This window comes from Nonomuraea angiospora (assembly GCF_014873145.1).
GTDB classification, from domain to species: domain Bacteria; phylum Actinomycetota; class Actinomycetes; order Streptosporangiales; family Streptosporangiaceae; genus Nonomuraea; species Nonomuraea angiospora.
Map to the genome: position 1 here is coordinate 3,982,022 of NZ_JADBEK010000001.1, position 56,009 is coordinate 4,038,030.

General features: G+C 70.9%; 50 protein-coding genes, 6 tRNA genes and 1 riboswitch (2 of these 57 running past the window's edge). Of the genes, 27 read left to right on the forward strand and 29 right to left on the reverse strand.

Going from position 1 to position 56,009, the window contains the following annotated elements; translation table 11 throughout:
• From H4W80_RS17990 to H4W80_RS18005, 4 genes are all read right to left on the reverse strand, one after another.
• Positions 1–601, reverse strand: partial view of an MBL fold metallo-hydrolase gene (locus H4W80_RS17990; RefSeq protein ID WP_192786156.1) — the 5' portion only. The gene continues 455 nt to the left of window position 1, outside the view; 601 of the gene's 1,056 nt are visible here — the first part of the coding sequence; its start codon is at positions 599–601; its stop codon lies beyond the left edge, outside the window.
• Between the two features lie 132 nt (positions 602–733).
• Positions 734–1,567, reverse strand: a complete 834-nt coding sequence (locus H4W80_RS17995; protein WP_192786157.1) for an alpha/beta fold hydrolase — start codon at positions 1,565–1,567, stop codon at positions 734–736.
• 29 nt (positions 1,568–1,596) lie between these two features.
• Complete coding sequence (locus tag H4W80_RS18000; RefSeq protein ID WP_192786158.1) at positions 1,597–1,935, reverse strand: cupin domain-containing protein; 339 nt, start codon at positions 1,933–1,935, stop codon at positions 1,597–1,599.
• A 26-nt stretch (positions 1,936–1,961) separates the two neighbouring features.
• A complete protein-coding gene (locus H4W80_RS18005) occupies positions 1,962–2,954 on the reverse strand; it encodes an alpha/beta fold hydrolase (RefSeq protein ID WP_225963512.1) in 993 nt (330 codons plus the stop codon).
• Between the two features lie 155 nt (positions 2,955–3,109).
• On the opposite strand from H4W80_RS18005, the gene H4W80_RS18010 reads away from it, so the two are divergent.
• The 5 genes from H4W80_RS18010 (at position 3,110) to H4W80_RS18030 (ending at position 10,814) form a co-directional block, all read left to right on the forward strand.
• The gene (locus H4W80_RS18010; RefSeq protein WP_192786159.1) at positions 3,110–5,404 is read left to right on the forward strand and encodes an ATP-binding protein; all 2,295 of its coding nucleotides are present in this window, start codon (positions 3,110–3,112) and stop codon (positions 5,402–5,404) included.
• A 114-nt stretch (positions 5,405–5,518) separates the two neighbouring features.
• On the forward strand, positions 5,519–6,181 hold the full coding sequence (locus H4W80_RS18015) for an alpha/beta fold hydrolase (RefSeq protein WP_192786160.1): 663 nt from the start codon (positions 5,519–5,521) through the stop codon (positions 6,179–6,181).
• Between the two features lie 201 nt (positions 6,182–6,382).
• Entirely contained in the window at positions 6,383–9,130 is a 2,748-nt protein-coding gene (locus H4W80_RS18020) for a helix-turn-helix transcriptional regulator (RefSeq protein WP_225963513.1), read from the forward strand.
• Positions 9,131–9,214: 84 nt separating this feature from the next.
• A complete protein-coding gene (locus tag H4W80_RS18025; protein WP_192786161.1) occupies positions 9,215–9,979 on the forward strand; it encodes an alpha/beta fold hydrolase in 765 nt (254 codons plus the stop codon).
• A 25-nt stretch (positions 9,980–10,004) separates the two neighbouring features.
• Positions 10,005–10,814 carry an alpha/beta hydrolase gene (locus H4W80_RS18030; protein WP_192786162.1) on the forward strand — a complete coding sequence of 270 codons (810 nt, stop codon included), beginning with the start codon at positions 10,005–10,007 and terminating at the stop codon, positions 10,812–10,814.
• Positions 10,815–11,082: 268 nt separating this feature from the next.
• Here H4W80_RS18030 and H4W80_RS18035 read toward each other — a convergent pair whose 3' ends face one another.
• Entirely contained in the window at positions 11,083–12,114 is a 1,032-nt protein-coding gene (locus H4W80_RS18035; RefSeq protein ID WP_192786163.1) for a LacI family DNA-binding transcriptional regulator, read from the reverse strand.
• A gap of 188 nt (positions 12,115–12,302) precedes the next feature.
• On the opposite strand from H4W80_RS18035, the gene H4W80_RS18040 reads away from it, so the two are divergent.
• Positions 12,303–14,426: a carbohydrate-binding module family 20 domain-containing protein gene (locus H4W80_RS18040; RefSeq protein ID WP_192786164.1), complete on the forward strand. Its 2,124-nt coding sequence runs from the start codon at positions 12,303–12,305 to the stop codon at positions 14,424–14,426.
• A 65-nt stretch (positions 14,427–14,491) separates the two neighbouring features.
• Here H4W80_RS18040 and H4W80_RS18045 read toward each other — a convergent pair whose 3' ends face one another.
• From H4W80_RS18045 to H4W80_RS18055, 3 genes are all read right to left on the reverse strand, one after another.
• Positions 14,492–15,490 carry an AraC family transcriptional regulator gene (locus H4W80_RS18045; protein ID WP_192786165.1) on the reverse strand — a complete coding sequence of 333 codons (999 nt, stop codon included), beginning with the start codon at positions 15,488–15,490 and terminating at the stop codon, positions 14,492–14,494.
• 481 nt (positions 15,491–15,971) lie between these two features.
• Positions 15,972–16,931 carry an AraC family transcriptional regulator gene (locus tag H4W80_RS18050; protein ID WP_225963514.1) on the reverse strand — a complete coding sequence of 320 codons (960 nt, stop codon included), beginning with the start codon at positions 16,929–16,931 and terminating at the stop codon, positions 15,972–15,974.
• Positions 16,932–17,180: 249 nt separating this feature from the next.
• Positions 17,181–17,741: a TetR/AcrR family transcriptional regulator gene (locus tag H4W80_RS18055; RefSeq protein ID WP_192786166.1), complete on the reverse strand. Its 561-nt coding sequence runs from the start codon at positions 17,739–17,741 to the stop codon at positions 17,181–17,183.
• A 138-nt stretch (positions 17,742–17,879) separates the two neighbouring features.
• On the opposite strand from H4W80_RS18055, the gene H4W80_RS18060 reads away from it, so the two are divergent.
• Complete coding sequence (locus H4W80_RS18060; protein WP_192786167.1) at positions 17,880–18,773, forward strand: SDR family NAD(P)-dependent oxidoreductase; 894 nt, start codon at positions 17,880–17,882, stop codon at positions 18,771–18,773.
• Complete coding sequence (locus tag H4W80_RS18065; RefSeq protein ID WP_225963515.1) at positions 18,770–19,723, forward strand: endonuclease/exonuclease/phosphatase family protein; 954 nt, start codon at positions 18,770–18,772, stop codon at positions 19,721–19,723. Before H4W80_RS18060 ends, H4W80_RS18065 begins: the two co-directional genes overlap by 4 nt.
• A gap of 37 nt (positions 19,724–19,760) precedes the next feature.
• On the opposite strand, the gene H4W80_RS18070 is transcribed toward H4W80_RS18065, so the two are convergent.
• The 11 genes from H4W80_RS18070 to H4W80_RS18120 form a co-directional block, all read right to left on the reverse strand.
• Positions 19,761–19,848 (reverse strand) — tRNA-Leu (locus H4W80_RS18070).
• Positions 19,849–19,991: 143 nt separating this feature from the next.
• A tRNA-Pro gene (locus H4W80_RS18075) sits at positions 19,992–20,067 on the reverse strand.
• Between the two features lie 168 nt (positions 20,068–20,235).
• Positions 20,236–21,252 (reverse strand): mechanosensitive ion channel family protein, encoded by a 1,017-nt coding sequence (locus H4W80_RS18080; protein WP_318786921.1) that lies wholly within the window; start codon positions 21,250–21,252, stop codon positions 20,236–20,238.
• 57 nt (positions 21,253–21,309) lie between these two features.
• Positions 21,310–22,305 (reverse strand): ribonucleotide-diphosphate reductase subunit beta, encoded by a 996-nt coding sequence (locus H4W80_RS18085; protein WP_192786169.1) that lies wholly within the window; start codon positions 22,303–22,305, stop codon positions 21,310–21,312.
• A gap of 10 nt (positions 22,306–22,315) precedes the next feature.
• Positions 22,316–24,472, reverse strand: coding sequence for a ribonucleoside-diphosphate reductase subunit alpha (locus H4W80_RS18090; RefSeq protein WP_318786922.1), 2,157 nt, complete (start codon positions 24,470–24,472; stop codon positions 22,316–22,318).
• 125 nt (positions 24,473–24,597) lie between these two features.
• Positions 24,598–24,792: riboswitch (cobalamin riboswitch) on the reverse strand.
• Between the two features lie 4 nt (positions 24,793–24,796).
• Entirely contained in the window at positions 24,797–25,744 is a 948-nt protein-coding gene (locus tag H4W80_RS18095; protein ID WP_192786171.1) for a Bug family tripartite tricarboxylate transporter substrate binding protein, read from the reverse strand.
• 75 nt (positions 25,745–25,819) lie between these two features.
• Positions 25,820–26,590 carry an SAM-dependent methyltransferase gene (locus tag H4W80_RS18100; protein WP_318786923.1) on the reverse strand — a complete coding sequence of 257 codons (771 nt, stop codon included), beginning with the start codon at positions 26,588–26,590 and terminating at the stop codon, positions 25,820–25,822.
• Positions 26,591–26,648: 58 nt separating this feature from the next.
• Entirely contained in the window at positions 26,649–28,469 is a 1,821-nt protein-coding gene (gene glmS, locus H4W80_RS18105) for a glutamine--fructose-6-phosphate transaminase (isomerizing) (RefSeq protein ID WP_192786173.1), read from the reverse strand.
• A 13-nt stretch (positions 28,470–28,482) separates the two neighbouring features.
• The gene (locus tag H4W80_RS18110; protein WP_435891560.1) at positions 28,483–28,758 is read right to left on the reverse strand and encodes a hypothetical protein; all 276 of its coding nucleotides are present in this window, start codon (positions 28,756–28,758) and stop codon (positions 28,483–28,485) included.
• An 80-nt stretch (positions 28,759–28,838) separates the two neighbouring features.
• A complete protein-coding gene (locus tag H4W80_RS18115) occupies positions 28,839–29,585 on the reverse strand; it encodes an ABC transporter permease (protein ID WP_192786175.1) in 747 nt (248 codons plus the stop codon).
• Positions 29,575–30,408 (reverse strand): ABC transporter ATP-binding protein, encoded by an 834-nt coding sequence (locus H4W80_RS18120; protein WP_225963516.1) that lies wholly within the window; start codon positions 30,406–30,408, stop codon positions 29,575–29,577. The genes H4W80_RS18115 and H4W80_RS18120 overlap by 11 nt, the downstream gene beginning before the upstream one ends.
• Positions 30,409–30,466: 58 nt before the next feature.
• Between H4W80_RS18120 and H4W80_RS18125 the strand changes: the two genes are divergently transcribed.
• From H4W80_RS18125 to H4W80_RS18150, 6 genes are all read left to right on the forward strand, one after another.
• Complete coding sequence (locus tag H4W80_RS18125; RefSeq protein ID WP_318786924.1) at positions 30,467–31,075, forward strand: TetR/AcrR family transcriptional regulator; 609 nt, start codon at positions 30,467–30,469, stop codon at positions 31,073–31,075.
• A gap of 64 nt (positions 31,076–31,139) precedes the next feature.
• Entirely contained in the window at positions 31,140–33,386 is a 2,247-nt protein-coding gene (locus tag H4W80_RS60775; protein WP_225963517.1) for a peptidoglycan recognition protein family protein, read from the forward strand.
• A 90-nt stretch (positions 33,387–33,476) separates the two neighbouring features.
• Positions 33,477–33,548 (forward strand) — tRNA-Gly (locus H4W80_RS18135).
• Positions 33,549–33,564: 16 nt separating this feature from the next.
• Positions 33,565–33,635: transfer RNA gene (locus H4W80_RS18140), tRNA-Cys, on the forward strand.
• A 50-nt stretch (positions 33,636–33,685) separates the two neighbouring features.
• A tRNA-Gly gene (locus H4W80_RS18145) sits at positions 33,686–33,757 on the forward strand.
• A 19-nt stretch (positions 33,758–33,776) separates the two neighbouring features.
• Positions 33,777–33,851 (forward strand) — tRNA-Val (locus H4W80_RS18150).
• A gap of 288 nt (positions 33,852–34,139) precedes the next feature.
• Here H4W80_RS18150 and H4W80_RS18155 read toward each other — a convergent pair.
• The 4 genes from H4W80_RS18155 to H4W80_RS60785 form a co-directional block, all read right to left on the reverse strand.
• The gene (locus H4W80_RS18155; protein WP_192786176.1) at positions 34,140–34,940 is read right to left on the reverse strand and encodes a class I SAM-dependent methyltransferase; all 801 of its coding nucleotides are present in this window, start codon (positions 34,938–34,940) and stop codon (positions 34,140–34,142) included.
• 353 nt (positions 34,941–35,293) lie between these two features.
• Positions 35,294–36,067 (reverse strand): DeoR/GlpR family DNA-binding transcription regulator, encoded by a 774-nt coding sequence (locus H4W80_RS18160; protein ID WP_192786177.1) that lies wholly within the window; start codon positions 36,065–36,067, stop codon positions 35,294–35,296.
• A gap of 16 nt (positions 36,068–36,083) precedes the next feature.
• Positions 36,084–37,085 (reverse strand): 4-hydroxythreonine-4-phosphate dehydrogenase PdxA, encoded by a 1,002-nt coding sequence (gene pdxA / locus H4W80_RS60780; RefSeq protein ID WP_225963518.1) that lies wholly within the window; start codon positions 37,083–37,085, stop codon positions 36,084–36,086.
• Positions 37,086–37,094: 9 nt separating this feature from the next.
• A complete protein-coding gene (locus H4W80_RS60785; RefSeq protein ID WP_225963519.1) occupies positions 37,095–38,372 on the reverse strand; it encodes a four-carbon acid sugar kinase family protein in 1,278 nt (425 codons plus the stop codon).
• Between the two features lie 164 nt (positions 38,373–38,536).
• On the opposite strand from H4W80_RS60785, the gene H4W80_RS18170 reads away from it, so the two are divergent.
• Genes H4W80_RS18170 through H4W80_RS18205 form a run of 8 tightly spaced genes read left to right on the forward strand, consistent with a single transcriptional unit; the run spans position 38,537 to position 46,279 of the window.
• Positions 38,537–40,102, forward strand: a complete 1,566-nt coding sequence (locus H4W80_RS18170; RefSeq protein WP_192786178.1) for an ABC transporter substrate-binding protein — start codon at positions 38,537–38,539, stop codon at positions 40,100–40,102.
• Between the two features lie 3 nt (positions 40,103–40,105).
• Positions 40,106–41,041: an ABC transporter permease gene (locus tag H4W80_RS18175; RefSeq protein ID WP_192786179.1), complete on the forward strand. Its 936-nt coding sequence runs from the start codon at positions 40,106–40,108 to the stop codon at positions 41,039–41,041.
• Complete coding sequence (locus H4W80_RS18180; protein ID WP_192786180.1) at positions 41,038–41,889, forward strand: ABC transporter permease; 852 nt, start codon at positions 41,038–41,040, stop codon at positions 41,887–41,889. The genes H4W80_RS18175 and H4W80_RS18180 overlap by 4 nt, the downstream gene beginning before the upstream one ends.
• A 7-nt stretch (positions 41,890–41,896) precedes the next feature.
• Positions 41,897–42,691, forward strand: a complete 795-nt coding sequence (locus H4W80_RS18185; RefSeq protein ID WP_192786181.1) for an ABC transporter ATP-binding protein — start codon at positions 41,897–41,899, stop codon at positions 42,689–42,691.
• Positions 42,688–43,512, forward strand: a complete 825-nt coding sequence (locus H4W80_RS18190) for an ATP-binding cassette domain-containing protein (protein WP_192786182.1) — start codon at positions 42,688–42,690, stop codon at positions 43,510–43,512. Before H4W80_RS18185 ends, H4W80_RS18190 begins: the two co-directional genes overlap by 4 nt.
• Positions 43,512–44,432, forward strand: a complete 921-nt coding sequence (locus H4W80_RS18195) for an aldo/keto reductase (RefSeq protein ID WP_192786183.1) — start codon at positions 43,512–43,514, stop codon at positions 44,430–44,432. The genes H4W80_RS18190 and H4W80_RS18195 overlap by 1 nt, the downstream gene beginning before the upstream one ends.
• Positions 44,433–44,438: 6 nt before the next feature.
• A complete protein-coding gene (locus H4W80_RS18200) occupies positions 44,439–45,518 on the forward strand; it encodes a sialidase family protein (RefSeq protein ID WP_192786184.1) in 1,080 nt (359 codons plus the stop codon).
• A complete protein-coding gene (locus H4W80_RS18205) occupies positions 45,515–46,279 on the forward strand; it encodes an HpcH/HpaI aldolase family protein (RefSeq protein WP_192786185.1) in 765 nt (254 codons plus the stop codon). Before H4W80_RS18200 ends, H4W80_RS18205 begins: the two co-directional genes overlap by 4 nt.
• A gap of 7 nt (positions 46,280–46,286) precedes the next feature.
• Here the strand turns inward: H4W80_RS18205 and H4W80_RS18210 are convergent, their stop codons facing one another.
• Positions 46,287–46,661, reverse strand: a complete 375-nt coding sequence (locus H4W80_RS18210; protein ID WP_192786186.1) for a VOC family protein — start codon at positions 46,659–46,661, stop codon at positions 46,287–46,289.
• A gap of 133 nt (positions 46,662–46,794) precedes the next feature.
• Here H4W80_RS18210 and H4W80_RS18215 point away from each other — a divergent pair, with 133 nt between their 5' ends.
• Positions 46,795–47,616 (forward strand): mechanosensitive ion channel family protein, encoded by an 822-nt coding sequence (locus tag H4W80_RS18215; RefSeq protein ID WP_192793580.1) that lies wholly within the window; start codon positions 46,795–46,797, stop codon positions 47,614–47,616.
• 32 nt (positions 47,617–47,648) lie between these two features.
• Here the strand turns inward: H4W80_RS18215 and H4W80_RS18220 are convergent, their stop codons facing one another.
• Genes H4W80_RS18220 through H4W80_RS18235 form a run of 4 tightly spaced genes read right to left on the reverse strand, consistent with a single transcriptional unit; the run spans position 47,649 to position 51,598 of the window.
• Positions 47,649–47,927 (reverse strand): DUF6401 family natural product biosynthesis protein, encoded by a 279-nt coding sequence (locus H4W80_RS18220; RefSeq protein WP_225963520.1) that lies wholly within the window; start codon positions 47,925–47,927, stop codon positions 47,649–47,651.
• 60 nt (positions 47,928–47,987) lie between these two features.
• The gene (gene pcaDC / locus H4W80_RS18225) at positions 47,988–49,109 is read right to left on the reverse strand and encodes a bifunctional 3-oxoadipate enol-lactonase/4-carboxymuconolactone decarboxylase PcaDC (protein WP_318786926.1); all 1,122 of its coding nucleotides are present in this window, start codon (positions 49,107–49,109) and stop codon (positions 47,988–47,990) included.
• Positions 49,106–50,413: a lyase family protein gene (locus H4W80_RS18230; protein ID WP_225963521.1), complete on the reverse strand. Its 1,308-nt coding sequence runs from the start codon at positions 50,411–50,413 to the stop codon at positions 49,106–49,108. The genes pcaDC and H4W80_RS18230 overlap by 4 nt, the downstream gene beginning before the upstream one ends.
• 30 nt (positions 50,414–50,443) lie before the next feature.
• Complete coding sequence (locus tag H4W80_RS18235) at positions 50,444–51,598, reverse strand: 4-hydroxybenzoate 3-monooxygenase (protein WP_192786188.1); 1,155 nt, start codon at positions 51,596–51,598, stop codon at positions 50,444–50,446.
• 68 nt (positions 51,599–51,666) lie between these two features.
• Here H4W80_RS18235 and H4W80_RS18240 point away from each other — a divergent pair, with 68 nt between their 5' ends.
• Entirely contained in the window at positions 51,667–52,434 is a 768-nt protein-coding gene (locus H4W80_RS18240; protein ID WP_192786189.1) for an IclR family transcriptional regulator, read from the forward strand.
• Here H4W80_RS18240 and H4W80_RS18245 read toward each other — a convergent pair.
• Positions 52,403–54,163: a thiamine pyrophosphate-dependent enzyme gene (locus H4W80_RS18245; RefSeq protein ID WP_192786190.1), complete on the reverse strand. Its 1,761-nt coding sequence runs from the start codon at positions 54,161–54,163 to the stop codon at positions 52,403–52,405. The genes H4W80_RS18240 and H4W80_RS18245 overlap by 32 nt on opposite strands.
• A gap of 86 nt (positions 54,164–54,249) precedes the next feature.
• On the opposite strand from H4W80_RS18245, the gene H4W80_RS18250 reads away from it, so the two are divergent.
• The 3 genes from H4W80_RS18250 to H4W80_RS18260 all read left to right on the forward strand — a co-directional run.
• Complete coding sequence (locus tag H4W80_RS18250; RefSeq protein WP_192786191.1) at positions 54,250–55,143, forward strand: SDR family oxidoreductase; 894 nt, start codon at positions 54,250–54,252, stop codon at positions 55,141–55,143.
• Between the two features lie 113 nt (positions 55,144–55,256).
• On the forward strand, positions 55,257–55,835 hold the full coding sequence (locus tag H4W80_RS18255) for a helix-turn-helix domain-containing protein (protein WP_225963522.1): 579 nt from the start codon (positions 55,257–55,259) through the stop codon (positions 55,833–55,835).
• A 33-nt stretch (positions 55,836–55,868) separates the two neighbouring features.
• A protein-coding gene (locus H4W80_RS18260) for an ABC transporter substrate-binding protein (RefSeq protein ID WP_192786193.1) crosses the window boundary here: on the forward strand, positions 55,869–56,009 show its beginning. 978 nt of this gene lie beyond the right edge of the window; only the first 141 of its 1,119 coding nucleotides appear in the window; it begins with the start codon at positions 55,869–55,871; its stop codon lies beyond the right edge, outside the window.

A 56,009-nucleotide genomic window follows, 5' to 3' on the forward strand; every position in this document is an offset into this window, starting at 1 on the left:
TCTCCTGTTTGGGGGCGTAGACGAAGATGTTGTCGGGTGAGTGGTTGGGGCCGTGGTGGGCCAGTTCGAGACTCTCGCCGCCGACCCGCAGGACGTGGTGGTCGTCGAAGGTGAGTGTGGGCGCCGGTCGGTTCGGGTCCGCGTCCCGGCGCAGGAATCTCGCGGTCTCGGTATGTCCGATGCGGATGACGTCCTTGCCGAGGATCGAGGCCGCTCCGATGTGGTCGGCGTGCGAGTGGGAGTAGACGAGGTGGGTCACCTTCCGGGGGCGGCCGTTGGCCCGGGTGACCTCCTCGATGGCGCGCAGCAGGTTGTGCCCGATGGTGGGCGGCGCGTCGACGAGGACGACGCCCTGGCTCGTGGTCAGGAACATGGCCTGGTAGGAGGAGTCGGTGACCCAGTACAGGTCGCCGTCGATCCGGCCGACGAAGTAGCCCTTGTCGTTGAGCGCTGGGCCCTTTGACGCCTCGGGGATGGGCGCGTAGTCAGGGAGGGCGCCGGCTGCGCGCGCGTCGCCGCGCCCGAGCAGGCCGACGGCCAGGGGCAGCGCCGATGCGGCAGTGGCTTGGGTGAGGAAAGTTCTCCTGCTCGAGTGGACCATGGGGGTTGTCTCCATTCGGAGGTTCGGAGGTTCGGTGGTTCGGAGGTTCGGAGGTTCGGGAGTTGGGGCGGCCGGGGCCGGGACCGTGGCAGGCGCCGGGGATCGCGCCCGTCACGGTCCCGGATGGATGGGTCAGCGGGTGGCGCGGGCCGCCGCTGTGATGACAGCGGTGGTGGCGTCAGGCCGGGAGATCATGATCACGTGTGAGGCGTCTCTGACTTCGCTGGTGTGCGCGTCGGCCCGTCCGGCCATGAACCGCTGGGCCGCCGGTGGGATGGCCTGGTCGGCGCCGGCGACCAGGTACCAGGAGGGGATGGTCTTCCAGGCGGGCGGCCCGCTCGGGGAGCCGAGCGCGGCCAGGGCGGCCGGACGCTGGGTGGCGGCCATCAGCGCGGTGTCGCGGGCGGGCAGATCGGCGGCGAAGGCGGCGCGGAATGCGGCGGGGTCGATGTAGGCGTCGGTGCCGGTGCCGCCGCCGGGCAGCGGGTACTGGCGGGTGATCAGGCTGGTGGGCAACTGGCTGCCGGGGAACTTGCCGGTCAGGTCGAGCGCCGACTCGGCCTCCTCGGGGGCGAATGCGGCGATGAAGACCAGCGCCTTGACGTTGGGGTGGCCGGTGGCGGCGTTGGAGATGACCGCTCCGCCGTAGGAGTGGCCGACCAGGACGACCGGTCCGTCGATGGTGGAGACGATGCTCGACAGGTAGGCCGAATCGCCTGCCAGGTCGCGCAGGGGGTTGGCGGGGGCGATCACCGGATAGCCGGCCCCTTGGAGCCGGGCGGCGACCTTGTTCCAGCTCGAGGCATCGGCGAACGCACCGTGGACCAGCACCACCGTGGGTTTCGCCGCGGTGGAGGCGGCGGCCGGCGTGGAGAGAGCCGTGAGCAGGATGGCCAGGACGGCCAGCAGGATCGGGATTGCCGGCCGGGAGGGCCGAGAGGTCTGTGGGGACGCGTGCGCGGACATGGCGGATCTCCTTGGTGGGGGTGACATTGTCAAGCGAGGCGCTGAGGCGGGGAGGCCCGTCGGACAGGGCAGGGCACGTCGTTCACGCCGGAGATGGGCGAGCCGTTGGCGGCGAACCACTTCTCGATGCCGGCGGGACCGAACGCGACCACCATGCGGGCCTCCGGTGAGCGGTCCAGGTAGCTGTGCGGGACACCGCGGGGGCCGTACGCGACGGCACCGGCGTGCAGGTCGCGGCGGTCGTCCCCGACGAAGAAGGTGATCTCACCGTCGAGCACGATCCAGATCTCGTCCTCTGCCTCGTGAACGTGCAGGGGCGGCGCCTGGCCCTTGGAGTCGGTGAACTCCATCACGCTCACCTCGTTCATGTGGGTGCTCCTGATTCGGCGCCGGGTCAGTTCTTCTCGAGGAAGCGCAGGAGTGTGCGGGTGAGCTGTTCGGGCTGTTCCTCGAAGATCCAGTGACCCGAGTCCTCGATGACGATCCCGGTCACATGTCTGGCGTACCGGCGGACCTGGGTGGGGACGGAGTCACCGAGGCTGCCGCGGGCGCCGATGGCGAGCACGGGCATGGTGAGCTTCTTCCTGCCGTACGCCCTGTTGTCGGCGATGTCCTTGGGGAAGGCGCGGAACCATTCGAAACTCGCGCGCAGGTGGGCGTCATCGCGCAGGTGGCCGGCGTACTCGCTGACCTGTCTGTCGCTGACGCCGTTCTTCTTGACTTCGAGGGAGTCGACGAAGCGTTCCACCCACTGCTCTTCCCTGCCGTTCACCATGCGCTCGGGCAGGCCGTTGGTGAGGCTGAAGTAGCCGAAGTTCCAGAAGCCCGGTCCCTTCGCGGTGAGGGAGGGGAAGGTGTAGAGGGTCTTGTCGGGGATGGGCGCCTCGCTGAGGACCAGCTTGGTGACGTCGCCGGGGTGGGCGGCGGCGTAGGCGTAGGCGACCATCGTGCCGATGTCGTGCCCCACGAGCCTGATGTCCCGTTCGAGGCCGAGCGTGGTCAGCAATCCGTGCAGGTCAGCGGCGAGGGTCTTCTTGTCGTAGCCACCGGCGGGCGCGTCGCTCTTGCCCGCTCCGCGTAGATCCGGAGCGATGACCGTGTAGTGCTTGGCGAGTTCGGGCAGGACTTCGCGCCAGGTGTACCAGGTCTGCGGATATCCGTGCAGCAGCACCAGCGTCGGCCCCTGCCCACCGCGCACATAGTTGATCGCGACGTCGCCGACCTGGACTCGCTGCTCGCTGAAGCCCGCCGGAACGCGCGGCTCGTCGCCGGTCTTCGAAGGCGTCTTGGAGGCGATGGCCGCGATGGGCACCGGTGTGGCCTGGGCGGAGGCGGCAGGGACGAGGCAGGCGAGCATGCCGATCACCGCGATCGAGAGGGGTTTCATGCGGCAAACCGTAGAAACCGGCTCGTTCGCCCCGCGAGCGTCACCTGACTGCGTCACCGAGCGCTACATGACCGGAGGTCTATCGGGAGGTCCACGGCGCTGTATGACAGTAGCCCGATGAGCAAGGCCGCTGTCGCCCGTCTTCCCCGTAAGCTTTGAGCGATCTCCACCAGATCACGGCGAAGGAGCGCTCGATCACCGCATCCAGCTTCGCGGAAGTGCTGCGTCGCCATCGGCACGCGGCACGTCTGACGCTGGAGCAGCTCGCCGAGGTCTCGGGGGTCAGCGACCGGACGCTGTCGGACATGGAACGCGGACGCAGCAAGGGTCCCCAGCATCGGACCGTAACCGCGCTGGCCGACGCCCTCCACCTGGCCGACGCCGACCGCAAGCAGCTCGTCGAGCTGGCGCGCGAGGGCCGCCTGCGCGATCGCTGGGCCCGCCCGACCGGGCTGTGCGAGCTGCCGCGCTCCGTCGACGACTTCACCGGCCGAGCCGCGGGACTGGCCTGGATCAGCGAGCTCCTACGCGCCGGGGACGCGCCGGGCGCCGCGGGCGTGGGGCTCATCACCGGTTCTGCCGGGCTGGGCAAGACCACGTTGACCGTCCGCGCCGCCCATGCCCTGCGGCCGGACTTCCCCGGCGGGGTGTTCTTCCTCGACCTGTTCGGCATGTCTCCGCAGCCCCTGCCCGTCGACGAGGCCCTGGGCACGCTGCTTCGCGCACTCGGCGGCGCGGATCCGCAGATCCCGGGCGACGTCGCCGGGCGCGCGTCCTTGTACCGGTCCCTGCTGCGTGACCGGCGCGTGCTGATCGTGCTCGACAATGCCGCCTCCGAGGAGCAGGTCCGGCCGCTGCTGCCGGCCGGCGGCGCGGGAAAGGCCCTGGTGACCAGCCGCCGCCTGCTGGCCGGTCTGGAAGGGGTGCGCAGACTCGGCCTCGGGCCCCTGCCGCCGCCGGAGGCCACCGAGCTGCTGACCGGGATCCTGAAAGACCGCGGCGCCTCGGACGAGGGATCGGCCGTCCGGCAGCTCGCGCAGCTGTGCGGCGGTCTGCCGCTCGCGCTCCGGATCGCCGGAAATCGGCTGGTCAGCCGGCCCGGCTGGAACGCCGCCGACCTCGCCGCCCGGCTGACGAACGAGGAGCGCCGCCTGGACCAGCTCAGCGCAGGCGATCTCAAGATCGCCACCGCGTTCGGGCTGTCCTACGAGCAGCTGGCCGACGCGACGCGACGGCTCTTCCGCCGGCTCGCCCTGGTGCCGGGCCGCGACCTCGACGCCGCTCTGGCCGCCGTGGTGGGCGGCACGTCGATCGAGGAGGCATGGGACGCCCTCGACGAACTCGTCGACCTCGGTCTGCTGCAGGACAACACGTCGGGACGCTACCGCTTCCACGACCTGGTCCGGCTGTTCGCCCGCGACCGGCTCCGGCAGGAGGAATCCGCGGCCGAGCGCGACGCGTTCACCGCGGCGATGACGTCGTGGCTGCTGCGGACGGCCACGACCGCCGGGCGGTGGTTCGATCCCGGGTACGGAGATCCCGGCCGGGCCGGCCCCGATGCCGCCGCGTTGTCCTCCTTGGAGGAGGCCGACCACTGGCTGCGCGTGAACGCGGACAACTGGCTGGGCGCGTTACGTCACGGGGCGAGCATCGGCCGGTTCGCCGCCGTCCTCGACTGCGCCGAGTCGATGGACTGGTTCTCCGACCGGTGGATGCACGCGCCGCACTGGTACGAGGTCTTCACCCTCGGCGCCGAGGCCGCCGCCGCCCTGGGCGATCAGGCCCGGCAGGCCGCGCAGCTGAACATGCTGGCCTGGGTCCATCTGCTGCCGCGAGACGACCCGGAGACCACGCTGCGGTACACGGCCCAGGCGACGGACCTGGCCACCCGCAGTGGTGCCACGATCCAGGTCGCCCTGGCCCAGCACCATGCGGGGGGCGCGCTTCGACGGCTCGGACGGCTCGACGAGGCCATCGCGGCGGAAACCCGGGCGGCGGAGATCTACAAGGCCAACGGCGACATCGATCGGTACTGCCACTCTCTCGGCGCCCTCGGCACCTGCCTTCGCGATGCCGGACACTACGCCGAGGCACTGGAGCAGTACCTCGGCCTGCTGGCCCTGCTGAACGACGACCGCTCGGGGACGACCCCGAGCGTCGCGGCGCTCATCCGGCCGATCGCGCTGGCCCGCGTCGGCGAATGTCTGGCACTGCTCGGCCATCGGGCCGAGGCGATCAGCAAGCTCACCGAGGCGATCAGCCTCATGGAGCAGGGCCGGTTGGCCTTCCCGCAGGCCCGCTCTCTGGAGACGCTGGCGGCCCTGCTGGCCGAGGAGGACCGGACCGGCGAGAGCCACCACGCCTACGCGCGGGCGGCCGAGGTGTACCAGGCCATCGGCGACGCCGAGGCGAGCAGCCGCTGCCGCGACCTGGCGACCGCCGCCCCCTGACGGTTTCCGCGCCACTTCTGCGTCCTGTTCTGCGTGGCCGGGCCGCGTGCGCGCGACTTGGATGGACAGCACCAGGACGGGCGCCGGGCCCGTCCCTCCAGCTCGGGAGCGACCATGGCCACCATCGGGAACATCGTGCTCGTACACGGTGGTTTCGTGGACGGATCCGGCTGGCAGGGCGTCCACCAGGAGCTGACCAGGGTCGGGCTCCGCGTCCACATCGTGCAGAACCCGACGCTGTCGCTGGAGGATGACGTCGCGGTGACCCGCCGGGTCCTGGACGGCCTCGACGGGCCGGCCGTCCTGGTCGGCCACTCCTACGGCGGGGTCGTCATCAGCGAGGCCGGCACCCACCCCAACGTCACGTCGCTGGTGTATATCGCCGCGTTCGCCCCTGACCAGGGCGAATCGGCCAACACCCTCACCACCGCCCCGCCGCCCGTCCTCCCTCCCCGGGAGGGCTTCCTCTTCCTCGACCGCGCCAGGTTCGCCGCCTCGTACGCCGCCGACCTGCCCGGCCACGTCGCCGCGTTCATGGCCGACTCCCAGGTCCCGTGCGGCGTGGACGCCCTCGGGGGGTCGGTCACCGAGCCGGCCTGGCGGCACAAGCCCAGCTGGTACCTCGTCGCGACCGAGGACCGGATGATCCCGCCGCAGGCTCAGCGCATGATGGCCGAGCGCGCCGGGGCGAAGGTCGTCGAGGTCATCGGCAGCCACGCCGTCCACATCTCCCAGCCCGCCGCGGTCGCCGACCTCATCCGCGAGGCCGCCGCCTGACGACGTCCGCCCTCGCGGGCGTCACCCGGACGAGCGCCGCCGCCTGCGAGCCGCCCGGAACACGCGCATCCGCAGAACTGATCGCATCAGCGAAAGGCCGGAATCCTCATGACCCGCGTTCCCGACGAAGGCATGGTGCTCGCCCACCCGGAGGCGGAGTTCACTGGACGGGCCCGCGAGCGCAAGCGACCATGGCTTCATATGCCAGCAAACCAGCCAGTAATAACGCTTTTCGGGCGGGAGTCCGAACAGCGGCGTCTCGGCGAGTTCGTGGACGGCGTCCGCAAGAGCGGCGGCGCGATGCTGGTGCGCGGAGAGGCGGGGATCGGGAAGTCGGCCCTGTTGCTGGACACGGCGAGGATCGCGGCCTCGCGCGGCATGCGGATCCTGCGGACGGCCGGTGTGAAGTCGGAGACCCACATGCCCTTCGCCGGTCTGCATCAGATGCTGCTTCCGCTTCGTACCGAGATCGGGGAACTGCCCGCCCCGCAGCGCGACGCGCTGGGAGCGGCGTTCGGGTTGACCGACGCCCGGGTGCCGGACCCGTTCCTCATCGCCCTGGCGGCGCTGAACCTCGTGGGCGAGGCCGCCGCCCACTCCCCCGTCCTGCTCATCGTCGAGGACGCTCACTGGCTGGACCGCGCGAGCGCCGACGTGCTCGCGTTCGTCGCGCGGCGGCTGGACTCCGAACCGATCGTGCTGCTGGCCGCGATCCGCGACGGTTTCCCGAGTCCCCTTGACGGGGCAGGGCTGGAGGAGTTGCTCCTCGACCGGCTCGATGACACCGCCGCGACCGCCCTGCTGGACGCCTGCAGCCCCACCCTGACGCCGGCGGTGCGCACCCGGTTGCTGCGGGAGGCCGCGGGAAACCCCTTGGCCCTCGTCGAGCTGCCGATCGCCGCGGACACGCGGGACGGGAAGGGGCCCCTGCCGCCGGGGTGGCTCCCGCTGACCACCCGGCTGGAGCAGACCTTCACCGCCCGCATGTCGGGGTTGCCCCCGGCCCTTCGGACCATGCTGCTGGTGGCCGCGATCAACGACAGCACCGCGCTTTCCGAGACCCTGGACGCCAGCGCGCTGATCACCGGTGCACCGGTCACGGCAGACGATCTGGCTCCCGCTGTCACCGTACGGCTGGTCGACGTGCACGAGACCGGAGTGTCGTTCCGGCACCCGCTCATGCGCTCGGCGATCTACCAGGGGGCGAGCATCTCCCAGAGGCACGCGGCGCACGCCGCCTTGGCCGACGTCCTCACCGGCCGGCCGGACCGTCGCCTCTGGCACCGCGCGGCCGCCACACCCAGGCCGGATGAGAGCATGGCCGTCGAGCTGGAGAACGCGGCCAAGAGCGTGCGACGCCGGGGCGACCTGTTGTCGGCCGTCGCGGCTCTGGAGCACGCGGTCAGGCTCAGCGAGAATCCCGCTCACCGGTGTGAACGGCTGGTGCGAGCCGCCGAGTACGCCGCTGAGATGGGACGGCGCGACATCGTCGTGCGGCTGCTGCGCGAAGACGAGCAGTCGCAGCTGTCGGCCCGGCAGCAGGCCCGTGTCGTGTGGATCCGCGAGAGCTTCCAGGACGGCATCCGTGACGACAGCGCGGCGGCGCACTCTCTGGCCGGTCTCGCCGAGACGATGGCGGCGCAGGGAGATGTCGATCTCGCGCTGAAACTCCTGTCCAGTGCGTCCTTGCGCTGTTTCTGGGCCCATGCTGACGAGCGGTCGCGGCGACGCGTGGTCGCGGTGGCGGAGAGCCTGCCCGTCGACGATCTGGACGGGCGGTTGCTGACGGTCTTGGCGTTCGCGGCTCCCATCGAGCGGGGCAAGATCGTGATCGAACGATTGCGCCGGCTGGCCGCCCACCCGACCGGCGGCCGGCCGGCGGCCCGCCTGCTCGGCAGTTCGGCGTTGATGGTGGGAGCGCTCGACCTGTCGGAGGAGTTCTGCGCCGCGTCGCTGCCGGCCCTGCGCGCCCAGGGCCGGCTCAGCCTCCTGGCACGAGACCTCGGGGCGCAGGCGTGGAGCGCGGCCCGGCTGGCCGACCTGAGCGTGGCCATCCCCGCGGCCGAGGAGGCCGCCCGGCTGGCGCGCGAGACCTCCCAGCCGCTGATGCACGCCATCGCTCAGGCGTCGGGCGCGGTGCTGGCCGCGCTGCGCGGCGAGCAGGATCGCGTGGAGAGCCTCGCGGTGGCGGCCGAGCAGGTGGCCCTGCCCGTCGGAGCCCGCCCCGTGCTGGCAACGGTGCAGCTCGCGCGCGGGCTCGCCGCGCTGGGCGAGGGACGTTACGCCGACGCCTTCGACCAGCTCCGACGGATGCACGACCCCGCCGATCCGGCCTTCCACCTGGCGCTGCGCTGCTTCTCCATCGCCGAACTCGCGGACGCCGCGGCGCACAGCGGTCAGGCTCACGCGGTGGCCGGCATCATCGAGGAGCTGGAGGCGGTGGCGCTCACCACGCCGTCGCCCGCCTTGCACGCCGACCTGCGCTACGCCCGGGCCGTCCTGGCCGACGAGGCGGCGGCAGAGCCCTTCTTCGCCGCCGCGCTCGGGGCCGACCTGCGGCGATGGCCCTTCGTCCGGGCTCGGGTGCAGCTGGCGTACGGTGAATGGCTGCGGCGCCAGCGGCGTACGGCCGAGTCGCGGGCGCCCCTGCGTACGGCTCGCGAGACGTTCGACGCCTTGGGGGTGATCCCCTGGAGCGAGCGCGCGCGCCAGGAGCTGCGGGCCTCCGGCGAGAGCAGCCGCAGGCGCAGCAGCGAAGCGCGCGACGTGCTGACCGCGCAGGAGCTCCAGATCGCCCAGATGGCGGCCGACGGCCTGACGAACCGGGAGATCGGCGAGAAACTCTATCTATCTCACCGAACCGTCAGCTCCCACCTCTACAGGATCTTCCCCAAGCTGGGGATCACCTCGCGATCGGCGTTGAGCACGGCCCTGCGCGTACCGGCCTGACCTCGCCGCATCGCCCGGGTGACGCTCGGTGACGCAGTCATGTGACGCTCGCGAGGCGCGCGAGAGGCTTTCTACGGTGAGGCCATGACCACAGGGAGATCCTTCAGAAACGGCAGCACCCCGACCGTCGTCCTGGTCCACGGCGCCTTCACGGACGCGTCGAGCTGGGCGGGCGTGATCGCCGAGCTCCAGGCTTCCGGGATCCCCGTGACCGCGGTGGCCAACCCGCTGCGCGGACCGGCCACCGACGCCGCCTACCTCGCCGGCGTCGTCGCCGCGATCGACGGTCCGGTCCTGCTGGTGGGTCACTCCTACGGCGGTGTGGTCATCACCCGGGCCGGAGGCCAATCGGGCAACGTGATCGGGCTGGTCTACGTGGCCGCTTTCGCCCTGGAGGCAGGCGAGAGCGTGCTGGACGTCACGGGCCGCTTCCCCGACAGCCTGCTGGGGCCGGCGCTGCGGCCGGCCGTCTTCCGCACCGGCGATGGACAGGAGGCCGTGGAGCTGTACCTCAAGGACGACCAGTTCCCCGCGGTGTTCGCCGCCGACCTGCCCGAGCGCCTCACCTCGGTGGCGGCCGCCGCGCAGCGCCCCATCGCGGCCGTGGCGTTCGAGGAGAGCTCTCCCGCCGCGAGCTGGAAGACCCTGCCGTCCTGGTACGTCGTGGCGACCGCCGACCAGGCGATCCACCCCGACGCACAGCGTTTCATGGCCCGGCGCGCAGGGGCCGACACCATCGAGGTCGAGGCGTCACACGCGATCGCGCTGTCGCAACCGGCGGCCGTGGCCGGCCACATCCGCACCGCCGCCACCGCGGCCCGGACCGTCAAGCACACCCATCCGGCATGACAGCCGGGATCCCGAGGAGCAACCGATGACCGCACCGACCATTCCCGTCGTCTTCATCCACGGCCTGTGGCTGCACGCCACCTCCTGGTCGTCCTGGACCGAGCTGTTCACGGCCGCCGGATACGACGCCACGGCCCCCGGCTGGCCCGGCGACGGCGAAACCGTCGAACTGTCCCGGAAAGACCCCGACAGCATCGCCGACCACGGCATCGACGACGTCGTCGCCCACTACACGGAGATCATCAACGCTCTGGACGTCAAGCCGATCCTGATCGGCCACTCCTTCGGCGGCATGATCGCCGAGAAGCTGCTCGGGCAGGACCTGGCCAGAGCCGCGATCGCGATCGACGCCGCGCAGATCAAGGGGGTGCTGCCGCTGCCGCTGTCGGCGCTGCGCTCGACCCTGCCGGTGTTCAAGAACCCGGCCAACAAGCACCGGGCCGTCTCCCTCACCCTCGACCAGTTCACCTACGCGTTCGGCAACGCCATCCCGGCGCAGGAGGCCGCCGAACTGTACGAACGCTGGACCATCCCCGCGCCGGGCAAGCCGCTGTTCGAGGCCGCCGCCGCCAACTTCTCCGCCCACTCGCCCGCCAAGGTCGACACCGGCAACAACGCCCGAGGACCGCTGCTCCTGATCGCCGGCGGCAAGGACCACACCGTCCCCGAGACCGTCACCAAGGCGACCCTCAAGCAGTACCGGGACTCCACCGCGATCACCGACTTCCAGGAGTTCCCCGACCGCGGCCACTCCCTGACCATCGACCACGGCTGGCGTGAGGTCGCCGACGCCTGCCTGACCTGGCTCGCCAGGAACGACCTCCAGCCGAACTGAAAGCGATCGATGCCGGGGCGTCCCGTTCGCGGGCGCTCCTACCGCGGCGGCCGCCACCACCAGGCGGCCGAGTCGGGCGGGAGCGCGCCGTCGGCCAACGGCGCGCTGACGCGGCTGCAAGAAGAATAGAAAAGCCTTTCATAGATTTCGCGTCCTTGCAGGCGTACGGCACGCGGGCCGCCCCCGATAGACGGCGTACGCACGGACATTCCAGCCACTCGGCTGCAAGGCGTTGCAACCCGCCACGAGGCCGGCCGGCCGGCGGCGGTCAGCGGGCGGGAGCCGCGGTGGTGGTGTGGACGGGCGCCGTGGAGCGGCGGACCACCAGCTCGGGACGGTGCAGCAGCTCAGCGCGCGGCGCGGGCAGGCCGCGGATCTCGTCCAGCAGGCTGGCGACGGCGGCCAGCGCCATCTCGCGGACCGGCTGCCTGATGGTGGTCAGCGGCGGATCAAGGTACGCCGTCATCGGCGTGTCGTCGAAGCCGACGACCGAGACGTCCTCGGGCACGCGCATCCCCAGGCTGCGGGCGCCCCTGATCGTGCCGAGGGCCATGATGTCGCTGCCGCAGCAGATGGCCGTGCACCCGCGTGCGAGCAGTTGCTGCGCGGCGGACTGGCCGCCCTCGACGGTGTAGAGGGTGTTGACGACCAGCTCGGAGACGTCGGTGACCCCGGCGTAGTCGGCCATGGCGCGCTCGAAGCCCTGCGTCTTGCGCATGGTCGGCACGAAGCGCTCCTGCCCGACCGCCAGCCCGACGCGCCGGTGGCCGAGGGAGACCAGGTGGTTGACCGCCATGTCGAGCGCGGCGACGTCGTCGTTGGAGATGAAATGCGCGGGAATGTCGGGACGATAGCCGTTGATCAGCACCATCGGCAGGCCGAGCTCGGTCAGCCGCACGTATCGCGCGCGGTCCGAGCGCGAGTCGGCGTGCAGCCCGTTGACGAAGATGATGCCGGCGACGCCGCGCTCCAGCAGCAGGGCGGTGTAGTCGTCCTCGGTGACGCCGCCCGGTGTCTGCGTGCACAGCACGGCCGTGTAGCCGGACAGCACCAGGGCGCTCTCGATGACCTGCGCGAACGCCGGGAAGATGGGGTTGCTGAGCTCGGGCAGGATCAGGCCGATCAGTCCGGTCTGGTTCTGCCGCAGTTTCAGCGGGCGCTCGTAGCCCAGCACGTCAAGGGCGGTCAGGACGGCCTGCCTGGTGTCGGCCGCCACCCCGGGCCTGCCGTTGAGCACGCGGCTCACGGTCGCCTCGCTCACTCCCGCCTGGGCGGCGATGTCGGCGAGGCGCATGGTCATGGTGGGATTTTACCGCCTTCGGTTTCCCCGGCAGCCACGGCGTTTCAGGCATGACCGCCGGGTTACGGCAAGGTTTCACAAGTTTGCTGCAAACTCTTGCCGTGATTGAAAGGATCAAGCATTCTTCTGAATACACGGGCAGCTGTCCCCCCAACACACCTGTGTCCACGGAAGAGGGCTTCATCCCCATGCCACATGCCAAGCCACCTCTACGTAACCGCATCCGCCACTTACTGGCCGGCGCCGCGATCCTCGCGGCCGGTCTCACCCCGCTGACCGCGGCCCCCGCCCACGCCGCCGTCACACTGAATGACAGCGAGGTGACGGCCAACCTGTGGGAATGGAACTGGAAGTCCGTCTCCGCGGCGTGCACGAACCACCTCGGACCGGCCGGGTACGGCGCGGTCCAGGTGGCGCCTCCGCAGGAGTCGGTCAGCCTCCCCAACAGCAGCGACGGCGTACACCCGTGGTACGAGGTGTACCAACCGGTCTCCTACAAGCTGGAGAGCCGCCTCGGCACCCGGCAGCAGTTCGCCGCCATGATCGCCGCCTGCCACGACGCGGGTGTGCGCGTGTACGTCGACGCGGTCGTCAACCACATGGCCGGCGTGAACAACCCCGCGGGCACCAAAGGCTACGCGGGCAGCGAGTTCTCCGGCCCCGGCTACAGCTTCCCGGCCGTCCCGTACGGCGCCGGCGACTTCCATCGCCCCGGTGACAACTGCCCGACCTCCGGCGGCATCAACGACTGGAACAACGAGGCCCAGGTGACCAGCTGCGAGCTGTTGCAGCTGGCCGACCTGTACACCGAGAAGGACTCCGTCCGCGAAAAGATCGCGGCCTACCTCAACGACCTCGTCGGCCTCGGCGTCGACGGGTTCCGCGTGGACGCGGTCAAGCACATCAAGAAGGACGACTTCGCCGCGATCCTCTCCAGGGTGAACAACACCGTGAGCGAGGGCAGGCGCCCGTACGTCGCCCAGGAGATCTTCGACGGCGCGAGCAACGACGCCCTGAAGGCGCGAGCGTTCATCGGCAACGGCGACGTCCTGGACTTCGCCTACGCCAAGGGGGTCAAGGCCCAGTTCCAGGGCTCGATCGCCAACCTCGCGACCGTGCCCGGCTGGAACCTCGACGCTCCCGGCGCCAACGTCTTCGCCATGGTCACCAACCACGACCTGGAGCGGGACGGCGCCGTGCTGTCCTACAAGAACGGCACCGACTACGTCCTGGCCAACTACTTCGTGCTGGCCTACCCGCACGGCAAGCCCTCGGTCTACGACAGCTTCGCCTGGTCCAACCGCAACCAGTCTCCCCCGGCCGACGGCAACGGCTACGTGAGCGACACCGTGTGCGGCAGCAGCTGGAACTGCCTGACCCAGTCCACCGGGATCAAGGGCATGGTCGGCTGGGCCAACACCACCAGGTCCGTCAAGACCGTCTCGGACTTCAAGGCCGTCAACGACCACGTCATCGGCTTCCGCCGCGGCGACCGCGGCTGGATCGGCATCAACGACTCCGGCAGCGCCGCCACCGCCGAGTTCGCCACCGGACTGGCCGACGGCTACTACTGCGACGTCATCTCCGGCGCCCCCACCGGATCCGGCTGCACCGGCACCACGGTCACCGTCGCCGGCGGCAAGGCCACCGTCACGATCCCCGCCGGCGACGCGGTCGCCATCCACGCCAACGCCAAGGCCACCACCGGCACCGTCAAGGTCGCCACCACGTTCACCGTCACCGCCACCCCTGCCGGCGGCCAGGACCTCTACGTGGTCGGCAGCGACCCGGCCCTCGGCTCCTGGGCCCCCGCCGACGCGGTCAACCTCACCGCCAAGGGCGACAACGTGTTCAGTGGCATCGTCCAACTGCCCGGGTCCACCGCCGTCGAGTACAAGTACCTCAAGAAGACCTCCGCAGGCGTGGTGACCTGGGAATCGGGCGCCAACCGCACCCTCACCACGCCCGCGGCCGGCACCCATGCCGTCACCGACGCCTTCCGCGGCGACACCGTCGCCTCCCAGATCGCCACGTCCTTCAACGCCACGGTCTCCACCTACTACGGCCAGAACGTCTACGTCGTCGGCAACGTCGCCGCGCTCGGCGGCTGGAACCCCGCCGCGGCCGTCCCGCTGTCCTCGGCCGACTACCCGATCTGGCGCGTCACCGTCAACCTGCCTCCCGGCACCGGCGTCGAGTACAAATACCTCAAGAAGAACCCCGACGGCTCGGTCACCTGGGAGTCCGGCGGCAATCGCGCCTTCACCACCCCGTCCACCGGCACCCACACCAGAAACGACACCTGGAAGTAGCCGGCCAGAGCCCGGATCAGTGGCCGGACCCGATGGGGTCCGGCCACTCCCCTGCCGAGACGCCCTCAGGCGTCGCCTGCACGACGCGTGACGGAGGGCGCCTGACCGTAGGTCTGGCGGTAGAAGGAGGCGAACCGGCTCAGATGCGTGAACCCCCAGCGGAGCGCCACCTCTGTGACAGTGGTCTGGCCGCCTGTCTCCGCGATGTGGAGGAGATCGGCGTGCGCCCGGGCCAGCCGTACGTTGCGCAGATAGGCCATGGGCGTGGTCTGCAGGTGTTCACGGAAGCCCGACTGAAGGGTGCGGACGCTCACCCTGGCCGCGGTGGCGATGTCTGTCAGGGTGATCGGCTCGGCCGCGTGGTCTTCGCAGAAGTGGCGCGCGCGTCGAAGCGCCGCGGGCCCCAATGGGGCGCCGGGCTCCCCGAGGTCGGCGGAGTAGGTGTGCGGCTGTGAGCCGAGCATGGTCTGCAGCAGGAACTGCTCGAAATGGTGTTCGGCGAGAGACGAGGCCGCGAAGGGGAACGCCTTGCCTGCCGTGGCAGGGCGGGAAAGCGCGGTGAGTGCTCGGCCCAGGGGGCTCGCGTCGATGACCTGCGGCTCGAAGTACATATCCTTTCCGGGGACGTCACCGAGCTGATCCTCAAGGACGCGATCGACAAGCGCCTCGGGGATCTGGATGATCATGACATCGTGATCGACGCTCCAGTTCATGTCGATGCGCCGCCGGGGGCCGATGATGTTGAGCGGTGCGGCGACGTCCTGGCCCCCGATCATCAGTCGTCCACCGCCGGTCAACGGCACGTGAATGTTGTAGTAGTCGGGCAGCTCCGGCACTTCGACACGGATTTCCGCCCCGTACGCCAGCGTGTGCAAGACGATGTTCCCGCGGTGCAGCAGCCTGTACCGGCCGCCGTTCGCATGGCTTTTGATGACCTTGAGGCCGTGCGGCGAGAAGTTCTGCGAGACCTGCGCCCGCATTTCCTCGACGTCGCCTTTGAACATCGGGGCCGGTGCGGATGGGCTCGGGACGTTTCCCGAGCTCTGTGCCTTCAATTCGTTCATGGTCTCGATCCCCCCGCTCCCGTGGCCGGACCACGCCTCTTCAGCCAGTCCCGATGTCGAGGAATCCGCGCATGAGTCTAGCGACGCACAGCGGCAGGCAATATCCACCTCACGTCCGATCGGTTGCGCATTCGGGACAACGGCAGCAGCCATGCGTTCGGCATGCGGCCCGTGGCCGGACTGGGGCCGTTCACTGTTCCTCCTGCATCCAGCCGATGCCGAACCATGGAGAGGTCATGACAGCGATCGTGCCCGAGCACAATCTCGACGATGGCGCACCATGCCGACTTCCTGTTGTCGGACGGACCTCTGACCCCCATGCCGGAGCTGTACCGGGGATGGGAACAGATTTGCACATGCCTCGAACCCGTAACGCGTTCCGGCGCGCCGGATGGCGGACCACCGACCTGGATGATTCGGAACTGCATCGGGTGCCGCACCCCTTCGCCTGGCTCCAGAAGGTAGGCGAAGGGGTGCGGCCTCACCGTGACCCGTGCAGGGTGCTGGAGGGCGATCGGCCATATGTCTCCCTGTAGAGGGAGGCGAAGCGGCCCAGATGCGTGAAACCCCAACGTATGGCCACCTCTGTGACAGTGGTCCGAGCGCCCGTCTGGGCGATGCGTACCAGGTCGGCATGGACCTGCGCCAGTCGTACCTGGCGCAGGTAGGCGAGAGGCGTGGTCTGCAGGTGATTGCGAAAGTCGTGCTGCAGGGTGCGGACGCTGACCCTGGCCGCTGCGGCGATGTCCCGGAGGGAGACGCGTTCATCCGCGTGTTCCTCACAGTAGATCTGCGCTCGCCGCAACGCGGCCGGACTGGACGCGGCGTCAGGCTCGCCGAGGATGGGCGAGTAGTCGTGCGGCTGCGAGTCCAGCAGGGTATGCAGCAGAAATTTCTCGAAGTGATGCCCGGCCAAGGGTGAGGCCATGAACGGTGGCCTGTCGTATGCGCTCAACAGCGACACCATGGTGAGGACCCCGCTGAAAGCACTGTCGCAGGTGATATCCGGGCGGAAACGAGGCGCCTGCTTCGGAGGATCGCCCAGATAGCCGGCGAGTGTCCGCTCGACCAGCGCCGAGGGGACTTGGATGATCAACAGCTCGTGGTCGACGCTCCACCACATGTCGGACCGCTCTCGGGGGCCTACGATGACCGACGGCGCGTCGATGTGTTTGCCTTCGACCTGCACCTCCCCCGCGCCTCTCAGCGGGAAGTAGATGTTGTAGAGATCCGGGGCCCGCGGGACGGCGACACGGATCTCGGCTCCGTACGACAGGATGCGCATGCCGATGTCGCCCTCATAAAGATCCTTGTAGCGGCCCCCTGCCGGATGTTCTTTAATGGCCTCGACGGCGTGCGGCCATGAGCTGCGGGACAGAAAGTCACGTACCTTACGGAAATCGCCCGTGAATGACTTTGGAACGTCACGGCACTCTTTCATCGACAGAATTGTTCATGGCCGCTAAGACCAGATTCGGACATTTCATAAAAGATGCAAGAATCCCGCATCGCCCTGGCACATGAGAGGTGCAGGCCTGCGTCGTGAAGCGATCCGCCTGCGTGGTCTTGCCTGCACTACGAGAAGCCTGCCGGCTTCGGACCCACCACGCTCGACGCCCGCTGGAGCCGGTCATCCCAGCTGCGGCCGTCCAGGGTCCCCTCCCCTGAACGCCGTCCCCGGACATCCACGTCAGCCGAGATCACCGGTGAGATAGCGCTGGACGAGGGGAGCCAGGATCGCGACCAGTTCCTCGCGCTCCAGCGATGCGAGCGGCTCGACCCGCAGCACGTACCTGGCCGTGGCGACGCCCAGCAGGTGCGCGCCGGTGAGGTTGGCCCGCAGTTCGGCGCGATCCGCCCCGATGGCGCGGGCGAGGGGAAGCATCACCTCGTCGGACATGAACGAGGCCACCATCGCCGACGCGCTCGGCGACGCCGACACGCCACGCACCACCGCGAGGAGCCGCGCCCCCGTGTCCGGCGCCTCCCAGAGTTCGAGGTAGCGGCGCGACAGCCGCTCTCCGAGGTTCGCGACGCCGCCGTCGTGCACCAGCGCCGCCAGGGAGCGGGTGGGCGGATCGGCCCGCAAAGCGGTGTTGAAGAGCTTGTCCTTGTTGCCGAAGAACTGCAGGACCAGGGCCGGATCCACACCGGCGGCGGAGGCGACGCCCCGGATGGTGGTCGCCGTGTAGCCCTGCTCGGCGAAGCTCTGCTGGGCCGCGGCCAGGATCGCCTCGCGCGTCCCGGACACGCCCGGACGACGCCCTCCGGCCCTTCTCTGACGAGTCTCGCTCACCCCGAAAGACTAACTCATCAACGTTGAGTTTCATGCCATGCTTGGCTTATCGTGAACTCACCATCGTTGAGTTATCTCGTGAAGGGAGCAGCGATGTCGCGAACGGTAATGATCACCGGGACGTCATCAGGAATCGGCCGGGCCTCGGCTCTGGCGCTGGCCGCCCGGGGCTTCACCGTCTTCGCCGGGATCCGCGAGGCGGCCGATGGCGAGGCGCTACGCCGCGCGTCCAGGGGAGAGATCGTCCCCGTGTACGTCGACGTCACCGACGGAGAGTCGATCGCCGCCGCCGCCGTGCGGGTGGAGCGGGCCACCGGCGCGGCCGGGCTGGCCGGGCTCGTCAACAACGCCGGGATCGGCGCGCCTTGGCCGATGGAGCTGGTGCCCCTGGATGAGTTCCGGCGCCATCTCGAGGTGAATCTGACCGGCCAGCTCGCCGTCACCCAGGCGTTCCTGCCGCTGGTCAAGCGTGCCAGGGGGCGGATCATCAATGTCGGGTCCGAGGGCGGGCGCATCACGTTGCCCTTTCTCGGCCCCATCACGAGCGCCAAGCACGGGCTGGTCTCGGTGACCGACGCGCTGCGCATGGAGCTGCGCCCATGGGGCGTGTACGTGAGCATCGTGGAGCCGGGCGCCACACAGAGCACCGCCCCCGCCAAGCTGGTGGAGAACGGCCGCCGCGCCGTCGCCGAACTGTTCTCGCCGCAGGGCCGGGCCGACTACGGCGCGATGGTCGAGCACGTGATCGGGAGAATCGCCGCGAGCAATCAGCGCACCGGCAGCCCGCCCGAGGTGATCGCCGGGGCCGTGGTGAAGGCGATGACCGCCCGGCGGCCGAGAACGCGCTACCCCGTCGGCGGCCACGCCAAGCTCCTCACCCGGCTGCGGCGCGTGCTGCCGGACCGCGCGATGGACGCGCTGTTCGCGCGAATGCTGGGCCTGTCCATCGAACGACGAGTACATCCACGATCGGAGTATGTGAGATGAGAATGTTCGCCCGCTTACTGGTTGCCGTGGTGGTGGCGTTCGGCGCGCCGCCGCTGCCCGGGGGTACGGCAAGCGCCGCCGATTCGGTGGTCGAGACCGTCAACGTGTGGCAGTGGAACGTGTCCGGCTGGAAGATGAACGACGGATCGGCGACCACCGGCATGGTGGAGGCCGCCGCCGCGTCGATCGTGAACCGGGACGCGGACTTCGCCGCCTTCAACGAACTGTGCTGGAGCCAGTACAAAGCGCTGCAGGAACGGCTGAAGGCGGACGGCTGGCCCGAGGGCGACAGCTTCGCCCGCTTCGCCACCATCCGGGAGACCACCTGCCACGGTGAGCCGTTCGGCATCGCCCTCTTCAGCCGGCGACAGCTCGGCAACGCCCAGAAGTACGACCTGCCGATAGATGACCGCGGCGGGGTGCACAAGCTCCTCTGCGCACCCCTGCACGACCAGTCCCACCTGTGGTTCTGCACCACGCACATCACCAGCAGGGAGACGGTGATCGGCGGGAGCAGCATCAAGGAGCAGCAACTGGCGGCGGTACGGAGCCACTTGCAGGACCTTCACGACAAGGGCAACACCGTGCTCATCGCCGGCGACTTCAACGCACGACCCGACGACGCGCTGCTGGACCCCTGGTACGCGCCCAGTCTCAACGTGCCGAACAACGACGGCAACACCGGCGCCTACCGGGAGCTCGACGACGAGGACCCGCAGTGCCCCGGCATCGGCGAGACCACCGTCAACGCGTACAACGGCGACGGCAAGCCGATCGGCGTCGTGGCCCCCTGCGACCAGCGCCCCAAGATCGACCTGATCTTCGTCCGGGAGAGCGCCATCGCCGGCCCGTACACCGGTGACGCGCTGGGCGAGGGCACGGCCTGCAACGGACCGTGTTCCGACCATCGCGTGACGATCGGCACGGTCCCGGTCCGCATCCAGCTCTGACGGCCTGACCGGCGTCGCCGCCGGCCCTGGTCGTGCGTGCGCTCGGGGGGAGTCGAACCCCCACGCTCCTCGCGGAGCACTGGATCCTGGGTCCAGCGCGTCTGCCGAAGTTCCGCCACGAGCGCCTGATGCGCTGCCCCTTACGGAGAAGCTGGGCCCCGGGCTTGGCTGGCGTGGGCCGGCCCGGGGCGGGGGCCGGGTCCGGCCGGGGGGCGCCAATCCCTCCGGCCAGGCCGTGGCCCGCGGCCCTCTTCTTTCAGGACCGCTGTCCGAGTGGCAGGATTCGAACCTGCGGTGCTCCTGCTCCCAAGGCAGGCGGGCTGACCAAACTGCCCCACACTCGGTCGTCAACAAATAAGCCGCCCCGGTGCGTCCCGAGGCGGCTTTCCGATAATCGGCCGGTTATCCGGAAAGCCCTCGCCACAGTCGGGGGTAGCTCACTTCGCTGCCTTTCTTTCGTGCGGCTGGACAATGTCCACGGTAAAGGAGTGATCGACGGCCGTGCCACACATTTATCTCTGCGCGCGCGATTCCGGGGTCTCCACGCGGAAGTGCGGCAGGGACTCGGGGTAGTTGTCCCTGACGAAGTCGACCAGGAACTCGCGTACGTCGCACTTGAGGTCCCACGCGGACGGCGAGTCCGCGGCGCTCATCAGGGCGCGCAGTTCCACCAGGCCGTTCGGCAGCACGTCGGTGACCTGGAGCGTCCAGTCCTTCTGGTCCCACAGCGGGTTGCCCTGCAGGAACGCGTACAGCGCCTCCCGGAGTTTGGGCACCGGCACCGACCAGTCCACGCGCAGGAACACGACGGCGAGGACGCGGCTGCCGTGCCGGGTCCAGTTCTCGAACGGGTTCTGGGTGAAGTACGACACCGGCAGGACCAGGCGGCGCTCGTCCCACAGGCGCACGACGACGTAGGTGAGCGTCAGCTCCTCGATCCGGCCCCATTCCTTCTCCACGACGACCACGTCGTCGAGCCGGAGCGCGTCGCTGAAGGCCAGCTGGAGGCCGGCGAGGGCGTTGCCGATGGTGGGCTGGGCGGCGATGCCGACGATGGCGCCGGCGATGCCCGCCGAGGCCAGGATGCCCGCGCCAAGCGCGCGCACCTGCGGGAACGAGAAGAGCATCGCGCCGATCGCGATCACGATGATGACCACGGCGGCGATGCGCCGGACCAGCCCGATCTGCGTCATGATCCGCCGCGCCCGGCGGTTGCGCTCCCCTTCGACCCGCACCAGCCGCTCGAGCACCACATCCGTCAGCGCGTACGTGGCCTGCACGATCAGCCAGGTGACGGCGCCGATCGTGACGAGGCCGAGCACCCGGTTGACGGTCGCCGCGAGGGCCCGCGCGTCCGGGGTCGAGCCGAGCAGGTCCGGCGCGAAGGCCACGTTGAAGGCCGCCACGACCGCCACCGTGAAGGCGGACCACGTGCAGTGCTCCACCAGGTGCCGGGGGAACGACCATTTGCGTCCGACCCTGTTCAGCACCCTCCGGACCAGCTCAACCAGGAGGATCGCGCCGATCACCGAGATTACGAGAATCGGCCAGCCTGCTGGAGACTGCACGTCTATGCCCCCAAATGTCTAGAACGTCTCGTCAAAGGTCACATTGCCCTCAACTGCCACTTGATACGCGGAGACCCGCCGTTCGAAGAAATTGGCCAGCTCCTGCACGTCCTGCAGCTCCATGAACGCGAAGGGGTTGGCCGAGCCGTACCTCGCGGGCAGGCCCAGCCTGGCCAGCCGCTGGTCGGCGACGTATTCCAGGTATTGGCGCATCTGCGCGACCCCCATGCCGGGCATGCCGGCCCCGCAGAGGTCCGCGGCGAAGGCCAGCTCCGCGGCCACGGCCTCCTCCACCATGAGGGTAACCTGTTTGCCCAGCTCGACGTCGAAAAGGTCGGGTTCCTCCGCCCGCACGGTGTCCACCACGCTGAAGGCGAACTCCATGTGCATGGACTCGTCGCGGAAGACCCAGTTCGTCCCGGTGGCCAGGCCGCCGAGCAGGCCCCGGGAGCGGAACCAGTAGACGTACGCGAAGGCCCCGTAGAAGAACAGGCCCTCGATGCAGGCGGCGAAGCAGATGAGGTTGAGCAGGAAGCGCCGGCGGTCGTCCCGCGTCTCCAGGCGCTGCAGCTCGTTGATCGAGTCGATCCACGTGAAGCAGAACTCCGCCTTGTCGCGGATCGAGGGGATGTGGTCGATCGCGGCGAAGGCCTTCACCCTTTCGTCGGGATCCGGCAGGTACGTGTCCAGCAGCGTCAGGTAGAACTGGACGTGCACGGCCTCCTCGAACAGCTGCCTGCTGAGATAGAGGCGCGCCTCGGGGGCGTTGACGTGCTGGTAGAGGTTGAGCACGAGGTTGTTGGCCACGATGGAGTCGCCGGTGGCGAAGAACGCGACCAGCCGGTTGATCAGGTGCCGCTCCTGCGGCGTCATCCTGGCCAGGTCGGCGAGGTCGGTGTGGAGGTCCACCTCCTCGACGGTCCAGGTGTTGCGGATGGCCGCGCGGTAGCGTTCGTAGAAGTCCGGGTAGCGCATGGGGCGCAGGGTGAGGTCCATGCCGGGGTCGAGCAGCACAACAGTCTCCTTACTGGCAGGCTTCGCAGGTCTCGGGGTTCTCCAGGGAGCAGGCGATCGCTTCTGCGGAGGGCGTCTGCACGGTGGTCTGGGCGATGCGGGTGGCGGGGCGGGAACGCAGGTAGTACGTGGTCTTCAGGCCCCGCTTCCAGGCGTAGGCGTACATCGACGAGAGCTTGCCGATGGTCGGGCTGGCCATGAAGAGGTTCAGGGACTGGGACTGGTCGATGTACGGCTGGCGCGCGGCGGCCAGGTCGATCAGCGCCTTCTGCGGCAGCTCCCAGGCCGTGCGGTAGAGGACTTTGAGGTCGTCGGGGATGCCGGCGACCGTCTGGACCGAGCCGTCGGCCCGCTTGAGGTCGTCGCGCAGCTGCTGCGTCCACAGCCCGCGTGCCTGCAGATCGGCCACCAGATATCGGTTGACCTGCAGGAACTCGCCCGAGAGCGTCTCGCGCTTGAAGACGTTGGACACCTGCGGCTCGATGCACTCGTAGCAGCCGGCGATGGAGGCGATCGTGGCGGTGGGCGCGATGGCGATCATGAGCGAGTTGCGCAGGCCGGTGCGGGCGACCTTCTCCCGCACGGCGTCCCACTGCCCGGTGCCCGTGACGTAGTGGTCCGGGTGCAGCACTCCCCCGGCCGCCCGCGTCTCGGCGTACGACGGGTGCCGGCCGCGCTCGGCCGCCAGGTCGGCCGAGGTGTCGTACGCGGCCAGCGCGATCTCCTCGGCGATCCTGGTGGACAGCTCCAGCGCCTCGGGCGAGTCGAACGGCAGCCGCAGCGTGAAGAACACGTCGGCCAGGCCCATGACGCCGAGCCCGATGGGCCGCCAGCGCTTGTTCGCCGCCTCGGCCTCGGGCGTCGGGTAGAAGCCCAGGTCGATGGTCCGGTCCAGGAAGCGCACGGCCGTGCGTACGGTGGTGCGCAGCCGGTCCCAGTCCACGCCGCCGTCGTCGAGGTGGGCGGCCAGGTTGATCGAGCCGAGGTTGCAGACCGCGGTCTCGGCGTCGCTGGTGACCTCAAGGATCTCGGTGCACAGGTTCGACAGGTGGATGACGTTCCCGGGGCGGCCGGTCTGGTTGGAGGTGCGGTTGGCGGCGTCCTTGAAGGTCATCCAGCCGTTCCCGGTCTGGGCGAGCGTGCGCATCATCCGGCCGTACAGGGTCCTGGCGGGGATCTGCCGGACCTGTCGCCCGGCGGCCTCGTACGCGCGGTACGCCCGCGTGAACGCGTCACCGTACAGGTCGGTGAGGTCGGGCACCTCCTTCGGGTCGAACAGCGACCAGACCTCGTCCGCCTCCACCCGGCGCATGAACTCGTCGGGCACCCAGTTGGCCAGGTTCAGGTTGTGGGTGCGGCGGGCGTCCTCGCCGGTGTTGTCGCGCAGCTCCAGGAACTCCTCGATGTCGGCGTGCCAGGTCTCCAGGTAGACGCAGGCCGCGCCCTTGCGCCGCCCGCCCTGGTTGACGGCCGCGACGGACGAGTCGAGCGTGCGCAGCCACGGGACGATGCCGTTGGAGTGGCCGTTGGTGCCCCGGATCAGTGAGCCGCGCGAGCGCACCCGGGTCCAGGAGATGCCGATGCCTCCGGCGTACTTCGACAGGCGGGCCACCTGCCCGTACCGGTCGTAGATCGCCTCCAGCTCGTCGCGCGGCGAGTCGAGCAGGAAGCACGACGACAGCTGCGGGCGGCGCGCGCCCGAGTTGAACAGCGTGGGCGAGCTGGGCAGGTAGGACAGCGTGGACATGAGCGCGTAGAGCTCGGCGGCCTCCGCCACCGACTCCGACAGCCCGCAGGCCACGCGGAGGAAGAAGTGCTGCGGGCGCTCCAGCACCGCCCGCGTCTCGGGGTGGCGCAGCAGGTAGCGGTCGTAGACGGTGCGCAACCCGAAATACTCGAACCGGTCGTCCGCCTCCGCGCGGACCAGCGCGTCCAGCTCGGCGGCGTGCGCGGCGACGAACTCCGCCAGCCCGTCCTGGATCAGCCCGGCCGCGTGGGTGGCGGCGATGGACTCGGAGAACGTCCGCACCCCGTGCGCGGCGGCCTCGTCGGCGATCTCCTCGGCCAGGAGCCGGGCGGCGACCCGGGAGTTGGCCGGGTCGGCGATGACCCGGGCGGCGGCCTCCTCGATGGCCAGACGGCGATCGACCTCGATGATCTGCGTCACGTGCTCTCTCCTCGCGAGCTCGTCCCCCGTGAGGGCGCGCGAGAGCACGGCGGCAGGGATCATCCCCCGGCCGTTTCGCTCCCCGGCCCTCCCGCGAGGCCATGGTCACTTCGTGCCGGGCGGGCGGCCCGGGCACACCGCTGGCAGGTCTTCGGGCTCGCGGGCGCGCACATCGCTCCTACTGGCCGTCGCTTCCCAGATCGCTCCAGTGCACTTGACGGCGGTCGTTCCCGCTCACCGCTGCGGGGCAGCCCCGGAATCACACCGGGTTCCCTTTTGCTCCGCCTCCGGAGAGGCGAACCAGCGACGAGCAGGATCCTACATCTAGTGGCCGTTCCCGCAACTACCCCAGCATGTTGTGGCCTTGGTGGTGCCGAGCAGACCGAGATCCCGCAGGACGGCGCGGGTGCGCTCGACCTCGGAGCCCAGCCACTGCTTGAAGTCGGCGCCGCTCAGCGGGATCGAGATCCAGCCCGCGGACCGGCAGGCCGCCTCCCAGTCGGCCGAGGCGGTCACGTCCTCGCACATGCGGATGGCCGATTCGCGGCTCTCGTCCGGCATGCGCTCGGGTCCGAAGGCCGCCGCCCAGTCCGCGAAGTCGACCCGTACGCCGGACTCCAGCAGCGTCGGCACGTCGAGACCGGACACCCGCCTGGCCGAGGACACCGCGAGCGCCTTGACCTGGCCGGCCTTGATGCTCTCGCGCCAGTCGGCCAGCGGCCCCGCGGCCGCCCCGGCCTTGCCGGACAGCAGCGCGGTGGCGGCCTCCTGGCTGCTGGGGTAGGCGGTGTAGTCGAGCAGGCGGGTGTCGGCGCCGAGCCCCCTGGCGATCAGGCCGAACAGCAGGTGGTCGGGCTCGCCCTGGGGGCCGCCCGCCAGCTTCGTCCGGCCCGGACCGGCGAGCAGGTGGGCGCCGAACGCCTCGAAGTCCCCGAACGGCGAGCGGTGGGGCACCACCACGACCTCGACCTCGCCGGTGAGCCTGGACAGGGGGGTCGCGGTGTCGAGGAGGGTCTGGGCGTTGTTCAGCTCGGCGGCGGCCAGCGCGGGCAGCCCGCTCACCGTGATCCTGACGCCCTCCCCGGTCTCGTATCCGGCCGTCCGGGCCGCGCCGGCGAACGCCTGCCCCACGCGCTCCCAGCGACGCCCCTGAGGGTGGATCGAGAACCGGGCGCGCAGGCCCGCCGCGCTCCCGGTGAAGCGCTCGGTCCCGCAGCCGGCCGCGCACGCGGCCAGGCCCAGCCCCCATGCGAACAACCGCCGACGGCGCATGTGCCTCTCCCCCGAGCATCGCGAGCATCGCTTACTCTAAGTTATCGACACAATGCGCAGAGATACACATGTCTCTTATAGTGGCTTTTTGCCGACCCCGGCCATCAGGGACGACGGCAGCGACCAGTCCCCCACCAGCTTGGGCCGGTCGGGACGCCAGTCGACGGCCTGCACCAGGCCCGGCGGCTCCAGCGGGAAATCGCCGAAGAAGGCGCGGATCTCGGCGGGCGTGCGATCGGTGCCGCCGCTCGGGTCGTCCGAGGAGGCGCCCCGGTAGCGCTGCCCGTCCTCCAGGCGGCCCATCGAGGTGGCGTGGGTGATCACCAGGTAGCTGCCCGGCGCCAGCCGCTCGCGCAGGGTCGCCAGGGCCTGCTGCGGCCGCGCCGAGTCCGGCAGGAAGTGCAGGATCGACACGAGCAGCACCCCGACCGGCCGGCGCAGGTCCAGGAACGCGCCCGCTCCCGCCAGCACCGTGTCGAGGTCCAGGAGGTCCGCCTCTACGAGCGCGGCCCTGCCCGAATGTCCGAGCAGGGCCGTGGCGTGGGCGGCGACGACCGGATCACGATCGACGTAGACGACCCGGGCCTCGGGCGCCACCTCGTGCGCGCTGCCCTGGGTCGGCAGGCCGCTGCCCAGGTCGAGGAACTGCCTCACCCCGGCGGCGGCCACGTAGCGCACGGCACGCTGGAGGAAGGCCCGGTTTGCGCGGGCCAGCGGGACCGCCGCCGGGATCAGCTCGGCGAGCTGATCGATGGCCAGGCGGTCGACCGCGAAGTTGTCCTTCCCGCCGAGCATGTAGTCGTACATGCGTGCGAGATTGGGCCTCTCAGCGTCGAACTGCCGCACGCATCGAATTTATGTCGTCCGCAGCGAGATAACGAGGTTTGAGGCCAAATTGGCCTGTTTATTCAACCGTGACGCTCTTGGCGAGATTGCGAGGCTTGTCCACATCCCGGCCCAGCGCCACCGCCGCGTAGTACGCCAGCAGCTGCAGCGGGATCGTGAGCAGGATCGGGTCCAGCTCGATCTCGTTCTTGGGGATCACGATCACGTCGTCGGCCAGCTTGGCGTCGGGCTCGCGGTGGCCGACCATGAGCACCTGCCCGCCTCGGGCGCGGATCTCGCCCAGCGTGGTGAGGTTCTTGTCGAGCAGCTCGTCATCGGGGACGATGGCGACTGTGGGCATGTCCGGGCCGATCAGCGCGAGCGGGCCGTGCTTCAGCTCGCTGGCCGGGTACGCCTCGGCGTGCACGTACGAGATCTCCTTGAGCTTCTGCGCGCCCTCCCTGGCCACCGGATAGCCGCGCACGCGGCCCACGAACATCATGCTCGGGTGCTTGGCGTACTTCTGCGCCAGCTCGGCGATCTTGTCGCTCTGGGTGAGGATCTCCTCGATCTGCCCCGGCAGCCTGCGCAGGCCGTCGACGATGCGCCGCCCGTCGGCGGGCGACAGGTCGCGCACCCGGCCCAGGTGCAGCGCGAGCAGCGCGAAGGCCAGCGACGTCGAGGTGAACGCCTTGGTCGAGGCCACCGAGACCTCGGGACCCGCGTGCAGGTAGATGCCGCCGTCCACCTCGCGGGCGATGGCGCTGCCGACCGCGTTGACGATGCCGATGACGCGGCCGCCCTTGCGCTTGAGCTCCTGCACGGCGGCGAGCGTGTCGTAGGTCTCGCCCGACTGGCTGATGGCGACGTAGAGCGTGTCGGGGTCGACGACCGGGTTGCGGTAGCGGAACTCGCTGGCGGGCTCGGCGTCGGACGGGATGCGGGCCAGCTCCTCGATGAGCTGCGCCCCGATCTGCCCCGAGTAGTACGCGGAACCGCAGCCGATGATCTTCACCCGGCGGAAGCCCCGCGTCTCGCGGGCGTCCATGTTGAGCCCGCCCAGGTGCGCCACGTGGAAGCGCTCGTCGAGCCGGCCGCTCATCGTACGGGTGATCGTCTCTGGCTGCTCGGAGATCTCCTTGAGCAGGTAGTGCTCGTAGCCGCCGGTGTCGTAGTGGCCGGCGTCCCAGTCGACGGTCAGCGGCTCCTTGGCGGTCTCGCGGGCGTCGCTGGCGAAGGTGTGGAAGCCGTCGGCCTTGAGCACGGCCAGCTCGCCGTCCTCCAGGTGCACGACCTGGCGGGTGTAGCGGACGAGCGCGGCCACGTCGGAGGCGGCGAACATCTCCTTCTCGCCGATGCCCAGCACGATCGGGCTGCCGTTGCGCGCCACGACCACCTCGCCGGGGCGCTCGCGGTCGATGACCGCGATGCCGTACGTGCCGACGATGCTCTTGAGCGTCTTCCTGACCGCCTCCTCCAGGGAGTCGTTCTCGTCGGCGGCGCGCGCGATCAGGTGCGCGAGCACCTCGGTGTCCGTCTCGGAGGCGAACACCACGCCGTCGGCCTCCAGCTTCGCGCGCAGCTCGCCGGCGTTCTCGATGATGCCGTTGTGCACGACCGCGATGCGCTCGTCGGCGGACAGGTGGGGATGGGCGTTCTCGTCACTCGGCACGCCGTGCGTGGCCCAGCGGGTGTGCCCGATGCCCAGGGTGCCCTTGAACCTGGCCGGCACGACCTTGGCCAGGTCCGCCACGCGGCCCTTGACCTTGCGCAGCTTGAGCCCCCGGTTGGACACCACGACCCCGGCCGAGTCGTACCCCCGGTACTCCAGACGCTGCAGGCCCTCCAGCAGGATGGGCGCCGCGTCCCGTGGGCCGACATAGGCCACGATTCCGCACATCGAGGTCTCCTCTTCATCCGTAGACGATCCTGCGCAGCTGCCGCAGGGACAGCTCCGGTGCCGCGACCCGGCGACCGCGTAATTCGGCGGCGATCCTGGGGAAGATCTCGTCGTTGGTGTGGCCGACCGTCTTCAGCTCGGCGTGCCGGCGGCGGACGTACTCCTCGACGGGCTCGGAGAAGTACGACAGCACGTCGGCGATCACCTTCGCCGCCTCACCCGGGCCCAGGGGGCTCGTCTCGGTGAGGTGGACGATGAGGTCTTCGTAGGGATGTCGTGCCGGGGACACAGAGGAGGACATTACGCATCTGGAACGAGACACTTCAACATCCTGCCCGAAATCGGGCAGGAATTAACTCGAACGCTTGTCTAGAGCAAGCTACCGCGGCCCCAGCCCTTGCCGAAGCGCCACCAGGCGAAGGCTCCGGCGGCGAGACCGAGCCCGACGAGGACGGCCGCGGGGCGGGCCGTGCCCGCGACGTCACCCCTGACGGCGGCCTGGAGCATGGTGGTCGCCCAGTACCCGGGCGAGACCGGCGCGATCGCCTGCGCCCAGGCGGGCATCATCGCGTACGGCACCAGCGCACCGCCCAGCGCGCTGACCGACAGCGCCGCGATGTTGCAGAGCGTGCTCAGCTCCCCCTGGCTGCGCACCACGCCGGCCAGGGCCGTGCCGACGCCGAGCAGCGCGAAGCACCACGCCGCCACGGCCAGGGCCAGGGCCGGCGGCCACGCCGTCCCGGCCGGCCGCAGCCCCACCGCGATCATCCCGTACGCGAGCAGCACGACCTGCTGGAGGACCAGCACGGCGAACACCGGCAGGGCCTTGCCGATCATGATCTCCGGGACGCGGGCCCTGGTGGCCCTGAGGCGGTCCCAGGTGTGCCAGGTGCGTTCGGCGAGGCCGGCCATGGCCACGTCGGCCATCGACAGCACCGAGAACATCACCAGCAGGCCCGTCACGACCTGGACGGGCTCGCGCAGCATCGACTTGAAGACGAGCATGAGGACCATGGGCATGACCAGGTAGCTGACCAGGTGGGCCGGGTCGCGCCGGCGCAGCAGCACGTTGTGCGCGGCCAGGACGGCGATGCGGTGCAACGTCTCACGCGGCATCCGCGGGCTCCTCGCGGAGAACTTCGTACAGGTCGTCGAGCGACGGCTGGCGGATGTCGATGCCGCGCACCGGGCGGTCGAGGTCGCGCAGCAGGGCGGCCAGGGTGGCGGTGGGGTCGGTGGTCGCGACCGTGATCTCGTCGTCGTCCAGGGTGACGCGGACCTCGCCCGGCAGCCCCTTGAGCAGCTCGGCGTCCGTGCCCCTGGCGATCACCCGCCCGCTCCGCGCGACGGCGATCGTGGCCTTCAGCTCGGTGAGCTCGGGGAGGTAGTGCGTGCAGTAGACGACCGCCGCGCCGCCGTCCGCCCGGCGGCGCACCGCCGCCAGGAGGGCGGTGCGGGTCTCGGGGTCGGCGCCCGCCGTGGGCTCGTCGAGCAGGAGCACGTCCGGGTCGGGCAGGAGGGCGGTGGCGGCCTGCGCGCGGCGCTGCTGGCCGCCGGAGAGCACGCTCACCCGCCGGTCGAGCACCCCGGTCAGCGCCAGCTCCTCCGCCACGGCGTCCACGGCCGCGGCCAGGGCGCGCCGCCGCAGCCCGGCCAGTCCGCCGAACAGCCGCAACGTCTCCCGTACGGTGACGCTGGGGTAGAGGGCGAGCCACTGGGGCGCCATCCCCACCTCGCCCCGCACCGCGACACGCCCGGCATCCGGGCGGGTCAACCCCGCGGCGATCTCGAAGAACGTCGTCTTGCCCGCGCCGTTGTGGCCGACCAGCCCGACGATCTCGCCCGGCTCCACCCGCAGGTCGAAGCCGTCCAGCGCGGCGACGTCGCCGTACCGCTTGACCAGCCCGGCCGCCTCCACCAGCCCGCCCGTGCGCGCCATCAGCCCATGCCCCTTCCCAGTCTACGATGTAGACTGCTCTACACTGTAGACTGACGCGGTGCGGAAGCTCAAGACCTCCCGGCAGCCGGAAATCCTCGACGCGGCCCTCGCCATCGCCGACGAGCGCGGCCTGGAAGCCCTGTCCATGCGGGCCGTCGCCGAGCGGGTCGGGGTGACGCCCATGGCCCTGTACGGATATTTCCGGAACAAGGATGAGCTGCTCGACGGCCTCGTCGGCCGCCTGCTCGACCGGCTCGCACCCGGCGATCCCGGGCAGACCTGGCAGGAGCGCCTGGGCGCGATCGCCTGGGCCACCCGGCGGCTGGCCCGCGAGCACCCGTCGGTCTTCCCGCTCCTGCTGCTGCGCACCTCGGTGACGCCCGACGGGGTCCAGGTGGTCGACCAGCTCTACCAGGCGCTGCTCGACGCGGGCGTGCCGGAGGCCGACGTCCCCCGGATCGAGCGGCTGGTGAGCACGTTCGTGATGGGGTTCGCGCTCTCCGAGGTGAGCGGGCGCTTCTCCGACGCCTCCCGCGACATCAGGCTCAGCCGGGGAGCCGACGCGCCCGCCCATCGCCGGCTGGCCGGGCATCTGACGCCCGATGACTGGGATGCCGAGTTCGAAGCCGATCTGGCGGATCTCATGCGTATCATCCGACCCGTCTGACCCATCCCTTTCTGGGAAAGGTTACGGTGAGTAGTCGTATCGTGACCTTCCTGGGGGAGATGTCATGCGCCTCTGGCTCGCCGCCGCCCTGACCGCCGGCACGTTCACCGCGCCCGCGGACGTGCCCGCATCCGGCTCTGCCCCAGGACGCCCGCCCGGCCTCGCCCTCGCGAGCTCCGGCCACCGGACCGCCCCTGCCCTCGCCGGCCCACCCGGCCTCTCCCCCGCGAACCCTTCCGGGCGGCAGGCCGAGTTCGCCGCGGCCGCCCGGGAGTTCGGGGTGCCGGAGAGCGTGCTGCTCGGCGTCTCGTACCTGGAGTCCCGCTGGGACGCCAACGGCGGGTCGCCCAGCACGGCGGGCGGCTACGGGCCGATGCACCTGGTGGACGCCTTCCCCGCCGACACGCTCGGCCCCTTGTCCGGCGCCGCCCAGGACGTCTCCGCGACCGGTGGCGGGCACGCGGGGCCGATCGGTGACGCGCTCGGCGACGCCCGTGGGGACGAGGCGCGCCCGATGCCCCGTACGTTCGCCGAAGCCCCTCCCATGTCGGCGCTGAGCGCGTCGGCGCCGCCCACCACGCTGCCCGAGGCCGGGCGCCTCATCGGCGCGGACCCCGCCCTGCTGCGCACCGACCCGGCCGCCAACATCAGGGGCGGCGCCGCACTCCTCGCCTCCTACCAGGAGCGCCCGAGCGGCAACCCGGCCGACTGGTACGCGGCCGTCGCCCGCTACTCGGGTGCGGAGGACGCGGCCGCGGCCCGGGAGTTCGCCGACGAGGTGTTCTCGGTGATGCGGGAGGGCGCGCGGCGGCGTACCGACGACGGCCACCTGGTACGCCTCGAACCCGTGCCCAACCTCCCCCACCCCGTCGCCGCCACCGCCGAGGACTTCGCGACCTCCAAGAACTCCGCCACCGTCACCGGCGAGCAGGCGGACACCCGCGCCCATAAGGACCCCGCCGCCGCCCCGCCCGTGGTCGACGAGCAGACCCGCAACGACCCACCGCCCCCGTACGACGACCAGTTCGACACCTTCTTCGGGGAGGAAGCCGGGACGGACGATGAGACCGACCCTGACGAGAACTGGACGGAACCCGGAAACGTGGAGAAGACCGGAAACGGCGGGCAGGTGGAGTGCCCCAGCTCGCTCGCCTGCGAATGGATACCCGCCGCCTACGAGCGCTTCGGCAGGAAGAAGCACCGCGACTACGGCAACCACGACCGCCTGAGCCGCTCCCGTTCCGTCGACTACATCGTCATCCACGACACGGAGGGCTCCTATCAGGGCGTCCCGTCCTTGATCCGCAACCCGAGGTACGTGAGCTGGCACTACACGATCCGCTCCCGGGACGGACATGTCGCCCAGCACGTGGCGACCAACGACATCGCCTGGCACGCGGGCAACTGGGACGTCAACACCCGTTCGATCGGGATCGAGCACGAGGGCTACCTGGCCAAGGGCACCTGGTACACGGAGGCGATGTACCGTTCGTCGGCCAAGCTGGTCAGATACCTGGCCGGCAAGTACCGCATCCCGCTCAACCGGGCCCACATCCTCGGCCACGACAACGTCCCCGGCACCACCCCGAAGATGGTCGCGGGCATGCACGAGGACCCCGGGCCGTACTGGGACTGGTCGCACTACTTCGACCTGCTGGGCAGGCCGCTCAAGGGGGTGCAGAGCGGCAACTCCATCATGATCCGCCCCTCGTACGCCACCAACCGGCCCCGCTTCACCGGCTGCGTCGCCGTCAAGCCGGACAAGGCGTGCCCGCCGCACGGCGCCGCCACGGTCTGGCTGCACCAGGAGCCGCGCGAGTCGTCCCCCCTGGTCCACGACCCGGGCAAACATCCGGGCAAGCCCAGCACGTACAGCGTGTACGACCACAGCGCCCGCGCCTCCACCGGCCAGCGCTACGCGGTGGCGGACCGGCAGGACGACTGGACGGCCATCTGGTACCTCGGCCAGAAGGCCTGGTTCCACAACCCGCCCGACAACCCCACCGCCGTCCCCGCCAGGGGCCCGCTGGTGACCCCGCTCCGGCCGGGGACCAGGGTGTACGGCCGCGCGTTCCCGGAGCAGTCCGCCTACAAGCTGGCGTCGTACCAGCCGCTGGCCCCGCTCCAGTACAAGATCGGCCCCAGCCAGACGTACACGGTGGGCGACACGATCACCGGCTCCTACTACTCAGCCGGCGCCTTCAGCCCGGCCAAACACGTCACCACAACCGGACAAACCCGCTACTACCAGATACAACTCGGTCACCGGGTGATGTTCGTCATGGCCAAGGACGTGCGCCTGACGCGCTGAATTTCGCCGCGTGGCCTCTCAGTGCGCACGGGCACTCCAGGAAGACGATATGGTTTTCCCGTAGCCCGGCGCACGTCGCCCGGGATTAACGCGGAAGTGGCTCAGTGGTAGAGCATCACCTTGCCAAGGTGAGGGTCGCGGGTTCGAATCCCGTCTTCCGCTCGGAGCAAGACTCCAAGGTGGAGTGGCCGAGAGGCGAGGCAGCGGCCTGCAAAGCCGTCTACACGGGTTCAAATCCCGTCTCCACCTCGGCCGACCGGCGGACCCCTCGGGATCCGCTAAAGTAAAGACAGCACCACGCGGAAGTGGCTCAGTGGTAGAGCATCACCTTGCCAAGGTGAGGGTCGCGGGTTCGAATCCCGTCTTCCGCTCTGAGTTCTAACTCAATACGGACGATTAGCTCAGCGGGAGAGCGCTTCCCTGACACGGAAGAGGTCACTGGTTCAATCCCAGTATCGTCCACCATCACGAGAAACCCCAGGCTGCAATAACCACCTGGGGTTTCTCGCTGTTCCGGCTTGAGCGGGGGGCCGCGTTGACCCGGCGAGGTGGTCCGGCGACGCACCCGGGCTCCGCCCCACCTGGAGCCGGACCCGGCCCCGCCCCGCCCGGAGCCCGTACTCCGGCCGACGCACCCCAGCCCTACCCGCCGGAGCCCGCACTCCGGCCGACGCACCCCAGCCCTAGGCATCTCACCGGTTGCGGCGTCGACCTCGTTGTCCGCGGCTACCCGTGCCCCCGGACGCCGTCACGTTACGAGGACGCCGGGGAGTACTGCCAGACGAATTCCAGCCACGGCGGAGCCACCCCCGTGAAGTGCGCCCAGCTGCCAGGTTCAGCACCGGGGTAGTCCCCGCTGACCTCGGAAAGGAACGTCAGCGTGAAGCTTTCCCGGATCAGGCTGTTGACTATCCGGCTCAGCGTCTGCCTGTACTCCCTGGGGTCGCGGATGCGACGGCCGGCCTGCTCGCGGTCGTAGACCCAGGCCTGGTCGGGATAGCTGGTCGCGGCCTCGTCCGTGTAGGAGTGCTTCAGTGTGTAGCCCTCCCCGTTCCACGAGTGGTGAGTGAGCCCGGAGAAGAATGGGTTGGCGCACATCAGGTAGTAGCAGCCGCCTTCGGCGACGACTCGCGCGACCTCGCGGAAAACGATCCGGCAGTCCGGGACGAAGGTCAGCGAGTACGGATGCCAGACCAGGTCGAACGAGGAGTCGTCGAGGGCCGACAGGTCCCGCATGTCCCCTTGGATCGTGCGGATGCCGACACCGTAGTGCTCGGCGGCCGAGCGGTCCCGCTCCAGTTGCCCGGACGAGATGTCGAGAACCGTCACGTCGGCTCCGAGAAGAGCGAAGGCGGCAGACTGCTGCCCGCCTCCTCCAGCCAGGCAGAGCACCTTCCGGCCGGCCAGGTCGCCGTCGATGCCCAGCCTCTCCAGGCCCAGATAGGCCCGGGCCTTCTCGGCATCCAGGTCGAGCATAGGACGAGTGAACAACGCATCCGCCTCAACAAGGGCTTCCCAGCGGTCCTGGTTGTAGTGGTAGATCTCGTCCCGCATGGCGGAACCTTATCCGCCGTCCAACGGCGGGCGCCAACCATATTCGGCCGGGCTGCGCGAGCGTTCCGGCACTGCGACGAGCCCGAAGGCAAGACGGCCCTGGGCGCCGAATTCCGTTACGAAGAATGCCTCCAAGGTCCGGCTGTGCCCGCCTCGCCGGGAAATTCCGGCGTCCCGCCCGGCAATCAGGGGCGAAAGCGCTCTGGAAGGCGCCCGAGCGAAGCGAGGACGAACAGGGGGCGGGCTTCAGCCCGCCTGGAAGAGCGCGCGAGCGGAGCGAGCACCTTTGGTTCGGGGCGGGTGTCAGTCGCGTCACCACCCGGATGGGCAAGGGGTGGGTGAGCCCGCCCCGCCTACTCGGGGGTTACGACGATGGTTTCTATGCCCTTGGCGGTGAAGGGTTTGAGGGAGTCGGGGGTTGCGGAGGAGTCCGTTACGAGGGTCCAGGCGTCGGGCATGCGGGCCCAGGCGTGGAAGGGGCGGCGGCCCAGTTTGGTGGCGTGGACGAGCAGGTAGACGTGGCGGGAGCGGGCGATCATGAGCTCCTTGAGGCGGGTCTGCTGCAGGCTGGCCTCGCAGATGCCGTCCTCCGCCGTCACCCCGTCGGCGCCCAGGAAGACCCGGTCGAAGGTCATCCGGCTCAGGGCCGCCTCCGCCAGGGGGCCGATGAAGCCCTGGCTCACGTGGCGGAGGGTGCCGCCGAGGCATTCGACGTGTACGCCCGTCGCGCCCGCGAGCTCCTGGAGGGCGTTCAGGCCGGTGGTGGCGACGGTCAGGTCCACGGCGGTACGCAGCTCGTGGGCCAGGGCGCCCGTGGTCGAGCCGGCGTCGAGGAGGATGGTTTCGCCGGGCCGGATCCGGGAGGCCGCCCAGGCGGCTATCGCCCGTTTCGCCTCGAAGGCCTCGCCGATACGTTGCCTGAGCGAGGCCTCCGGGTGGGTGACCACGGCCATGGCGCCGCCGTACGTACGGGCCAGCAGGCCCGCGGCCTTGAGGTGGGCCAGGTCGCGGCGGATGGTGGAGGCCGTCACGCCCAGCTGGGCCGACAGCTCCTCGACGCTGGTCAGGCCGGTGGTGGTGGCCAGCCGGACGATCTCGTCGCGGCGAACCTGTGCTGCGCGGCCCATGGACGGTCCCTCCCCCTCACACGCCCTGCGCGGACGACAGCTCGGCCGCCTGGCGGAGGGCTTCGATCATGCTACCGGCGTCCGCCACGCCCTTTCCTGCGATGTCGAAAGCGGTGCCGTGGTCCACCGACGTACGGATGACGGGCAGGCCCACCGTGATGTTGACGCCCGCCTCCAGGCCCAGGATCTTGACCGGGCCGTGGCCCTGGTCGTGGTACATGGCGACGATCAGGTCATAGTCGCCGCGGCCGGCCAGGAAGAACGCCGTGTCGGCCGGGAGCGGGCCGTGGACGTCCATGCCTTCGGCCTGGAGGCGCTCCAGCGCGGGGACGATCTTCTCCTCCTCCTCGCCGTACCCGAACAGGCCGTTCTCCCCCGCGTGCGGGTTGATGCCGCAGACGCCGATCTTGGGGCGTTCGATGCCGGAGCCGCGCATGGCCGCCTCGCCGCGCCGGACGGTCCGCTCCACGAGGCCGGGCTCGATGCGGGCGACCGCGTCGATCAGGCCGACGTGGGTGGTGACGTGGATGACCTTGACCTTGGGGGTGGACAGCATCATCGACACCTCATCGGTCCCGGTGAGGTGGGCGAGGAGTTCGGTGTGGCCGGGGAAGATGTGGCCAGCCGCGTGCAGGGCCTCCTTGTTCAGGGGTGCGGTGCAGATCGCCTGTACGTCCCCGGCCATCGCCAGCTCGCCGGCCAGCCGTACGTACTCGTAGGCCGCGTGGCCCGCGACCGGCGACACCTCGCCCCACGGCAGGTCCTCGGGGAGGAGGCCGGGGTCGATGACGTTGATCCGCCCCGCCTCGAACACCGCTCCGGCGACGCCGTCCACCGTGACCACGTCCGGGCTGACGCCGAGGAACGTCGCGGCCATACGCAGGCGGGCGGCGTCGCCGATGACCACCGGGCGGCAGAACGCGGCGGTCTCGGGGGCGAGGAGCGCGCCGACGATCACCTCCGGCCCCACGCCGGCGCCGTCTCCCATGGTGAGGGCGATGAGAGGAGTACTGCTCATGTCAGCCTTTCAAGTCCGAGTCGGAGTTGGGTCGGAGTTGGGTCGGAGGTCCGGGTTGAGGTGGGTGGCGATGCGGAGGAGGCTGTCGGTGGTCCCGAAGCTGCCCGGTCTGGTGACCACCGAGTGGCCCTGAGGGGTGCGGCTGTGGACGGCGCCGTGGTGGACCTGGTCCAGGGGGATCAGCTCGCGTACCCCCAGCGCGTCCAGGACCCGTCTGGCGGTCTCGCCTCCGGTGAGGACCAGGTCGGCGGGGGTCTCCCCGAGTGCCTCGCGTACCACCTCGGCGAGGGCACGGGTCAGGGCCGGGCCGCTCACCGTCAGCACGACAGGGCCTGAGGTCAGCGCGTCCCGTACGCGCTCCGCCGCCGTCACATGCGGGCAGCCGGGCCCAACGGCATCGGGCCCCGCGACCGCGGCGTCCGGGGGCCGGAGCGTCACGTGGGTGAACCCGTGCTCCACGAGCAGCCTGACCTGCCCGGCCGCCCTCGGTTCTGCCGTCCCGACCACCACCAGCAGCCGACCGTTCGCGGGCGACGCCGTGCAGGAGCCGGGAACGGCAGCCGAGTCCAGGCGGGCCGAGCCGCTCCCAGGTGCGCGTGAGCCGGCGTCCAGACGGGCCGAGCCGCTCCCAGGTGCGCGAGAGCCGGCGTCCAAGGAGAGCGAGCCCGTCGCGGATGGGCGGGCTGCGTTCAGGGCGCGGCCGAGGGCGGTGGCCAGGCCGCCCGAGCCGATCAGGCGGGCCGGGCCCCCGAGGGTGGCGGCCACGATGGCGTCCAGGTCGGCGTCCGTCTCGGCGTCGCAGACGGCCACCCGTCCGGTAGCGAGGACGGCGGGCAGGTCGGCGCCCACGGGCACGTGGACCCACGGGACGTCCCCCAGCGCCTCGGCCACGGTGGCGGGAGCGGGGCGGGGTTCTGCGCGCCATGCGCGCGTTTCGCGCAGCGGTACGCCGTGAACGTACGGCACCCCGCCCACGACCGTGCGACCGGCGGACGGCAGCGCCGGGGCGAAGACCACCGGGGCGTCGAGGCAGGCGGCGACCGTGGCGGCCACGTCGCCGCGCAGCAGGGAGTCGACCTTGACGAAGACCCGCCGGTCACCCGCATGAGCGAGCGCCTCCCGTACCAGGTCGAACGCCCTCGGGTGGTGCCGGCTGTCCAGATCCGTGACCACCAGGGCAGCGGCCGCGACGGGGACGGACAGCGCGATCCGCGCAGGGCGGCCGGGAGACATGAGCGCCGCCGCCGTCTCCGCCGCCCCCGTGAGGTCGTCCGCTAGGACGAACATGCGCCCTCACCTCGACTTGCGTAAATCACGCGGTGAGTATTGCACGAAACGCGCAAGCTATGCCACAGTTGCCGGCAAGTAACGCGGAGGTTTCCCGCAATCACCCCCCAGAACGACAAAGCCACCGCACGACAGAACGACATCCCCGTTCGATGGAGGGCTGAATGACTCAGTCCACACCCCCCGAAATCTCACGCCGCACCTTCCTCTGGACGGGCGCGGCGATGGGCCTGGGCCTCGCGGCCGGCTGCGCGGGCCCGACCGGGAGCCCCGCGCCTGGATCGATGGTCCTGGCGCTCAACCGCTCCCTGGTCTCCCTGGACAACAAGCTCAACCAGTTCGAGGCGGCCGTCACCGTGCAGCGCGGCGTGCGCCAGGCGCTGACGAGGATCGGCCCCAAGCTGACCCCCGAGCCGGTGCTCGCCGAGAGCTTCCGGCTCACCGCCCCCACCGAGTGGACCGTGCGGCTGCGCGCCGGCGCCCGCTACTCCGACGGCTCCCCCGTCACCCCCAAGGACGTGGCGACGGCGCTGGAGATGTACCAGAAGGTGAACGGGTCGTTCATCGCCTCCTTCTTCCCCGAGTGGCCACGGGTGGAGCAGGACGACGAGCGCACGTTCCGGCTGCGCAGCGACAAGCCGCTGCCGGTGCTCGACTACCTGATGGCCAACATCCTCATCACCCCGTCGTCGGCCAACCAGCCGGCCGAGCTGCAGAGCGGGGTCGGCAGCGGGCCGTACACGGTGGTGCGGTCCGACCGCGGCGCCGGCGTCTACACCCTGCGCGCGAACCCGGCCTACTGGGGGCCGAAGCCGCGGCTCAGCACCGTGCACGTGCGGTTCATCCAGGAGGAGTCCAGCCGCGTCGTGGCCCTGCGCAGCGGCGAGATCGACGTGATCGACACGATCTCGCCCGACTCGGCCGAGCAGCTGCGCAACCTGCCGGACGTCGAGCTGACCTCGGCCGTCGGCACCCGCATCAACCAGCTGTTCTTCAACTTCCGCAAACCGCCCGGCCACCCGCTGGCCGACGCGCGGGTGCGCCGGGCGCTGACGTTCGCCGTGGACGGCAAGAGGCTGGCCGAGGACGTGCTCCAGGGCACCGCCATCCCGGCCGACGGCGTGGTCAGCGGCATCCTGTCCGGCGCGGTCAAGACCGGCCAGTACGCCTACGACCCGGCCATGGCCATCCGGCTCCTGGCCGAGGCCGGGGTCAAGCCGGCCGACCTGAACCTCAAGATCATCTGGGAGACCGGCGAGTTCCCCAGCGACAGCCTCCTCATGGAGGGCGTGCAGCAGATGCTCGAACAGATCGGCGTGCGCTGCTCGTTGCAGCAGTTCGAGCCGGGCGGCGACATCTCCAAGTGGCGGCAGGGCCGCGCCGGCGACTGGGACATCCTGGGCAACGGCTTCTCGGTCCCGACCGGGCTGGCGTACTCGGCGCTGCAGGGCATGTTCGGCGGCACTCCCGAGAAGGAGAAGACCCGCGACACCTACCAGGGCTACGTCCAGCCCCAGGTCGTCGAGCTGCTCGGACGCGCCGCGGAAGAGGTGGACGCGCAGGCCAGGGCGGCCGTCGTGGCCAAGGCCCAGCAGGCGGTGTGGGACAGCTGGCCGTGCCTGTGGGCGTTCGTCCCGCGCACGATGCTGGCGCACCGCAGGCGGGTGCGCGGCCTGGCGCTGGAGCCGACCAATTCCTACGACCTCGCCGCGCTGCGGCTGGACGGGTGAGCCATGATCGGTTACGCCGTGCGGCGGCTCGGGCAGAGCGTCCTGACCGTCTTCCTCACCGTGTCCACCGTCTTCGTGCTGATCAGGCTGGCGCCCGGCGACCCGGCCACGTCCTTCGCGGGGCCGCTGGCCACGACCGAGGACCTGGCGAAGGTGCGGGCCATGTTCGGGCTGGACCAGCCGCTGCTCACGCAGTACGGGCTGTTCCTGAAGAGCCTGCTGACCGGGGACTTCGGCACCTCCTACTCCTTCCAGGCCCCGGCGCTGGACGTCGTGCTCGGCCGCCTCCCGTACACGATCACCCTGGCCACCTCGGCGATCCTCGTGACGGCGCTGGTCGCCATCCCCCTGGGCGTGTGGATGGCGCGGCGCGCCGACACCCGCAGGGAGCTGGCCGCGAACGTGCTGACGATCGCCGGCCAGTCCATGCCGGAGTTCTGGACCGGCGTCATGCTGCTGACGTTGTTCGCGATCGTGGTGCCGGTGCTGCCCGCGTCCGGGTTCGCCACGTGGGGCGGGCTGGTGCTGCCCACGCTGACGGTCGCGGTCCTACAGATCGCGCTGATCTCGCGGCTGGTCAGGCGCGAGATGTGCGCGAACCTCGCCGCCCCCTACCTCACCGTCGCCCGCTCGCGCGGCGTGTCCGCCTTCGGCCTGACCTGGCGGTACGCGATGGCCAACTCGGCGATCCCGGTGCTGACGGCGCTCGGCACGAGGTTCGCCGCCATGGTGAACGGCGTGGTCGTGGTCGAGGTGGTCTTCGCCTGGCCCGGCGTCGGCTCACTGGTGGTGCGCGCGCTGGAGACCAGGGACTACCCGCTGATCCAGGCCACGGTGCTGGTCACGGCCGCCGCGGCGGTGCTGGTGCAGTTCCTGGTGGACCTGGCCTACTCCGTACTCGATCCCCGCATTCGCCTGGGAAAGGCGGTCAGCCGATGATCACAGCCGTCACGCCCGCGCGGCTCAAGCGGGCCGCCGCCACCAGGCGGCGCCGGAGCCGGCGGCTCAAGCTGGTGGCCGGCACGGTCTGCACGGCCGTGGTCGTGCTGCCGGTGGTGCTGGCGAACCTGCTGCCCCTTCCCGGCCCCAACCTGCAGGACCTCGGCCAGCGGCGGCTGCCGCCGCTGACCGGCGGCCACCTGTTCGGCACCGACCAGCTCGGCAGGGACCTGCTGGCCAGGGTGCTGCACGGCGGGCAGGTGTCGCTGCTGATCGGCGTGCTCGCCGTGCTGGTCTCCGGGCTCGTCGGCATCCTCGCCGGCTCCGCGGCCGGGTACTTCGGCGGCTGGGTGGACGCGATCGTCTCCCGCCTGCTGGAGGCGCAGCTGTCGCTGCCGCTGCTGATGATGCTGCTGCTCGTGGTCGCCCTGTTCGGCGCCTCGGTGCCGGTGATCACGGTGGTCATCGCGCTCGCGCAGTGGCCGGAGGTGGCCCGCATCTCCAGATCGCTGGTGCTGGTCGAACGCGAGAAACCGTACGTGGACGCCGCCCGCATGCTCGGCCTGCGCCGGGCCGGCGTGCTGGCCGTGCACGTCATCCCGAACATCATCCGGCGCGCCGGGCTCGTCGTCCTCCTGCTGCTGGCCCAGGCCGTGCTGCTGGAGAGCGCGCTCAGCTACCTGGGCGCGGGCCCGCAGCGGCCGTTCGCGACCTGGGGGCGGATCATCTCCGACGGCCAGGACTACATCACCACCTCCTGGTGGCTGGTGACGCTGCCCGGACTGGTGATCGTGCTGCTGGTGGTCGGCGTCAACCTCGTCGGCGACGCCCTGTACGAGCGGAGGTGACGGCGAGATGAGCATGCTCGACGTCGAGGACCTGCGGATCGAGTTGATGACCGACCGCGGCGTGGTGCGGGCCGTGGACGGGGTCTCGTTCTCCATCGACCCCGGCGAGACCGTGACGATCATCGGCGAGTCCGGCTCCGGCAAGTCGACCACCGCGATGGGGGTGCTGCGGCTCCTGCCGGACGACGAGGCCGTCATGTCGGGACGGGTGGAGATCGACGGCCACGACGTGGTCGCCGACGCCCGCGCCGCGGCCCGGCTGCGCGCCGAGACGGTCGCGCTGATCCCGCAGGACCCGATGACCGCGCTCAGCCCGGTGCACACCATCGGCGGCCAGCTGCGCGAGGCCGTGCGGCTGCGCGACCCGGGCCTGTCCAGGAAGGCCGCGGCGGAGCGGGCCGCCGACCTGCTGGCCCAGGTCGGCATCCCGGAGCCGGGCAAGCAGCTCGGCCGCCACCCCCACCAGTTCTCCGGCGGCATGCTGCAGCGGGTGCTCATCGCCATCGCGCTGGCCGGGCGGCTCAAGCTGCTGGTCGCCGACGAGCCCACCAGCGCGCTCGACGTCACCGTGCAGGCGGGCATCCTCGACCTGCTGCTGAGGCTCCAGGAGGACACCGGCATGGGAATCCTGATGATCACGCACGACCTCGGGGTGGCGCGGCTGGTGTCCGACCGCGTCCACGTGATGAAGGACGGGAGATTCGTGGAGAGCGGCGAGGTGGAGCAGATCGTGGACGCGCCGGGCGAGGAGTACACCCGCTCGCTGCTCGGCGCCGTGCCCCGGCTGGGTGAGTTCCGATGAGCGGGCCGCTGCTGGAGGTGCGCGACCTCGTCGTCGAGTACGCGACCGCGAACGGCAAGGTCCGGGCCGTGGACGGCGTCGGCTTCTCCGTGGCCAAGGGCGGCTGCCTGGCCGTGGTCGGCGAGTCCGGCTGCGGCAAGTCCACGATCGCCAGGGCGCTCGTGCGGCTGCTCACCCCGACCTCGGGCGAGGTGCTGCTGGACGGGCAGGACCTGGCCCGCATGAACGAGCGGCGGCTGCGCCCGATCCGGTCCCGGATCCAGATGGTCTTCCAGGACCCGTACGGCTCCCTGGACCCGCGCATGACGGCCGCCGACATCGTGGCCGAACCGCTCAAACTGCGCGGTGTGCGCTCCAAGGCGGACCGGGAGCGCGCCGCGGCCGACCTGTTCGACCGGGTGGGCCTGCCGTCGAGCGCGCTCCAGCGGCGGCCCGCGGAGTTCTCCGGCGGGCAGCGGCAGCGCATCGGCATCGCCAGGGCGCTGGCCAGCCGGCCGGAGGTGCTGGTCTGCGACGAGGCCACCAGCGCGCTCGACGTGTCCGTGCAGGCCCAGGTCCTGGCGCTGCTCAACGAGCTGCGCCGGGAGAGCGGCCTGACGTACGTGTTCATCTCGCACAACCTGGGCGTGGTGCGCGAGGTCAGCGACGAGGTGCTGGTGATGCGGGCGGGCCGGGTGGTCGAGCACGGGCCGACGGCGACGGTGCTCGCCTCGCCCCGCGAGCCGTACACGCGGGCGCTGCGCGCGGCGGCGCTCGACCCGACGACGATGCGGGGGCGCAAACCGCGCGACGTCCTCGCGACAGCGAAAGGAGCCCCTTGATGAGCCCCGAACCGGTCCTGGGGACCATGACGTTCGGTGACACCGTGGACGCCGGGACGGCCGGGCGGATGCTCGACCACGCGCTCGACGCCGGGGTGACCGGCGTCGACACGGCCAACGGCTACGCGGGCGGGGCCGCGGAGGAGATCCTCGGCGAGCTGCTGCGCGGCCGCCGCGACCGGGTCGTGCTGGCGACCAAGGCCGGCATCCCCCACCCGGACGCCGGCGAGCACGCGCCCCTCTCCCCGGCCGGCCTGCGGGCCGCCCTGGAGGGCAGCCTGCGGCGGCTCGGCACGGACCACGTGGACCTGTTCTACCTGCACCAGCCCGACCGGGCGACCCCGCTGGAGGCCACCCTGGCCACGGTCGCCGCGCTGAAGGACGAAGGCAAGATCGGCAGCCTGGGCGTGTCGAACTACGCCGCCTGGCAGATCGCCGGGATCCACCCGGCTCCCGTGGTCGCCCAGCAGCTGTACAACCTGCTGGCCAGGCGGATCGAGGACGAGTACGCCGAGTTCGCCCTCACCAGCGGGCTGCGGACGATGGTCTACAACCCCCTGGGCGGCGGGCTGCTGACCGGGCGGCACCGCTTCGACCGGGCGCCGGACGGCGGGCGGTTCGGCGACTCGCGGCTGGCCGAGATGTACCGCAAGCGGTACTGGGACGCCAACCTGTTCAAGGCCGTCGAGGCGCTCGACGCGATCGCCGTGGCGGCGGGAGTGCCGCTCGCCGAGCTGTCGCTGCGCTGGCTGGCCGGCAAGCCGGTGGTGAACGCGGTGCTGCTCGGCGCGTCGAGCATCGACCACCTGCGCGCGAACCTGGCGGCGCTGGCCGCCGGGCCGCTGCCCGCCGACGTGGCCGCCGCCTGCGACGCCGTGGGCGACACGCTCCGCGGCCCGATGCCCGCCTACAACCGATAGGGAGCCATGAATCTGCTACCCGCCCCCACCGTCCAGGCGCACGCGGCCAATCTCATGCCGCTGCCGGGCGGCGACCTGGCCTGCGTCTGGTTCGGCGGGACCCAGGAGGGCATGCCCGACATCTCCATCTGGTTCTCCCGGCTCCGCGACGGCGCCTGGTCGCCGGCCGTGCGGCTCTCCGACGACGGCACCCGTTCGGAGCAGAACCCGGTCCTGTTCCCCACCCCGGACGGCGAGCTGTGGCTGCTCTACACCGCCCAGCACGCGGGCGACCAGGACACCGCCGAGGTCCGGCTGCGGGTCTCCGCGGACGGCGGCGACTCCTGGGGGCCGGTGCGCACGCTGATCCCGGCCGACCCCGGCGGCGGCGTCTTCGTCCGCCAGCCGATCGTGGTGCTCCAGGACCGGTGGCTGCTCCCGGCCTTCCGCTGCAAGCGCCCGGCCACCGGCAAGTGGGCGGGCGACGACGACACCAGCGCCCTGTACGTCTCGCAGGACCGCGGCCGGACCTGGCGCCCCCAGGAGATCCCGGACAGCACGGGCTGCGTGCACATGAACGTGCTCCCCTTGCCGGACGGCACCCTGCTGGCCCTGTTCCGCAGCCGCTGGGCGGACCACGTCCACGAGTCCAGGTCGCACGACGGGGGCCGGACGTGGAGCGCGCCCATGCCGACCGCGCTGCCCAACAACAACTCCTCCATCCAGGCCACCCCGCTCGCCGACGGCCGCCTGGCCCTGGTGTTCAACAACAGCAGCAGGCAGGACGCGACCGAGCGGCGCGCCTCGCTCTACGACGAGATCGAGGGCCACGGCCAGTCCGCGGGCAAGGCGTTCTGGGGCGCGCCCCGGGCCCCGCTGACGCTCGGCCTGTCGTCCGACGGCGGCCGCACCTGGCCCGACCTGCGCGATCTCGAGACGGGCGACGGCTACTGCATGACCAACAACTCCCGCGAGGGGCTCAACCGGGAGCTGTCGTACCCTTCGATCGCGCAGACCCCCGACGGCGATCTGCACGTCGCCTACACCTACCACCGCAAAGTCATCAAGCACGTCCACATCCCGGCAGAGGAGATCGATCGCGCATGACGGCAGCCGAGTTCGCCAGAAGGATCCGCGAGCGCGAGCGGTGCGTCGGCTACTGGGTGGTGCTGGACGCCCCCGTCGCCACCGAGCGCCTGGCCAGGCTGGGCTACGACTACGTCGCGCTGGACGCCCAGCACGGGCTGATCGGGAACGCGGGCCTGCTGTCCAACCTCATGGCCATCGACGCGGGCGGCCGCTCGGTCGGGCTGGTGCGCGTCGAGTCCGGCGAGGCCGCGGCCATCGGCAGGGCGCTCGACTACGGCGCCGGCGGCGTGATCGTGCCGCTGGTCGACACCGCCGAGGACGCGGCCCGCGCCGTGTCCGCCGCCCGCTACCCCGCCAAGGGCCGCCGCTCGTACGGACCCATGCGCTCCATGCTCAGGATCGGCCCCACCCCGGCGGAGGCCGACGCGAGCGTGCTGGTGCTGGCCATGATCGAGACGCCGGACGGGCTGGCCAACATCGAGGAGATCTGCGCCACGCCCGGCCTGGACGGCGTGTACGTGGGCCCGTCCGACCTGTGCCTGGCCGTGGGCGGCAGGTTCCCGAACGACCCCGAGGTCGCCGACGTCTTCGAGGCCGCGCTGGTGAGGGTCAGCACGGCGGCCGAGGCGGCCGGGATCGCGGCCGGGATCCACAACCCCTCCGGCGAGCTGGCCGCGCGCCGCCTGGCCGAGGGCTTCACGTTCGCCACCGTGGCCTCCGACCTCGTCCACCTCGAACAGGCGGCCGCCGCGCACCTGAAGGCCGCCAGGGGCGAGTGAGCGCGGGTCAGGGCCAGGTCCGCGCCTCCGCCTCGAACCGGTCGCTCTCCGCGGGCAGCACGCAGAGCAGGTGCCCACCGGGCGCCCGCAGGATGCGGCACTCCTGCCACCGCGACACCTCCGTCGCGCCGAGCGCCAGCAGCCGCCGGGTCTCGGCCTCGACGTCGTCCGTCTCGATGTCGAGATGGAACCTCGGCGCGTCGTCCACCGCCTGGACCGCCACGTCGAGGCCGGGAACGGCTCCGTGCAACGAGGTGAACTGCTCGTACCCGGGCAGCGGGCGCGCGTCGGCCCCGAGCGCCGCGGCCCAGAACGCCGACGCCTGCTCGGCCTCGGAGGCGGGGGTGTCGATCAGAAGGGCGTAGACCCGGCTGCGATGCATGTCGATCATCCTAACGTGGAAGACCCTGACCGAAATGTCGCCTTATGCGAAGTTTCGACTGCTCTGTGTGCATACACGGTGTCTGTGCGGGTAGCGCCGTTGCAGTGGCTCCTCACAGGAGGAAACCGTGGACATCAACATAGGCCAGGGCATCACGGATGCCTGGCGGCAGATAGCGACGTTCGTCCCGAAACTTGTCGCGTTCCTGGTGATCCTCATCATCGGATGGATCATCGCCAAGGCGCTGCAGAAGATCGTCGACAAGGTGCTCGAGCGCGTCGGCTTCGACCGGGCGGTGGAGCGCAGCGGCGTGCGGCGCTGGCTGGAACAGAGCAAGTACACCGCCCGGAGCCTGCTCGCCAAGATCGTCTTCTATGCGATCCTGCTGGTCACCCTCCAGATCGCCTTCAGCGTGTTCGGGCCCAACCCGATCTCGTCGATGCTGAACAGCGTGGTGGGCTGGCTGCCCGCGGCCCTGGTCGCCATCGTGATCATCGTGGTGGCGGGCGCGATCGCCATGGGAGTCAAGGACATCATCGCCGGCGCGCTCGGCGGGCTCACCTACGGTCGCTGGGTGGCGACGGCCGCGGCCGTCTTCATCTGGGCGCTCGGCATCATCGCCGCGCTCAACCAGATCGGGGTGGCCACCACGGTCACGACTCCGGTGCTGATCACGGTTCTCGCCACCATCGGCGCGATCGTGGCGATCGGCATCGGCGGCGGGCTCGTCCGCCCGATGCAGCAGCGCTGGGAGCGCTGGCTGAGCCGGATCGAGCGGGAGGCCCCGCAGGCCAGGGCGCACGCGGAGGCGTACCAGCGGGGGCGTGAGGACGCCCGCACGATGGCCGGGGAGCCGGTACGCACCACCCCGGGCGCTCCGGGGGCCCCGGGGACCGCTCCGGGCGCTCCGACCACCCCGAGCACCCCGCCGCGCTCCGAGATGCCTCCGGACTGAGCCGTCCGCCCGCCTGGCCCGGGGCCGCGAGGTCAGGCGGGGAGGCCGTCCTCCAGGAAACCGGCTCGGCGGGCCAGCCAGCAGACCGCCGTCAGCCGCAGCGCCGCCGCGTCCGGCTCGCCGGTGAAGACCCAGTCGCGCTCCCGCAGCTCGTCGAGGAAGCCCAGCAGGTAGTCGCCCAGGGTCTCCCGGTCCAGCGGGATGGCGTCGCGCAGCACCGCCGCGTGCTGGTCGACCGCGGCGACCAGGCCGGGGTCGCCGTCCATCCGGGCGAGCTGGGCGTCGCCCAGCGTGTTCATCAGCCAGCGCAAGGGCGAAACCGCCCATCCCTCCTCAAAGACCACCAAACAACCTTAAAGCATCTCCCAAGGTCAGAGACCCTCCGCGTCGATGTCGGCGAGCGTGCGGCGGGCCACCGCGAAGGCGGCGTTGGCGGCCGGAACCCCGCAGTAGACGGCCGTCTGGAGCAGCACCTCCTTGATCTCCTCGCGCGTGAGCCCGTTCCGCAGAGCCGCGCGGACGTGCATGGCGAGCTCCTCCAGCTGCCCCCGGGCCACGAGCGCGGTGAGCGTGACGCAGCTGCGGGCGCGCCGGTCCAGGCCGGGCCGGTTCCAGATCTCGTTCCAGGCGTAGCGGGTGATGAGCTCCTGGAAGTCGCGGGTGAAGTCGGTGGTGGCGGCGACCGTCCGATCGACGTGCGCGTCCCCGAGCACCTCCCGCCTGGTGCGCATGCCCGCCGCCAGGGCGTCCTCGGCGGGCTCGGCGCTCCGCAGGTGGCCCAGGAGGGCGGCCGTCACCGCGTCGGGGCGCTCCACGTTGGCCAGGTGCGAGGCCCTCGGCACCACCGTCAGGGAAGCGCCCGGGATGTCGCCGGCCAGGGTGAGCGCGTGGTCGAGCGGCGTGGCCGGGTCCTCGGAGCCGGCGATCACCAGCGTGGGCGCGGCGATCTCCCCCAGGCGGCCGGTCAGGTCGAAGGCGGCGAGGGCCTCGCAGCAGGCCGCGTACGACGTCGTGTCCACCTCCACGAACCGGTCGAACACCCACTGGCCGTCGAAACCGGGGGTGAACCAGCGGGCCCTCAGCGCCGGCACGAGCTCCGCCATGCCCTTGCCGCGCACCAGCGCCGCCCGCTCCAGCCACGGTCCCGGCTCGCCGAACCTGGCCGACGAGCAGCACAGCACCAGCCCGCGCACCCGGTGCCCGGCTTTGACGGCGATGGTGGCGGCGATCGCGCCGCCGAGGGAGACGCCGCCGACCGCGAACCGCTCGTCCTCGACCAGCTCCAGCACGGCCCCCGCCAGGTCGTCGACGGTGAACCCGGCCGCGGCCGGCGCCGAGCCGCCGTGGCCCGGCAGGTCGTACCTGAGGACCCGCCAGGACCCGGTGAGCGCGGGGAGCTGGGGCTGCCAGACCTCCATCGTGGTGCCGAGCGAGGGCCCGAGCACCAGCAGCGGCGCGCCGGCCGGGCCGTCGATGCGGTGGTGGAGTTTCACGGTTGCTCCCGGTAGGTGGCGAGGATGCGATCGACGAGTTCGGGGGCCGCCCCCAGGTACGCCGCAGGATCGAGCAGGTCGGCGCGGCCCTCCAGCGGGCCGCCCGCGGACAGGGCCGCTTCGAGCGCCTCGCGGTCGAGGTGGGCGGCCAGGCGCTCGGCGACCAGCCGGCCGCCGGTCAGCTCGGCGTTGGCCCGCATCCGGTCGGGGAACACCCGCAGCCCGGCCACCAGCTCGGCGGCGGTCTCGGCCGCGCCGCCCGTCAGGCGCAGCGCCTCGCGCAGGGGCAGCCACTCCGCCTGCCAGGCCCCCGCGGCCCGCTCGTGCTCGCCGATCTGCCCGAGGACCTGCGCGTACGCGGGCACCTGGAACGCGGCCGACCGGACCAGGACGGACAGGGCGGGATTGCGTTTCTGCGGCATGGCCGACGAGGAGCCGGCCGACGACTCGGCCACCTCCCCCACCTCGGTCTGGGCCATGAGGACGATGTCGGTGGCCGGTTTGCCGAGCGCGCGGGCCGTGGCGGTGAGCGCCGCGCCGAGCTCGGTGACGGGAGAGCGCTCCGCGTGCCAGGGCATCAGGGGCGCCGCCAGCCCGATCTCCTCGGCGAACACCTCGGCCAGCAGCAGCGCGGTGCCCGGATCGACGCCACGCGTGCCCGACGGCGGGGAAGACGCGCCCGATGCCGGAACAGGGGCGCCCGCGAGCTCGGCGAACGCGGCCAGGGTGCCGGCCGCGCCGCCCAGCTGGGCCGGCAGGCGCAGCTCGCGGAGCCGGGCGCGGGCGCGCATGAGGCCGGCCAGCCACCCCGCCGCCTTCAGCCCGAACGTGGTCGGCACCGCCTGCTGCCCCAGCGTCCGCGCGGCCATCACCGTGTCCCGGTGCCGCCCGGCCAGCTCGCCGAGATCCCGCATGGTCGCGCTCAGATCGCCCACGATGCCGCGGATCGCCCGCGTGGCCACCAGCATGGCGGCGCTGTCCAGGATGTCCTGGCTGGTCGCCCCCCGGTGCACGGACGACGCCGCGCCCGGCACGGCCCGCCGCAGGTCGGCCACCAGGGGCACGACCGGGTTGGCCGACTGGCGGGCCCGCCTGGCCAGGTCGGCCGGGTCGAGCACCAGCGCGGCGGCCGTCCTGTCGATGGCCGCGGCCGCCTCCGACGGGATGAGCTCCAGCCGCGCCTGGGCGCGGGCGAGCGCCGCCTCGGCCTCCAGCATGGCCCGCAGCCAGGCCGCGTCCGAGGTGATCTCCTCCGCTCGCGTCCCCGCCCAGACCGGGGCGAGCAAGCCGCCGTCAGAACCCAACGCGGTCCACCTCCTCAGTCATGCCATCATTCACGGCAGGCCCACGTAGTTCTCGGCCAGGGTCGTCGCGGCGGCCTCCGACGAGGTCACGTAGTCCAGGTACGACAGCTGCAGCCGCCGCGCGTACGGGTCCTCGTCCTCGAACGTGTGCAGCAGCGTCGTCATCCACCACGAGAAGTGCTGGGCCCGCCACACCCGCTTCAGGCACGCCGCGGAGTAGCCGTCGAGCAGCCCGGTCGAGCCGTCGGCGAAGTACGCGGCCAGCGCCTCGGTCAGCACGCGGACGTCGGCCACGGCCAGGTTGAGCCCCTTGGCGCCGGTCGGCGGCACGATGTGGGCGGCGTCGCCGGCGAGGTAGAGCCGCCCGTACTGCATGGGCTCGGCCACGAACGCCCGCATCGGCGTGACGCCCTTCTCCATGATCTCGCCGGTCGTCAGCGTGAAGCCTGGCACGCTCTCCAGCCTGGCCTTCAGCTCGCCCCAGACGCGCTCGTCCGGCCAGTCCTCCACCCGCGCGTCCGCCGGCACCTGCAGGTAGAAGCGGCTGACGGTGGGCGAGCGCATGCTGTGCAGGGCGAAGCCGCGCTCGGTCCTGGTGTAGATCAGCTCTTCCGACGAGGGCGCCACCCTGGCCAGGATGCCCAGCCAGGCGAAGGGATAGTCCCGCTCGTAAACGCTCAGAACGCCCTCGGGGACGGCCGGCCTGGACACGCCGTGGAAGCCGTCGCACCCGGCGATCACGTCGCAGTCGAGCCGCTCGCCGCCGAAGGTCAGATAGGGCTCGGACTCCAGCGAGTGCGCCTCCACGTCCTCGACCTCGAACCTGATGTCGCCGCCCGCCGCCAGCCTGGCCGCGATCAGGTCCTTGACCACCTCCTGCTGCCCGTACACGGTGATGGACCTGCCCGGCACGAGCTTGTCGAACGCGATGCGGTGGCCCGCGCCCCCGTACCTGAGCTCGATGCCGTGGTGCGGCAGCCCCTCGCGCAGCAGGCGCTCGCCGACGCCCGCCTCGACCAGCGTGTCCACCGTGCCCTGCTCCAGCACCCCGGCCCGCACCCGCCGCTCGACGTAGTCGCGGCTGCGCTTCTCGAGCACCACGGAGGAGATGCCGCGCAGGTGGAGCAAGTGGGAAAGGAGCAGCCCGGCGGGGCCTGCCCCGATGATCCCGACCTGAGTTCGCATGAGGGAAGCATGCTGCTTCGACCGAGATTGGCCGAGATCCTGCTTCCACTCAGTGGAAGAATGGCTCCATGGCAGGCGGGGCCCGGGAGGGCGGGCGCTCGGTGACGTCCAAGGTGCTGGCCATCCTGGGCGCGTTCGACTCCGCGCATCCGCAGCTCACGCTGACCGACCTGGCCCGGCGCAGCGGGCTGCCGCTGAGCACGGCGCACCGGCTGGTCGCCGAGCTGGAGGGGTGGCAGGCGCTGAGCCGCGCGCCCGACGGGCGGCTGCGGGTCGGGCTGCGGCTGTGGGAGCTGGGCCAGCTCGCGCCCGGCCCGCTCCACGACCTGGCCCATCCGTGGTTGCAGGAGCTGTTCGCGACCACGCGCGAGAACGTGCACCTGGCCGTGCGCGACGGGCTCGAGGTGCTGTACGTGGACAAGGTGTACGGCCGGCGGGCGGTGCCGATCGTGTCGCGGACGGGCGGCCGGCTGCCGATGCACCCGACGGGCGTGGGCAAGGCGCTGCTGGCGTACGAGCCGGACTGGTTCGTGAAGTCCTACCTGGCGCGCAAGCTGGAGCGGCCCACCCCGCACACGATCACCGAGCCGGGCCGGCTGGCCAGGGAGCTGGGCGTCGTGCGGGCCCAGGGGTACGCGCTGACGTACGAGGAGATGACCCTGGGCACCTGCTCGGCGGCGGCACCGATCCTGGTGGACGGGCGGCCCGTGGCGGCCGTGGGCATCGTGCTGTCCTCGCGGCGCGCCCGCGAGCTGCCCCAGCTGATCGACCCCCTGCTGAGCAGCGCGGCGGCGATCGCGAGGGCTATTCCCCCAGCCGCTGGATCCGGTCCTTGAACAGGGTCGTGGCGATGGCCGCCTTGTGCGGCTGCCCCTTGAGGAACGCTTGCGCGAAGTTCTTGGCCTGCTCGTAGGTGACCTTGGCCGGCATGGGCGGCTCGTTCGGGTTCACGTCCACGTCCACCAGCGCCGGGCCGTCGTGGGCGAGCGCCTGCCCGATCGCCATGGCGACGTCCTCCGACTTGGTGACCTTGGCCCCGAACCCGCCGCACGACCTCGCCCAGGCCGAGAAGTCGGCCTCCGGCTCGGGGAAGCGCACCCCGTGCTCCGGGTAGCCGAGCACCATCTGCTCCCACAGGATCTGCCCGAGCGAGTTGTTGTTGTTGATGATCACCTTGACCGGCAGCCGCTGCTGGACCGCCGTCAGGAACTCGCCCATCAGCATCGTGAACCCGCCGTCGCCGACGTAGGCGATGACCTGCCGTCCCGGGTAGGCGTGCTGCATGGCGATGGCGTACGGCAGCCCGGGCGCCATCGTCGCCAGCGTCCCGGACAGGTAGAACCGGCGCTCGCCGCGGATCGTCCAGTGCCGGGCGGCCCAGGTGGCGATGGTGCCGCTGTCGCAGGTCATGATGGCGTCGTCGGTGGCGAGCTCGTCCACGATGGACACGACGTACTGCGGGGCGATGGGATCCCGGTCCGGGTTCTCCAGAGCGTCCATGTCGGCCCGCCACTTGTCCATCATCTCCTGATATTTCCGCAGGTGAGCGGTGCGGTCCCGGGCGTTGATCAGCGGCAGCAGCGCCCGCAGCCCCTCCTTCGCGTCGCACACCACGGGCACGTCGGTCGCGATCCGCGCCCCCGCCCTGGTCGGGTCCGCCTCGAACTGAACCACCCGCGCCTGCTCCGGCAGGAACTTGGAGTAGGGGAAGTTCGTGCCGACCATGAAGAGCACGTCGGCCTCGTCCATCAGCTCCTCGCTCGGCCGGGTGCCGAGCAGCCCGATCCCGCCGGTCGTGTACGGCGAGTCGTCCGGGATGACCGCCTTGCCGGGCAGCGTCTTGGCCACGGGCGCGCCGAGCGCCTCGGCCACGGCCAGCACCTCCTCCCGGGCGTGCAGCGCTCCCTGCCCGACGAGCATGGCGGGGCGCCGGGAGTTGTTGAGCACCTCGGCCGCCCATTCGACGTCCTCCTGGCGCGGCAGGCCGGACGGCCGCAGGTAGACGGGCGCGGTCTCCGGCAGCCGCGCCGGGGCCACGGTCCGGTACGGCGCCGTCCCCGCCTCGGCCACCTGAAGGTCGTTGGGCAGCGTGAGATGGGCGACCCCGCGCCGCGCGTAGGCGGTCCTGATCGCCAGGTCCACCAGCGAGGGCAGCTGCGCCGGGTTGGTGATCATCATGTTGTACTCGGCCACGTCCTCGTACAGGCGGTCGAGGTGCACCTCCTGCTGGTAGCCGGTGCCCAGCACGGACGTCTCCTGCATGCCGGTGATCGCCAGCACGGGCACGTGGTCCAGCTTGGCGTCGTAGAGGCCGTTGAGCAGGTGGATGCCGCCGGGCCCCGAGGTGGCCAGGCACACGCCGATCCGGCCGGTGGCCTTGGCGTAGCCGGTGGCCATGAAGGCGGCCGCCTCCTCGTGGTGGACGAGGACGAAGCGCACCCGGTCGCGGTGGCGCCGCAGCCCTTCCATGATGCCGTTGATGCCGTCGCCCGGCATGCCGAAGACGGTGTCGACACCCCACTCGGCAAGCCGCTCGACCAGGGATTCCGCTGCGATTCGAGCCATGGGGCCGCCCTACCCCGCTCCGCAGCTCGCAGACGCTTTTACCAGATTCCTTGTCATTTCTGGGCATTCGCGGGTAGTGGGGCGTCATGCGCATTCTGGTCACGGGAGCAACGGGCACGCTGGGCGGCGCCCTGGTGCCCGCGCTGCTCAGGTCGGGCCACCGGGTGCGGGCGCTGAGCCGTACCAAGCGCGAGAGCCGCGGGAACGTCGAGTGGATGTGGGGCGACCTCGTCTCCGGCAACGGCCTCGCCGAGGCCGTGCGCGACGTGGACGTCATCGCGCACCTCGCCACCGGCGGCCGCAAGGGGCGCGGCGCCGTGGACGTGAGCGGGACGCGCAAGCTGGTCGCCGCCGCCCGCCAGGCCGGCTACCCGCACCTGCTGTACACCTCGTGCGTGGGGGCCGACAGCGTGGCCAGCGGCCACCTCCGGCACAAGCTGGAGGCGGAACGGCTGGTCTCGGAGAGCGAGCTGGGCTGGACGATCCTCCGCTCCACCCACTTCCACCAGGCGCTCGACCGCCGGCTGAGCGACTTCGAGTCACTCCCCGTGCTCGCCGTGGACCGCTCGATACCCTGGCAGCCGGTCCACACGGGCGAGGTGGCGGCCCGCCTCAACGAGCTGATCGCCGCGGGCCCCGCGATGGACGAGCTCGAGTACGGCGGCCCCCAGGTGCTCAACACGGAGGAACTGGTCAGGACCTGGCTGGAGGCCAGGGGCCTGCACCGCCCCTGCCTGCCCGTGCGCTTCCCCGGCAGCCTGTACGCGGCCCAGCGCTCCGGCGAGCTGCTGACCGACGCCGAGCCCAAGGGCCGGATCACCTGGCACGACCACCTCTTCCCGCCGCCGGTCGAGATCTCCGACGACTTCGCCTCGGAGCACACCGCCTCGCCCACCAGCCCCGCCAACCAGCCCGAACAGGACCCCGACCTGCACGTCTACGGGGGCGACGAGGGCTACGAGCGCCCCACCCGCGGCTGACTCCTTTTACGTAGTCGTTACGTAACTCCCCCTTGATGGGCATTCGGCTACCTATGTACGGTCCTTTCATTGCCACTTAACAACTTGTTCAGTGCAGCCAATCGAGAGGTTCGATGACGGAGTCGGAGAACGCCCGCTTGGGTGCGCGAATCCGCGCCTACCGCAACATGCGCCGCATGACCGTGCGCGCACTCGCGGCGGAGGCCAGGGCGAGCGCGAGCTTCATCAGCCAGCTGGAGCGCGGGCAGACCAGCTCCAGCATCGGGATGCTCAGGCGGATAGCCTCGGCTCTCGGTCTCACGGTCGCGGATCTGTTCAACGAGGAGGACGAGGTCGGCCACCGGGTGGTGCGCCGCGAAGCGCGTCCGGAGCTGCACACGGCTCCCGGCACGCGCAAGTTCCTGATCTCCCAGCGTCCGCTCCAGAACGTGGAGGTGTACGCCGGGGAATTCGATCCGGGCTCGTCCACCGGGGACGAACCGTACACCCACGGCGACTCCCAGGAGATCTTCCTGGTCATCCGCGGGCGGATCACTCTCTGGCTCGGCCCCAACGGCTCCGCCGCCGCACATGTGCTGGAGCCCGGGGACAGCGTGGAGTACCGCACGTCGGTCCCCCACCGGATCGTCAACGAGAGCGACGAGACCGCCGAGGTCCTCTGGGTGGTCGCCCCACCTACTACATCCTCCTGAACCCCAGCTATACCTGCAACAAGGGGGTAACCCATGCCGAAGCACCCAGCGCGACTGGCCGCCATGGCCGGCGTCGCGGCTTCGCTCCTGCTCGCGACCGCCTGCGGAGCCGGCTCGGCGGCGCCCGCCTCGATCGATCTCGGGTCGGGGCCCGCCAAGTCGGGCACGATCAAG

Excerpts from the sequence above, each read along its gene's own strand:
- H4W80_RS17995 (WP_192786157.1), bottom strand. The coding sequence starts at position 1,567 with ATGTCCGCGCACGCGTCCCCACAGACCTCTCGGCCCTCCCGGCCGGCA.
- H4W80_RS18000 (WP_192786158.1), bottom strand. The coding sequence starts at position 1,935 with ATGAACGAGGTGAGCGTGATGGAGTTCACCGACTCCAAGGGCCAGGCG.
- H4W80_RS18005 (WP_225963512.1), bottom strand. The coding sequence starts at position 2,954 with ATGAAACCCCTCTCGATCGCGGTGATCGGCATGCTCGCCTGCCTCGTC.
- H4W80_RS18015 (WP_192786160.1), top strand. The coding sequence starts at position 5,519 with ATGGCCACCATCGGGAACATCGTGCTCGTACACGGTGGTTTCGTGGAC.
- H4W80_RS18020 (WP_225963513.1), top strand. The coding sequence starts at position 6,383 with ATGCCAGCAAACCAGCCAGTAATAACGCTTTTCGGGCGGGAGTCCGAA.
- H4W80_RS18025 (WP_192786161.1), top strand. The coding sequence starts at position 9,215 with ATGACCACAGGGAGATCCTTCAGAAACGGCAGCACCCCGACCGTCGTC.
- H4W80_RS18030 (WP_192786162.1), top strand. The coding sequence starts at position 10,005 with ATGACCGCACCGACCATTCCCGTCGTCTTCATCCACGGCCTGTGGCTG.
- H4W80_RS18035 (WP_192786163.1), bottom strand. The coding sequence starts at position 12,114 with ATGACCATGCGCCTCGCCGACATCGCCGCCCAGGCGGGAGTGAGCGAG.
- H4W80_RS18040 (WP_192786164.1), top strand. The coding sequence starts at position 12,303 with ATGCCACATGCCAAGCCACCTCTACGTAACCGCATCCGCCACTTACTG.
- H4W80_RS18045 (WP_192786165.1), bottom strand. The coding sequence starts at position 15,490 with ATGAACGAATTGAAGGCACAGAGCTCGGGAAACGTCCCGAGCCCATCC.
- H4W80_RS18050 (WP_225963514.1), bottom strand. The coding sequence starts at position 16,931 with ATGAAAGAGTGCCGTGACGTTCCAAAGTCATTCACGGGCGATTTCCGT.
- H4W80_RS18060 (WP_192786167.1), top strand. The coding sequence starts at position 17,880 with ATGTCGCGAACGGTAATGATCACCGGGACGTCATCAGGAATCGGCCGG.
- H4W80_RS18065 (WP_225963515.1), top strand. The coding sequence starts at position 18,770 with ATGAGAATGTTCGCCCGCTTACTGGTTGCCGTGGTGGTGGCGTTCGGC.
- H4W80_RS18095 (WP_192786171.1), bottom strand. The coding sequence starts at position 25,744 with ATGCGCCGTCGGCGGTTGTTCGCATGGGGGCTGGGCCTGGCCGCGTGC.
- glmS (WP_192786173.1), bottom strand. The coding sequence starts at position 28,469 with ATGTGCGGAATCGTGGCCTATGTCGGCCCACGGGACGCGGCGCCCATC.
- H4W80_RS18115 (WP_192786175.1), bottom strand. The coding sequence starts at position 29,585 with ATGCCGCGTGAGACGTTGCACCGCATCGCCGTCCTGGCCGCGCACAAC.
- H4W80_RS18120 (WP_225963516.1), bottom strand. The coding sequence starts at position 30,408 with ATGGCGCGCACGGGCGGGCTGGTGGAGGCGGCCGGGCTGGTCAAGCGG.
- H4W80_RS60775 (WP_225963517.1), top strand. The coding sequence starts at position 31,140 with ATGCGCCTCTGGCTCGCCGCCGCCCTGACCGCCGGCACGTTCACCGCG.
- H4W80_RS18155 (WP_192786176.1), bottom strand. The coding sequence starts at position 34,940 with ATGCGGGACGAGATCTACCACTACAACCAGGACCGCTGGGAAGCCCTT.
- H4W80_RS18160 (WP_192786177.1), bottom strand. The coding sequence starts at position 36,067 with ATGGGCCGCGCAGCACAGGTTCGCCGCGACGAGATCGTCCGGCTGGCC.
- pdxA (WP_225963518.1), bottom strand. The coding sequence starts at position 37,085 with ATGAGCAGTACTCCTCTCATCGCCCTCACCATGGGAGACGGCGCCGGC.
- H4W80_RS60785 (WP_225963519.1), bottom strand. The coding sequence starts at position 38,372 with ATGTTCGTCCTAGCGGACGACCTCACGGGGGCGGCGGAGACGGCGGCG.
- H4W80_RS18170 (WP_192786178.1), top strand. The coding sequence starts at position 38,537 with ATGACTCAGTCCACACCCCCCGAAATCTCACGCCGCACCTTCCTCTGG.
- H4W80_RS18175 (WP_192786179.1), top strand. The coding sequence starts at position 40,106 with ATGATCGGTTACGCCGTGCGGCGGCTCGGGCAGAGCGTCCTGACCGTC.
- H4W80_RS18180 (WP_192786180.1), top strand. The coding sequence starts at position 41,038 with ATGATCACAGCCGTCACGCCCGCGCGGCTCAAGCGGGCCGCCGCCACC.
- H4W80_RS18185 (WP_192786181.1), top strand. The coding sequence starts at position 41,897 with ATGAGCATGCTCGACGTCGAGGACCTGCGGATCGAGTTGATGACCGAC.
- H4W80_RS18190 (WP_192786182.1), top strand. The coding sequence starts at position 42,688 with ATGAGCGGGCCGCTGCTGGAGGTGCGCGACCTCGTCGTCGAGTACGCG.
- H4W80_RS18195 (WP_192786183.1), top strand. The coding sequence starts at position 43,512 with ATGAGCCCCGAACCGGTCCTGGGGACCATGACGTTCGGTGACACCGTG.
- H4W80_RS18200 (WP_192786184.1), top strand. The coding sequence starts at position 44,439 with ATGAATCTGCTACCCGCCCCCACCGTCCAGGCGCACGCGGCCAATCTC.
- H4W80_RS18205 (WP_192786185.1), top strand. The coding sequence starts at position 45,515 with ATGACGGCAGCCGAGTTCGCCAGAAGGATCCGCGAGCGCGAGCGGTGC.
- H4W80_RS18210 (WP_192786186.1), bottom strand. The coding sequence starts at position 46,661 with ATGCATCGCAGCCGGGTCTACGCCCTTCTGATCGACACCCCCGCCTCC.
- H4W80_RS18235 (WP_192786188.1), bottom strand. The coding sequence starts at position 51,598 with ATGCGAACTCAGGTCGGGATCATCGGGGCAGGCCCCGCCGGGCTGCTC.
- H4W80_RS18240 (WP_192786189.1), top strand. The coding sequence starts at position 51,667 with ATGGCAGGCGGGGCCCGGGAGGGCGGGCGCTCGGTGACGTCCAAGGTG.
- H4W80_RS18245 (WP_192786190.1), bottom strand. The coding sequence starts at position 54,163 with ATGGCTCGAATCGCAGCGGAATCCCTGGTCGAGCGGCTTGCCGAGTGG.
- H4W80_RS18250 (WP_192786191.1), top strand. The coding sequence starts at position 54,250 with ATGCGCATTCTGGTCACGGGAGCAACGGGCACGCTGGGCGGCGCCCTG.
- H4W80_RS18255 (WP_225963522.1), top strand. The coding sequence starts at position 55,257 with ATGACGGAGTCGGAGAACGCCCGCTTGGGTGCGCGAATCCGCGCCTAC.